The 53,859-nt window shown below is 69.9% G+C and carries 62 protein-coding genes (2 of these 62 running past the window's edge); 24 read left to right on the top strand and 38 right to left on the bottom strand.

Annotation, left to right across the window (positions count from 1 at the left end; translation table 11 throughout):
* From BUR99_RS16585 to BUR99_RS16600, 4 genes are all read right to left on the bottom strand, one after another.
* On the bottom strand, window positions 1–1,357 hold the 5' portion of the coding sequence (locus BUR99_RS16585; protein ID WP_074261450.1) for an ABC-F family ATP-binding cassette domain-containing protein. The gene continues 320 nt to the left of window position 1, outside the view; 1,357 of the gene's 1,677 nt are visible here — the first part of the coding sequence; the start codon lies at window positions 1,355–1,357; the stop codon falls past the left edge of the window.
* Window positions 1,358–1,388: 31 nt separating this feature from the next.
* Entirely contained in the window at window positions 1,389–2,177 is a 789-nt protein-coding gene (locus BUR99_RS16590; RefSeq protein ID WP_074261451.1) for a GNAT family N-acetyltransferase, read from the bottom strand.
* Between the two features lie 88 nt (window positions 2,178–2,265).
* Entirely contained in the window at window positions 2,266–2,850 is a 585-nt protein-coding gene (locus tag BUR99_RS16595; RefSeq protein ID WP_074261452.1) for a GNAT family N-acetyltransferase, read from the bottom strand.
* A gap of 26 nt (window positions 2,851–2,876) precedes the next feature.
* Window positions 2,877–3,737, bottom strand: coding sequence for an Fpg/Nei family DNA glycosylase (locus tag BUR99_RS16600; RefSeq protein WP_074261453.1), 861 nt, complete (start codon window positions 3,735–3,737; stop codon window positions 2,877–2,879).
* A gap of 128 nt (window positions 3,738–3,865) precedes the next feature.
* Between BUR99_RS16600 and BUR99_RS16605 the strand changes: the two genes are divergently transcribed.
* Window positions 3,866–4,663: a hypothetical protein gene (locus BUR99_RS16605; RefSeq protein ID WP_074261454.1), complete on the top strand. Its 798-nt coding sequence runs from the start codon at window positions 3,866–3,868 to the stop codon at window positions 4,661–4,663.
* A 17-nt stretch (window positions 4,664–4,680) separates the two neighbouring features.
* Here the strand turns inward: BUR99_RS16605 and BUR99_RS16610 are convergent, their stop codons facing one another.
* From BUR99_RS16610 to BUR99_RS16620, 3 genes are all read right to left on the bottom strand, one after another.
* Window positions 4,681–6,057: a hypothetical protein gene (locus BUR99_RS16610; RefSeq protein ID WP_143231684.1), complete on the bottom strand. Its 1,377-nt coding sequence runs from the start codon at window positions 6,055–6,057 to the stop codon at window positions 4,681–4,683.
* A gap of 81 nt (window positions 6,058–6,138) precedes the next feature.
* On the bottom strand, window positions 6,139–6,660 hold the full coding sequence (locus BUR99_RS16615) for an RNA polymerase sigma factor (protein ID WP_074261651.1): 522 nt from the start codon (window positions 6,658–6,660) through the stop codon (window positions 6,139–6,141).
* A gap of 100 nt (window positions 6,661–6,760) precedes the next feature.
* Complete coding sequence (locus BUR99_RS16620; protein ID WP_074261456.1) at window positions 6,761–7,609, bottom strand: DNA-formamidopyrimidine glycosylase family protein; 849 nt, start codon at window positions 7,607–7,609, stop codon at window positions 6,761–6,763.
* An 85-nt stretch (window positions 7,610–7,694) separates the two neighbouring features.
* Here BUR99_RS16620 and BUR99_RS16625 point away from each other — a divergent pair, with 85 nt between their 5' ends.
* Window positions 7,695–8,654 carry a phosphotransferase gene (locus tag BUR99_RS16625; RefSeq protein ID WP_074261457.1) on the top strand — a complete coding sequence of 320 codons (960 nt, stop codon included), beginning with the start codon at window positions 7,695–7,697 and terminating at the stop codon, window positions 8,652–8,654.
* Between the two features lie 109 nt (window positions 8,655–8,763).
* Here the strand turns inward: BUR99_RS16625 and BUR99_RS16630 are convergent, their stop codons facing one another.
* Window positions 8,764–9,021 carry a DUF6458 family protein gene (locus BUR99_RS16630; protein ID WP_056658860.1) on the bottom strand — a complete coding sequence of 86 codons (258 nt, stop codon included), beginning with the start codon at window positions 9,019–9,021 and terminating at the stop codon, window positions 8,764–8,766.
* A gap of 43 nt (window positions 9,022–9,064) precedes the next feature.
* The gene (locus BUR99_RS16635) at window positions 9,065–9,247 is read right to left on the bottom strand and encodes a CsbD family protein (RefSeq protein WP_074261458.1); all 183 of its coding nucleotides are present in this window, start codon (window positions 9,245–9,247) and stop codon (window positions 9,065–9,067) included.
* Window positions 9,248–9,494: 247 nt separating this feature from the next.
* Between BUR99_RS16635 and BUR99_RS16640 the strand changes: the two genes are divergently transcribed.
* A complete protein-coding gene (locus tag BUR99_RS16640) occupies window positions 9,495–10,217 on the top strand; it encodes a hypothetical protein (RefSeq protein WP_074261459.1) in 723 nt (240 codons plus the stop codon).
* A 147-nt stretch (window positions 10,218–10,364) separates the two neighbouring features.
* Window positions 10,365–10,589, top strand: coding sequence for a hypothetical protein (locus BUR99_RS16645; RefSeq protein WP_074261460.1), 225 nt, complete (start codon window positions 10,365–10,367; stop codon window positions 10,587–10,589).
* A gap of 59 nt (window positions 10,590–10,648) precedes the next feature.
* On the opposite strand, the gene BUR99_RS16650 is transcribed toward BUR99_RS16645, so the two are convergent.
* Window positions 10,649–10,954, bottom strand: coding sequence for an NIPSNAP family protein (locus tag BUR99_RS16650; protein ID WP_074261461.1), 306 nt, complete (start codon window positions 10,952–10,954; stop codon window positions 10,649–10,651).
* Here BUR99_RS16650 and BUR99_RS16655 point away from each other — a divergent pair.
* Both BUR99_RS16655 and BUR99_RS16660 read left to right on the top strand, forming a co-directional pair.
* Window positions 10,947–11,384 (top strand): DUF4190 domain-containing protein, encoded by a 438-nt coding sequence (locus BUR99_RS16655; protein ID WP_143231685.1) that lies wholly within the window; start codon window positions 10,947–10,949, stop codon window positions 11,382–11,384. The genes BUR99_RS16650 and BUR99_RS16655 overlap by 8 nt on opposite strands.
* Before the next feature lie 79 nt (window positions 11,385–11,463).
* Window positions 11,464–11,808, top strand: coding sequence for a LysR family transcriptional regulator (locus BUR99_RS16660; protein WP_074261463.1), 345 nt, complete (start codon window positions 11,464–11,466; stop codon window positions 11,806–11,808).
* A 48-nt stretch (window positions 11,809–11,856) separates the two neighbouring features.
* Here BUR99_RS16660 and BUR99_RS16665 read toward each other — a convergent pair whose 3' ends face one another.
* Window positions 11,857–12,405, bottom strand: a complete 549-nt coding sequence (locus tag BUR99_RS16665; RefSeq protein WP_074261464.1) for a GNAT family N-acetyltransferase — start codon at window positions 12,403–12,405, stop codon at window positions 11,857–11,859.
* An 80-nt stretch (window positions 12,406–12,485) separates the two neighbouring features.
* On the opposite strand from BUR99_RS16665, the gene BUR99_RS16670 reads away from it, so the two are divergent.
* Window positions 12,486–12,923 carry a VOC family protein gene (locus BUR99_RS16670; RefSeq protein WP_074261465.1) on the top strand — a complete coding sequence of 146 codons (438 nt, stop codon included), beginning with the start codon at window positions 12,486–12,488 and terminating at the stop codon, window positions 12,921–12,923.
* A 96-nt stretch (window positions 12,924–13,019) separates the two neighbouring features.
* Here BUR99_RS16670 and BUR99_RS16675 read toward each other — a convergent pair whose 3' ends face one another.
* Genes BUR99_RS16675 through BUR99_RS16690 form a run of 4 tightly spaced genes read right to left on the bottom strand, consistent with a single transcriptional unit; the run spans window position 13,020 to window position 14,824 of the window.
* Complete coding sequence (locus BUR99_RS16675) at window positions 13,020–13,358, bottom strand: hypothetical protein (RefSeq protein WP_074261466.1); 339 nt, start codon at window positions 13,356–13,358, stop codon at window positions 13,020–13,022.
* Window positions 13,359–13,407: 49 nt separating this feature from the next.
* The gene (locus tag BUR99_RS16680; RefSeq protein ID WP_074261467.1) at window positions 13,408–13,965 is read right to left on the bottom strand and encodes a hypothetical protein; all 558 of its coding nucleotides are present in this window, start codon (window positions 13,963–13,965) and stop codon (window positions 13,408–13,410) included.
* Between the two features lie 11 nt (window positions 13,966–13,976).
* Complete coding sequence (locus tag BUR99_RS16685) at window positions 13,977–14,435, bottom strand: hypothetical protein (protein ID WP_074261468.1); 459 nt, start codon at window positions 14,433–14,435, stop codon at window positions 13,977–13,979.
* A gap of 32 nt (window positions 14,436–14,467) precedes the next feature.
* A complete protein-coding gene (locus BUR99_RS16690) occupies window positions 14,468–14,824 on the bottom strand; it encodes a zinc ribbon domain-containing protein YjdM (protein ID WP_074261469.1) in 357 nt (118 codons plus the stop codon).
* A 308-nt stretch (window positions 14,825–15,132) separates the two neighbouring features.
* Here BUR99_RS16690 and BUR99_RS16695 point away from each other — a divergent pair, with 308 nt between their 5' ends.
* Window positions 15,133–15,717, top strand: coding sequence for a DapH/DapD/GlmU-related protein (locus tag BUR99_RS16695; RefSeq protein ID WP_074261470.1), 585 nt, complete (start codon window positions 15,133–15,135; stop codon window positions 15,715–15,717).
* Window positions 15,718–15,819: 102 nt separating this feature from the next.
* Here BUR99_RS16695 and BUR99_RS16700 read toward each other — a convergent pair whose 3' ends face one another.
* The 4 genes from BUR99_RS16700 to BUR99_RS16715 form a co-directional block, all read right to left on the bottom strand.
* Window positions 15,820–16,176, bottom strand: a complete 357-nt coding sequence (locus BUR99_RS16700) for a zinc ribbon domain-containing protein YjdM (RefSeq protein ID WP_074261471.1) — start codon at window positions 16,174–16,176, stop codon at window positions 15,820–15,822.
* Entirely contained in the window at window positions 16,173–17,246 is a 1,074-nt protein-coding gene (gene ychF, locus BUR99_RS16705) for a redox-regulated ATPase YchF (RefSeq protein ID WP_074261472.1), read from the bottom strand. The genes BUR99_RS16700 and ychF overlap by 4 nt, the downstream gene beginning before the upstream one ends.
* A 71-nt stretch (window positions 17,247–17,317) precedes the next feature.
* Window positions 17,318–18,223: a DMT family transporter gene (locus tag BUR99_RS16710; protein ID WP_074261652.1), complete on the bottom strand. Its 906-nt coding sequence runs from the start codon at window positions 18,221–18,223 to the stop codon at window positions 17,318–17,320.
* Window positions 18,224–18,305: 82 nt separating this feature from the next.
* The gene (locus tag BUR99_RS16715) at window positions 18,306–19,100 is read right to left on the bottom strand and encodes a class I SAM-dependent methyltransferase (RefSeq protein WP_084184113.1); all 795 of its coding nucleotides are present in this window, start codon (window positions 19,098–19,100) and stop codon (window positions 18,306–18,308) included.
* Between the two features lie 169 nt (window positions 19,101–19,269).
* On the opposite strand from BUR99_RS16715, the gene BUR99_RS16720 reads away from it, so the two are divergent.
* Window positions 19,270–19,887: a 3'-5' exonuclease gene (locus BUR99_RS16720; protein ID WP_074261473.1), complete on the top strand. Its 618-nt coding sequence runs from the start codon at window positions 19,270–19,272 to the stop codon at window positions 19,885–19,887.
* 55 nt (window positions 19,888–19,942) lie between these two features.
* Window positions 19,943–21,301, top strand: a complete 1,359-nt coding sequence (gene rmuC, locus BUR99_RS16725) for a DNA recombination protein RmuC (RefSeq protein WP_074261474.1) — start codon at window positions 19,943–19,945, stop codon at window positions 21,299–21,301.
* A gap of 24 nt (window positions 21,302–21,325) precedes the next feature.
* Here the strand turns inward: rmuC and BUR99_RS16730 are convergent, their stop codons facing one another.
* Together BUR99_RS16730 and BUR99_RS16735 are read right to left on the bottom strand one after the other, a co-directional pair.
* The gene (locus tag BUR99_RS16730) at window positions 21,326–21,958 is read right to left on the bottom strand and encodes a MurR/RpiR family transcriptional regulator (RefSeq protein WP_074261475.1); all 633 of its coding nucleotides are present in this window, start codon (window positions 21,956–21,958) and stop codon (window positions 21,326–21,328) included.
* Between the two features lie 100 nt (window positions 21,959–22,058).
* Entirely contained in the window at window positions 22,059–22,976 is a 918-nt protein-coding gene (locus tag BUR99_RS16735) for a S66 peptidase family protein (RefSeq protein WP_200802761.1), read from the bottom strand.
* A 204-nt stretch (window positions 22,977–23,180) separates the two neighbouring features.
* Between BUR99_RS16735 and BUR99_RS16740 the strand changes: the two genes are divergently transcribed.
* Window positions 23,181–24,056 carry a serine hydrolase gene (locus BUR99_RS16740; protein WP_074261477.1) on the top strand — a complete coding sequence of 292 codons (876 nt, stop codon included), beginning with the start codon at window positions 23,181–23,183 and terminating at the stop codon, window positions 24,054–24,056.
* 51 nt (window positions 24,057–24,107) lie between these two features.
* Here the strand turns inward: BUR99_RS16740 and BUR99_RS16745 are convergent, their stop codons facing one another.
* The 4 genes from BUR99_RS16745 to BUR99_RS16760 all read right to left on the bottom strand — a co-directional run bounded on the left by BUR99_RS16745 (window position 24,108) and on the right by BUR99_RS16760 (window position 28,137).
* Window positions 24,108–24,503, bottom strand: a complete 396-nt coding sequence (locus BUR99_RS16745; protein ID WP_074261478.1) for a VOC family protein — start codon at window positions 24,501–24,503, stop codon at window positions 24,108–24,110.
* Between the two features lie 98 nt (window positions 24,504–24,601).
* Complete coding sequence (locus BUR99_RS16750; RefSeq protein ID WP_074261479.1) at window positions 24,602–25,987, bottom strand: MFS transporter; 1,386 nt, start codon at window positions 25,985–25,987, stop codon at window positions 24,602–24,604.
* Window positions 25,988–26,035: 48 nt separating this feature from the next.
* Window positions 26,036–27,037 carry a class II fructose-bisphosphatase gene (gene glpX, locus BUR99_RS16755; protein ID WP_074261480.1) on the bottom strand — a complete coding sequence of 334 codons (1,002 nt, stop codon included), beginning with the start codon at window positions 27,035–27,037 and terminating at the stop codon, window positions 26,036–26,038.
* Between the two features lie 140 nt (window positions 27,038–27,177).
* The gene (locus BUR99_RS16760) at window positions 27,178–28,137 is read right to left on the bottom strand and encodes a fructose-bisphosphatase class II (RefSeq protein WP_159441004.1); all 960 of its coding nucleotides are present in this window, start codon (window positions 28,135–28,137) and stop codon (window positions 27,178–27,180) included.
* A gap of 105 nt (window positions 28,138–28,242) precedes the next feature.
* Here BUR99_RS16760 and fbaA point away from each other — a divergent pair, with 105 nt between their 5' ends.
* Window positions 28,243–29,274 (top strand): class II fructose-bisphosphate aldolase, encoded by a 1,032-nt coding sequence (gene fbaA, locus BUR99_RS16765; RefSeq protein ID WP_074261482.1) that lies wholly within the window; start codon window positions 28,243–28,245, stop codon window positions 29,272–29,274.
* A 7-nt stretch (window positions 29,275–29,281) separates the two neighbouring features.
* Window positions 29,282–29,932 carry a DUF6264 family protein gene (locus tag BUR99_RS16770; RefSeq protein WP_074261483.1) on the top strand — a complete coding sequence of 217 codons (651 nt, stop codon included), beginning with the start codon at window positions 29,282–29,284 and terminating at the stop codon, window positions 29,930–29,932.
* A gap of 90 nt (window positions 29,933–30,022) precedes the next feature.
* On the opposite strand, the gene BUR99_RS16775 is transcribed toward BUR99_RS16770, so the two are convergent.
* The 3 genes from BUR99_RS16775 to BUR99_RS20480 are packed head-to-tail and all read right to left on the bottom strand — an operon-like array spanning window position 30,023 to window position 34,523.
* On the bottom strand, window positions 30,023–32,137 hold the full coding sequence (locus BUR99_RS16775) for an ABC transporter ATP-binding protein (RefSeq protein ID WP_084184084.1): 2,115 nt from the start codon (window positions 32,135–32,137) through the stop codon (window positions 30,023–30,025).
* Complete coding sequence (locus tag BUR99_RS16780) at window positions 32,134–33,867, bottom strand: ABC transporter ATP-binding protein (protein WP_074261484.1); 1,734 nt, start codon at window positions 33,865–33,867, stop codon at window positions 32,134–32,136. The genes BUR99_RS16775 and BUR99_RS16780 overlap by 4 nt, the downstream gene beginning before the upstream one ends.
* Window positions 33,861–34,523: a TetR/AcrR family transcriptional regulator gene (locus BUR99_RS20480; RefSeq protein ID WP_074261485.1), complete on the bottom strand. Its 663-nt coding sequence runs from the start codon at window positions 34,521–34,523 to the stop codon at window positions 33,861–33,863. Before BUR99_RS20480 ends, BUR99_RS16780 begins: the two co-directional genes overlap by 7 nt.
* Window positions 34,524–34,629: 106 nt before the next feature.
* On the opposite strand from BUR99_RS20480, the gene BUR99_RS16790 reads away from it, so the two are divergent.
* The gene (locus BUR99_RS16790; RefSeq protein WP_074261486.1) at window positions 34,630–35,784 is read left to right on the top strand and encodes a low temperature requirement protein A; all 1,155 of its coding nucleotides are present in this window, start codon (window positions 34,630–34,632) and stop codon (window positions 35,782–35,784) included.
* On the opposite strand, the gene BUR99_RS16795 is transcribed toward BUR99_RS16790, so the two are convergent.
* Window positions 35,781–36,824, bottom strand: a complete 1,044-nt coding sequence (locus BUR99_RS16795) for a 4-hydroxy-3-methylbut-2-enyl diphosphate reductase (protein ID WP_074261487.1) — start codon at window positions 36,822–36,824, stop codon at window positions 35,781–35,783. The genes BUR99_RS16790 and BUR99_RS16795 overlap by 4 nt on opposite strands.
* 88 nt (window positions 36,825–36,912) lie before the next feature.
* On the opposite strand from BUR99_RS16795, the gene xseA reads away from it, so the two are divergent.
* The 5 genes from xseA to BUR99_RS16820 all read left to right on the top strand — a co-directional run bounded on the left by xseA (window position 36,913) and on the right by BUR99_RS16820 (window position 41,245).
* Window positions 36,913–38,169, top strand: coding sequence for an exodeoxyribonuclease VII large subunit (gene xseA / locus BUR99_RS16800; RefSeq protein WP_074261488.1), 1,257 nt, complete (start codon window positions 36,913–36,915; stop codon window positions 38,167–38,169).
* Between the two features lie 23 nt (window positions 38,170–38,192).
* Window positions 38,193–38,441, top strand: coding sequence for an exodeoxyribonuclease VII small subunit (locus BUR99_RS16805; protein WP_074261489.1), 249 nt, complete (start codon window positions 38,193–38,195; stop codon window positions 38,439–38,441).
* Window positions 38,441–39,082: a DUF4245 domain-containing protein gene (locus tag BUR99_RS16810; protein WP_074261490.1), complete on the top strand. Its 642-nt coding sequence runs from the start codon at window positions 38,441–38,443 to the stop codon at window positions 39,080–39,082. Before BUR99_RS16805 ends, BUR99_RS16810 begins: the two co-directional genes overlap by 1 nt.
* Window positions 39,083–39,093: 11 nt before the next feature.
* Window positions 39,094–39,750 carry a carbonic anhydrase gene (locus tag BUR99_RS16815; RefSeq protein WP_074261491.1) on the top strand — a complete coding sequence of 219 codons (657 nt, stop codon included), beginning with the start codon at window positions 39,094–39,096 and terminating at the stop codon, window positions 39,748–39,750.
* Between the two features lie 82 nt (window positions 39,751–39,832).
* Window positions 39,833–41,245 (top strand): class II fumarate hydratase, encoded by a 1,413-nt coding sequence (locus BUR99_RS16820; RefSeq protein ID WP_394327848.1) that lies wholly within the window; start codon window positions 39,833–39,835, stop codon window positions 41,243–41,245.
* A gap of 66 nt (window positions 41,246–41,311) precedes the next feature.
* On the opposite strand, the gene BUR99_RS16825 is transcribed toward BUR99_RS16820, so the two are convergent.
* From BUR99_RS16825 to BUR99_RS16835, 3 genes are read right to left on the bottom strand one after another with little or no spacing between them, the layout of a single operon-like run.
* Entirely contained in the window at window positions 41,312–41,962 is a 651-nt protein-coding gene (locus tag BUR99_RS16825) for an HAD-IA family hydrolase (RefSeq protein WP_074261493.1), read from the bottom strand.
* A gap of 27 nt (window positions 41,963–41,989) precedes the next feature.
* Window positions 41,990–43,108 carry a hypothetical protein gene (locus BUR99_RS16830; RefSeq protein ID WP_074261494.1) on the bottom strand — a complete coding sequence of 373 codons (1,119 nt, stop codon included), beginning with the start codon at window positions 43,106–43,108 and terminating at the stop codon, window positions 41,990–41,992.
* Window positions 43,105–43,446, bottom strand: a complete 342-nt coding sequence (locus tag BUR99_RS16835) for a PadR family transcriptional regulator (RefSeq protein ID WP_074261495.1) — start codon at window positions 43,444–43,446, stop codon at window positions 43,105–43,107. Before BUR99_RS16835 ends, BUR99_RS16830 begins: the two co-directional genes overlap by 4 nt.
* A 98-nt stretch (window positions 43,447–43,544) precedes the next feature.
* Here BUR99_RS16835 and BUR99_RS16840 point away from each other — a divergent pair, with 98 nt between their 5' ends.
* Window positions 43,545–44,171, top strand: coding sequence for a pyridoxamine 5'-phosphate oxidase family protein (locus BUR99_RS16840; RefSeq protein ID WP_074261496.1), 627 nt, complete (start codon window positions 43,545–43,547; stop codon window positions 44,169–44,171).
* Window positions 44,172–44,249: 78 nt separating this feature from the next.
* Here the strand turns inward: BUR99_RS16840 and BUR99_RS16845 are convergent, their stop codons facing one another.
* The 3 genes from BUR99_RS16845 to BUR99_RS16855 all read right to left on the bottom strand — a co-directional run bounded on the left by BUR99_RS16845 (window position 44,250) and on the right by BUR99_RS16855 (window position 47,839).
* On the bottom strand, window positions 44,250–45,596 hold the full coding sequence (locus tag BUR99_RS16845; protein ID WP_084184086.1) for a PhoH family protein: 1,347 nt from the start codon (window positions 45,594–45,596) through the stop codon (window positions 44,250–44,252).
* Window positions 45,597–45,864: 268 nt separating this feature from the next.
* Window positions 45,865–46,983: an aminotransferase class V-fold PLP-dependent enzyme gene (locus BUR99_RS16850; protein WP_074261497.1), complete on the bottom strand. Its 1,119-nt coding sequence runs from the start codon at window positions 46,981–46,983 to the stop codon at window positions 45,865–45,867.
* A 70-nt stretch (window positions 46,984–47,053) separates the two neighbouring features.
* Window positions 47,054–47,839: an isoprenyl transferase gene (locus BUR99_RS16855; protein ID WP_074261498.1), complete on the bottom strand. Its 786-nt coding sequence runs from the start codon at window positions 47,837–47,839 to the stop codon at window positions 47,054–47,056.
* Window positions 47,840–47,912: 73 nt separating this feature from the next.
* On the opposite strand from BUR99_RS16855, the gene trhA reads away from it, so the two are divergent.
* Window positions 47,913–48,716, top strand: coding sequence for a PAQR family membrane homeostasis protein TrhA (gene trhA, locus BUR99_RS16860; RefSeq protein ID WP_084184087.1), 804 nt, complete (start codon window positions 47,913–47,915; stop codon window positions 48,714–48,716).
* Window positions 48,717–48,767: 51 nt separating this feature from the next.
* On the opposite strand, the gene BUR99_RS16865 is transcribed toward trhA, so the two are convergent.
* Window positions 48,768–49,091 (bottom strand): hypothetical protein, encoded by a 324-nt coding sequence (locus BUR99_RS16865; RefSeq protein WP_084184114.1) that lies wholly within the window; start codon window positions 49,089–49,091, stop codon window positions 48,768–48,770.
* Window positions 49,092–49,205: 114 nt separating this feature from the next.
* Between BUR99_RS16865 and BUR99_RS16870 the strand changes: the two genes are divergently transcribed.
* Together BUR99_RS16870 and greA are read left to right on the top strand one after the other, a co-directional pair.
* Complete coding sequence (locus BUR99_RS16870; RefSeq protein ID WP_074261500.1) at window positions 49,206–49,661, top strand: DUF4307 domain-containing protein; 456 nt, start codon at window positions 49,206–49,208, stop codon at window positions 49,659–49,661.
* A gap of 88 nt (window positions 49,662–49,749) precedes the next feature.
* Window positions 49,750–50,241, top strand: a complete 492-nt coding sequence (greA, locus tag BUR99_RS16875; RefSeq protein WP_074261501.1) for a transcription elongation factor GreA — start codon at window positions 49,750–49,752, stop codon at window positions 50,239–50,241.
* 3 nt (window positions 50,242–50,244) lie between these two features.
* Here greA and ilvA read toward each other — a convergent pair whose 3' ends face one another.
* Both ilvA and BUR99_RS16885 read right to left on the bottom strand, forming a co-directional pair.
* Entirely contained in the window at window positions 50,245–51,489 is a 1,245-nt protein-coding gene (gene ilvA, locus BUR99_RS16880) for a threonine ammonia-lyase (protein WP_394327849.1), read from the bottom strand.
* Window positions 51,490–51,494: 5 nt separating this feature from the next.
* The gene (locus BUR99_RS16885; protein ID WP_084184089.1) at window positions 51,495–52,718 is read right to left on the bottom strand and encodes an AI-2E family transporter; all 1,224 of its coding nucleotides are present in this window, start codon (window positions 52,716–52,718) and stop codon (window positions 51,495–51,497) included.
* Between the two features lie 22 nt (window positions 52,719–52,740).
* Here BUR99_RS16885 and BUR99_RS16890 point away from each other — a divergent pair, with 22 nt between their 5' ends.
* Window positions 52,741–53,859, top strand: the 5' portion of a protein-coding gene (locus BUR99_RS16890; protein ID WP_327077907.1) for a winged helix-turn-helix domain-containing protein. It continues 210 nt past the right edge of the window; 1,119 of the gene's 1,329 nt are visible here — the first part of the coding sequence; it begins with the start codon at window positions 52,741–52,743; its stop codon lies off the right edge, out of view.

Raw genomic sequence — 53,859 nt, forward strand, 5'->3', positions numbered from 1 at the left:
CGGGAACGAGTGCCTCGAACGCGTCGGCGAGCGGCGCCTCCCCGGTCAGCTGGGTGCGGGCCTGGTCGATCTCCCCGATGGCGACGGATGTCCCGAGGCTCGCCGTGCCCGCGTCGGCCGCACGCCGACCGAGCAGCAGTGCGAGCAGGGTCGACTTGCCGGCGCCGTTCGGGCCGGTGATGCCGATGCGCTCGCCCGCGTCGACCTGCAGCGAGACCGGGCCGAGCGTGAATTCGCCCTGCCGCACCACGGCCTCGTTGAGCGTCGAGACGACCGAACTCGAGCGCGGCGCCTGGCCGATCGTGAACTCGAGCTGCCACTCCTTGCGCGGCTCCTCGACCTCGTCGAGCCGCGCGATGCGGCTCTCCATCTGGCGCACCTTCTGCGCCTGCTTCTCGCTCGACTCGGTCGCGGCCTTGCGCCGGATCTTGTCGTTGTCGGGCGACTTCTTCATCGCGTTGCGCACACCCTGGCTCGACCACTCGCGCTGGGTTCGTGCCCGTGAGACGAGGTCGGCCTTCTTCGCCGCGAACTCCTCGTAGTCGTCGCGCTGCTGGCGTCGGGCGGTCGCGCGCTCTTCGAGGTAGGCGTCGTAGCCGCCGCCGTAGATGCGGTTCGAGTGCTGGGCGAGGTCGAGCTCGAGTACACGGGTGACCGAGCGGGCGAGGAACTCGCGGTCGTGGCTGACGAGCACGACGCCGCCGCGGATGCCGCGGACGAAGGCCTCGAGCCGCTCGAGCCCGTCGAGGTCGAGGTCGTTCGTGGGCTCGTCGAGCAGCACGAGGTCGAAGCGGGAGCAGAGCAGCGCCGCGAGCCCGACCCGGGCGGCCTGACCGCCCGAGAGCGAGGTCATCAGCGAGTCGGCCGACAGATGGGCATCGGTGCCCCCGAGACTGAGCCCGAGCTCGGCCAGCACGGCGGGCAGCCGCTCGTCGAGGTCGGCGGCGCCGGAGGCGAGCCAGCGCTCGAGGGCCACGGAGTACTCGTCGGCGGGGTCGGGCGCGCCGGGCGCCGGGGCATCCGTCGACCCCAGTGCCAGTGCTGCGGCATCGAGACGAGCGGATGCCTCGGCCGCACCCGTGCGCCGCGCGACGTAGGCCGCGATGGTCTCGCCCTCGACGCGCTCGTGCTCCTGCGGCAGCCACCCGACGAAGGCGTCGGCCGGCGAGAGGTGCACGGTGCCGGCCTGCGGTTCGAGCTCGCCCGCGAGGATGCGGAGCAGGGTCGACTTGCCCGCGCCGTTGACGCCGACGATGCCCACGACATCGCCGGGGGCGACCGTGAGGTCGAGGCCGTCGAAGAGTGTGCGGTGGGCGTAGCCTCCGGCGAGGCCCTGGGCCACGAGTGTTGCAGTCACCGGTCAACCCTAGTCAGCGTGCGCTGTGAGTTCAGCGCCGCCAGCGGTACGGCGTCGTCGTCGAGACCCTGACGAGTCCGGACCGCTCGAGGATCGGCCGCGAGAACTCCGTGGAGTCGGAGTTGATGAGCCGCTTGCCCATGGCGATCGCCGACCTCGCGCGTGCCGCGGTCAACGCCCGGTAGACACCGCGACCGCGCCAGTCCTCGCGGGTGGCACCGCCCCAGATGCCCGCGAACTCGGTGTTCGGCACCGGTTCGAGCCGGCCCGCGCTGACGATGCTGCCGTCGGCCTCGGCGACCCAGAGTTCCATGCCGTCGCCACGGGCGAGGCGGGCGAGCACCGCGTCGGCCGTCGCATCGGAGAACACGTCGCCGAACACCTCGCCCTGCATGCGGCACATGGCGCGGACCTCGGATTCCTCTGTGACGCGTCGCACCGTCACGCCCTCGGGAAGCGGCACCTCGGCGACGAGCGCGCTCGCCTCGCCGATCATGATCGATTCGACGTCGTCGGCCTCGAAGTCGTTGGCGAGGAGGGTGCCGTGCAGGCCGGGCGCGGCGTCGTGACCGCGGGTCTTCCATTCCACCCGCGTGATCTCGGGATCGGCGGTGAAGTGGGCGAGCGCACCGACGACGAGGCCCGCGATCTCGGTCGCGGTTGCACCGCCGAGGTCGCGATAGGTCACGAACCCGCGTCCTCCGGCGAACGTGACCAGGCGCAATGGTCCGAGCCGTTCGACCCCGATCGCGCTCGGCGTCTCGGCATCGGTGCGGAGCTGGTCGTCGTAGGCGCGCAGCAACTCGTCGGCGTTGATCATGGCCCCCATACTGGGGGTACAGGGCGGCAGGCTGCAACGTCGCGAGGATTGCTCGCGGAACTCCGCGCTGCGGGGTGGGCGAGAGAAGTCACTGCGCTCCCCGTGCCGCCTGCCACTCCTCAGCGAGCATCGCGTAGGTGTAGCCGTCGACCCACCCGAGCTCGGCATGCCAGGCGTCGCGCACGCCGTGCCCTTCGCGCCGCATGCCGAGCTTCTCCATCACACGCCACGAGGCGATGTTGTCGGCGAAGCAGCCGGCCGTGACCCGGTGCACGCCGAGTTCGCCGAAGGCGAGGTCGATCAGCACGCGCGCGATCTCCGTTGCATGGCCGTTTCCGGCGTGGGCCGGATCGAGCACATACCCGATGCCCGCCTCGGATCGGCGCCATGGGCCGTCATCGACGTGCGACTGCCCCATGGCGTCGGTGATCCAGAGCGCGCCGGTGCCGATCACCTCGTCGCCGAGGACGGCGACGACGGAATGATCGTACGGGTCGTCGTCGTCGAGCCAGACCTTGCGGAACGCCTCGGGCTCGACCTCGGTACGCAGCAGCCATCGGGTGACCTCGGGGCTGTTGCGCCACTCGAGGACCTTGTCGAGATCGGTGTTCGAGGGCTCGCGGAGGACCAACGGCCCGGCTGAGCGCGGCCACTGCACGTCTGGCGTCGTCATACCCTCCTGCTTAGCAGGCGAGACCACTACTTCACGAGTCGGGAGAGCACGCGATCCGCGAGCGGCTTGCCCCCGGTCTGGCAGCCCGGGCAGTACTGGAAGGTCGAGTCGGCGAAGATGACCTGCCGGATCGTGTCGCCGCACACCTCGCAGGTCTGGCCCGTACGCCCGTGCACCTTCAGGGTGCGCCGCTTGGCGTCCTTGAGCTCGGCGGGCGGGCGACCGGATGCCGCGGCCACCGCTTCTGCGAGGGTCTCGCGCATCGCGATGAAGAGGGTCTCGACCTGCTCGGGCGCGAGCTTCGCGGCGAGCGCGTACGGCGACATCTTCGCGGCGTGCAGGATCTCGTCGGAGTAGGCGTTGCCGATGCCCGCGAACACCGACTGGTCGCGCAGCACGCCCTTGATCTGCGTGCGGCGCCCGTCGAGCACGGCAGCGAAGTCGGCGAGGGTGAAGTCGGGTGCCGTCGGGTCGGGGCCGAGCCGCGCGATGCCCGGCACCTCGGCCGGATCGCGCACCACGTACACGGCGAGCGACTTCTTCGTGCCGGCCTCGGTCAGGTCGAACCCCGAACCGTCGTCGAGCCGCGCACGCAGGGCGAGCGGCGAACGGCCGGGCTTGACCGGCGTCGCCGGCACCTCGTCGTACCAGCGCAGCCAGCCGGCACGCGCGAGGTGGAAGACGAGGTGGAGGTCGCCCGTGTCGAGGTCGACGAACTTGCCGTGGCGCCTCGCCCGCTCGATGCGCCGGCCCTCGAGCGCCGACAGCGGAGGGTCGAAGGTCTTGAGAGCCGAGATCGCCGCGACCCGCAGCGAGGCGAAGGCGTGCCCCTCCGCCCGCTCGTCGAGGAACGCGGCGAGCGCCTGCACTTCGGGAAGCTCCGGCACACCGACATCCTGCACCCCGCCGCCGACAGCTGCACCCGATTCCCGGGAAACGGGTGATGCGGCGCGTCCCGTACGGGTGCATCGTGGAGGAGTGAACGGCATCGCGTCCGCTCGAATCGAGGCAGGTCATGTCCGGCATCCGAAGCTGCAGAGCCGTCATCCCGGTCGTCGTCGCTCTCGGCGCACTCACCCTGACGTCGTGCGTGGCAGGTGCACCGCCGGAATCCACCGGTGCCGGCCTTCCGCAGAGCGACGACCCCGTCTCGCTCGACCCCGACGACTTCACGATCGAGATCGACAACCCGTACTGGCCGATGGAGCCGGGCACCCGATGGTCGTACGTCGAGCTCGACCCCGACGGCGGCGAACTCACCGTCGACGTCACCGTGACGAGCGAGACGAAGCTCATCGCGAACGGCGTCGAGGCGCGGGTCGTGCGCGACACCGTCTCCCGCGGCGGCGAGATCGTGGAGGACACCTTCGACTGGTACGCCCAGGATGCCTCGGGCGCAATCTGGTACCTCGGCGAGGACACCGCGGAGTTCGAGAACGGCGAGATCGTCTCGCGCGAGGGCTCCTTCGAGGCCGGCGTCGACGGCGCCCTGCCGGGCATCGCGCTGCCTGCCGACCCGGCACCCGGCATGGAGTACCGGCAGGAGTACTCCGCCGGCATCGCCGAGGACAACGGCGCGGTGCTGAGCGTCGAGGAGCTCGTCGAGGTGCCGTACGGCATGTTCGACGGCGCCCTGCTCACCCGCGACACGAACGCGCTCGAACCGGATGCCGCGGAGCTGAAGTTCTACGCCACCGGCATCGGCCCCGTGCTCACCCTCGACGTCTCGGGCGGCAGCGGGCGCGAGGAGCTCGTCGACGTCACGACGGTGCCCGACGGCACGGGCACGGGCCCGCTCGGTTCACCCGGCTGAGCCGCCGGGGACTCACGTCACTCCGTCGCGAAGTCCAGCTTCGACTCGGTGACGGCGATGACCGACCACGTGCCGCCGTCGGCGTCGGTGAACTCGTACGCCGGAACGACGAGCACGCTGCCGTCGGGCTGCCACTGGCTCGAGAGCCCGAGTCGGGCGCTGACGATCTGCACGTCGTTCACCGGCCACGAGACGGAGCTTCCCTCTGCGGGGGTGGCGGGCGGCTCGGTCGGAGGCACCCATTCCTCGACCGGGGAGTCGACGGGCGCGTCGGCCGCGTCGAACCGCATCGCGGTCACCTGCGCACCGAACCGCATGTCGGAGAGCCGCTCGAAGCCCTCCTGCTCACTGACGACGTCGTAGTCGCCGATCGTCACGAGGTCGGCGAGGGCGCCGGACGCGCTGACGATTCCCGCCTTCGTGAGCTCGAGCGACCAGGCCTGGTCGATGCGCTGGCCGTCGACGACCGGCCAGGCCTGCGCCGTCCGCGTCACCGCGCCCTCCCACGTCTCCGAGGTGTACTCGAATGCGTCGGCGTCACGCCCGGCCGCCGTGATGAGCGACCGGAGCGCGTCGATCGCGGCGGCCTCGCTCGGAAGATCGGCGACGGGCGGCTCGCACGTCGGCATCTCGGGGATGACCGCACCGTCGGGCGCGGCCGGCTCGACCATCATCGGCTCGCAGGCCCAGGGGTTGTTCCGAGGATCGGAGTACGAGAAGCCGAGCGTGCCGTCGAGCCCCACGTAGAGCGCCGGACCCGAACCGTCCTGCGGGCCGACGGTCCAACTCCCGTCCTTCAGCTCGGGGGTGCCCTCGATTCCGAGCGCGGCGGCGAGCGCGGCGACGGTCTCGGTGTTCGATGCGGCTCGCGCGTCGTAGGCGTACGCGGCGGCCGTGCCGCCGGCGGTCGAGAGTCCGGTGGCGCTGAACGTGTTCCGACCGTAGCCGTAGGGCATCATCATGTCGTTGGCGCTCGACCCGGCCATCTTGCGGCCGGCGGCGTCGAAGGCTGCGGACTCCTGCTGCGGTGCTCCGTCTGCCGAACCGCCTTGCGCGTCGCCCATCTGCAGTGAGATCGGAGCGGCGGCGAGTTCGGTCGATCCAGCCGTCATCGTGCCGATGCCGAACCCGGCACCGCCGACGATCGCGACCGAGGCGGCGACCGCCGCAACCACGAGCCAGCGCGGGCGACGCCGGTCGCGCTCGGACTCGAGATCGACGATCTCCGCCGGTTCGCCTGGCGCGGCAGCGGTCGCCGCGATCCCGCCATCGGCCGTCTCCGCCGTCGCCCGCGCGATGACCTCATCGGCGAATCCGGGTCGGGGCTCGACGCCCGCTGCGGGGTCGGCGCCGCGCAGTCGTGCGACCGGGTCGAGATCGTTGTCGTCGTTCATGTCGAACACCCTTCGTGCGTGCGGTTCACTTGGGGATATGTCCCGAGGGCGCGCGACCTTGCAGCCGCAGCCGAAACCGGGCTAGAACGACATCCGCTCGCCCCAGGCCTCACGCAGGCGCTTGCGGGCGCGTGAGAGCGCGGCATCCGCTCCGGAACGCGAGATGCCGAGCACCTCCGCGAGCTCATTGCCGTCGAGCCCCTCCCACGCGTGCAGGAGCAGGATGCGCCGGTCGCGTTCGCCGACGCTCTCGAGCGCGCCGCGGAGCTCCGCGTCGAAGAGCGCGCTGAGCTCGGGGTCGTGCTCGATGCGCGCGCTCCCGGTCTCGGGCACCGCTTCGACAGGCAGGTCGATGTGCTTGCGCCGCCCGTTCGCGAGCGTGAATCCCGCGGTGCGGTAGAGCCACGGCAGCACCGCATCGCGCGGCACGTCGTCGCGGCGACGCCAGGCGGTCGCGAAGACGTCTGCGGCGAGGTCCTCCGCGTCCTGGCGCGGGCCGCGACGGGCGAAGTAGCGGACGAGGGCGGTCGAATGCTCGCGGACGACGTCGGTGAACCATGCCGTGTCCGCACTCGTCGCGGCCGTTTCTGCGGGCTCGGGCATCGCCACCTCCTCGGCTGCGTCGGCGCGTGCTGCGGTGCTGGCGATCCTCACACCGGGTATATGTCGCGTCAGCCGCGAGTCTTGCACGGCCGCACGCGAACTATTCCGCGGCGCGCAGCGGCAGGCGCTCGCCGCCTGTCTGACAGGTCGGGCAGTACTGCGCGGTGGTGCTCGCGAACGAGAAGTCGAGCACGGTGTCACCGCAGACGGGGCACGTCTCGCCCGCCCGGCCGTGCACCCGCATCGACGCGACCTTCGCGGCCTTGAGCTGGTCGATCGGCACGCCGCGCTGGCGCTCGATCGCGCCCCGGATGGTGCCGACGGTCGCGTCGAAGAGGCGATCGACCTCGGCCTCGGTCAGCGCGGCCGCGTGCGCCACCGGCGAGATCTTCGCGAGATGCAGGATCTCGTCGGAATAGGCGTTGCCGATGCCCGCGAGCGACTCCTGCTCCTGCAGCACGGCCTTCGCCTGCTTGCGTCGCCCGACGACGACGCGGTCGAAGTCGGCGCGCGTGAACCCGGCGTCGGCAGGGTCGGCTCCGAGCTTCGCGACCGCCGGCACCTCCTTCGGGTCGTCGACGACGTAGCAGCCGAGGGACACCCAGTCGCCGGCATCCGTCAATTCGACGACGGTGCCGTCGTCGAAGGCGAGCACGACGAGTGTGGGCGGAGCGTCGGCGACGGATGCATCCGTCTCGCCGTTCGCGTACCGGGCCCAGCCGTGCCGGCCGAGCGAGATCACGAGGTGCTGTGCGTCGCCGACCGCGAGGTCGACGTGCTTGCCGTGCCGGACAGCACCGTGCACGCGTTCGCCGCGCAGCGACGACGGCGGCCTGCCACGGGTCTTGGCCGCACGGAACTCCACGACGTCGACGTCGGTGATCTCGCGGCCCGCCAATCGCGAGCTGAGATCCTCGACGAGCGCCTCCACCTCGGGCGACTCTGGCATGCGGTCAGCATCGCACACCGTGCCGCTGCGGAGAAAGCCCCTCAGTACCGAGCGCGGTGCAGCAGTGCGCGTTATCGTCGAGCTGATGCGCACCCCTCCCGACGACCTCGATCCCCGTGCACTCGCACGGGTGCTCGGCGACGAATGGGGCTTCGAGGCAGTGGACCTCGACCATGTCCCGCTCGGGTTCGGCAGCCACCATTGGCGAGCGACGGATGCCTCGGGCGCCCGCCGATTCGTGACCGTCGACGACCTCGGCGCCGGCGAGGCCGGCACGCGCGAGGTGCGGCTCGCCCGCCTCGCTCGTGCACTCGAGACCGCAGGATGGTTGCGCGACCGGCACGGCCTCGAGTTCGTGGTCGCACCGCTCCCGCCAGCCTCCGGAGCGGTGCCCACGACCGTCGGCGAGCGCTGGGCTGCGACCGTCTTCCCGTGGCTCGAGGTCGGCACCGAGGCGGTGTCCGCGGCGACAGCCCTCGACCTGCTCGTGGCGATGCACAGCGCGACGGGACATCCGCCCGCCGTTCGCGACGATCTCGTGCTGCAGGATCGCCATGCGATCGACCGGGCCATGGCCGAGCTCGATGCGCCGTGGTCGGGCGGACCGTACTCCGAGCCGGCCCGTCGGGCTCTCGCCGCGGTCGAGCTCAGTGTCCGCGCGGCCCTCGAGCGTTACGACGCGTCCGCCGCCGCGATCATTCGTGCCGGCGAGCCATGGGTGGTGACGCACGGCGAGCCGAAGGCGGGCAACCTCGTGGAGACGAGCGACGGGCCGAAGCTCGTCGATTGGGACACCGCGCTGGTCGCTCCCGCGGCGCGTGATCTCTGCATGCTCGACGACGCGGTCGTCGAGCGGTATCGACGGCTGACGGGTCGAGCGGTTCCCGCCACCGAGCTGGACTTCTACCGGCTCCGGTGGGATCTCACCGACATCTCGTCGTACGTGCCGTGGTTCCGCCGTCCGCACTCGGTCGACGCCGATCTGCAGATCGCCTGGACGGCGTTCTCGGGGCTCCTCGCCCCGGGTGGTTCCTCGACCATCTGATCGGTGGCCGGCGACCATCTGATCGGTGGCCGGCGCGGAAGCCGGCAGCGCAGCCCCCGGCGCGCGGATGCCGCGCCCCCCGGCGCGGCATCCGCTCCCCCAACAGGCCTCACACCTCGGGAGGTGCGGCCTGGTCTTCGGTCCGTGTGACGCGCTGGCCCGCCACCGGATCGGTGGTCGTGCTCGTCGTGGAGATGCTCCGACGACGTCGCATCATGAAGATGAGACCGAGAATGATGACGACCGCCCCCGCGATCATCAGGATGTACCCGACGAGATCGAGGTCGATCCAGTCGACGGTGACGTTCAGCGCGAAGGTGAGTACCGCGCCGATCGCCACAAGCAGAATGCCGAGGCCGATGCTCATGTCATGTCCTCCGGTTCAGTCATGGGGCGGATGAAGGTCTGGGCTACTTCGCAGCGTCGTCGAAGGCGTCCTTGACCTTGTCGGCGGCCTTCTTGGCATCCGCCTTGACCTGGTCGGCCTTGCCCTCGGCTTCGAGTCGCTCGTTGTCGGTCATCTTGCCGATGCCCTCCTTGACCTTTCCGGTCATTCGTTCAGCGCTGTTGCCGATGTCGTCCTTGGCGCTCATGGCGTCCTCCTCGGGAATCGATACCGCCGGCGCACCCTGTTCGGCGCGTCGGCTACTCCACGATATGCAGCGGGATATGAGGTCGACAACGGGTTGACAAGGGGACCGACGGCACCTACGGTCGCGCGCGGATACCGGTGAATGCTGAGACACTCACCATGATCGAGCTGCGAGAGACCGGGCTCCTCGCCCGGTCCCTTCAAAGATCGGGGCTTCGATCGCGCCCGCCGCACCATATGATCTCGACGTGGAATCCATCGCCGCCCGTGCCGCACTGAACCTCGAACCGGCGCGCGCGCTCGCGCCGGAGCGCATCGAAGCGGCGTATCGCGCCGAAGCCTGGGCACGGCATCCGTCACGGTATCCCGATGCCGAGAGCCGGCACGCGGCCGAATCATGGGCGACGACCCTGCAGCAGGCCCGAGCGACCCTGCTGGCCGAGAGCGCCGCGTTCGGCGCCGCGAACACGGCGCCGCCCGCTCCTCGCCGCGGCCTGTCGACAGGCTGGATCGTCGGGATCGTCGCGGGCGGATCGGTGATCGTCATCGGGCTGATCGTCGCGCTCGCCTTCGGCGTCACGGCGCTCGGCCAGCGCGTGGCGGAAATCGCAGAGCCGCAGTTCGATTCCGGCACGAGCTCGGAGACCGTCGAGCGGTTCTCCGTAGCGGAGACCGGCTTCACCTTCCCGGCCGCGATCGAGTACTACGACGACTGGCGTTACGCCGACCAGTGCTCCGCCGAGTACGAGCAGGGATGCTGGATGGCCGCCGTCATCCCCGAGAGCGACTGCAGCATCATGATCGTCTCGGTCGCCTTCGCCGAGACACTCGAGCAGGAGGACGCCGACTACATCCAGACCCTGCGCTACTTCGACGTCGTCGCGGGCGAGCCGACACCGGTCGTGTACGGCGACGACGACTACGCCTCCTCGTGGCTCGCCGACATCACCTGCAACGAGGGAACCGCATAGTCACGGGTCGCTCCGGGTCAACTCGCGAACTGCCCAGAGGGCACTCATACCCTCGACCGCAGGCTGTGGAGAGCGTCACGCGCCGAGATCGAATCGATACCGACCAGAGCGCGAGCGGATGCCGGTGGGTGCTGAGACACTCTCACTATGACGACGATCGAACTGCGAGAGACCCGGCACCTCGCCGTGGGCGACACGCTCGTCAGCGTCTCCGGCAGCAACTACGAGGTCACGAAGCTCGTGAGGGTCGGCCGGGGCATCCGAGTGCACTACGTCGACGGCGAGGGTACGACAGGGCGGTTCACCGCCGCTCCCGAGGCGATCAGCCGGGTGCTCGCCGGGCGAGGGGCCTCGGCACAGCACGTCGCTTGATCCGCTCACGGGTTGGCAGCCCACCACGATGTCACGCGACCTTCGGACGGATCGGTGCCTCAGTCGAAGACCGGCGAGAGGAAGCGTCGCTCGTAGCGGCGGATGCATTTCGTCTCGACCGCGAACTCGTACGCCTCGATGCATTCGGGATCGTCAGCGGCCGCCAGCCGGTACTGCTCGTAATCAGCGAGCGACGGGAACGTGAACAGCGCGAACGCCTCGTCGCTGTCGCCCTCGCTGGGGAGGAAGTAGCCGTGGTGAACGCCGCCGAGCCTGTTGACGAGACGGATCCATCGCTCCCCGTACTCGCGGAACTCGGCGATCTTGTCGGCATCGATCTCGTAGCGCAGGTGCACGGTGATCATCAGGGGCGACTCGTTTCTCTCAGCAGAGCACTCCACGCGGCGCGGAGCTCGCAACGAGTATCCCGGCGGCGATGTGCTCCAGTCCAATCCGGACCGACTCTTCGCGTCGATGTGGGCAGATAGCATCGCGAGCATGACCGACGCCGCAACTCTTCCCGCTCCCGAGCCTGAGGCGGGGTCGATGCTGCCCCGAACCAATACGCTGTCGATCGTGGCGCTGATCGCCGGATTCATGGTTCCGATCGCGGGCATCATTCTCGGCTACGTCTCGCTCGCGCAGATCAAACGCACGAACGAGCAAGGGCGCGGCCTTGCGCTCACGGGCATGATCGTCGGCTACGTCGCTTCGGCGTTCACCGTGCTGTTCCTCATCGTGTGGCTCACCATGTTCGTCAGCATCCTCACCGGCACCGGTTTCGCAGCGCGATAGCCGAAGGCCGCGCGTCGAGCACCGACTCACGTACCCTGAAGGCGACCCGCGATTCGCGTGGGCCGACGAAAGGCTCCCCGTGAACATCACCCTGCTTCGACGCTTCGTCGCAGTCGCCGAGGAGCTGCACTTCCCGCGTGCCGCAGACGCCCTCGGCATCCCGCTCGCTTCGCTCTACTCGTCGATCGACAAGCTCGAGGCCGAGATCGGGCAGCCGCTCTTCACCCGGCAGGGCGAGACCCAGCTGACCAAGGTCGGAGTCCTCTTCCTCGACGAGGCCCGGGCCGAGATCGCCGCAGCCCCCGCTCCAGAAGCGAAGCCGGTGGTGAAGGCCGGCGGCAAGGCGAAGGCCTCGAAGGGCAAGGGCCGTGCGCCCATCGTGAAGGGCAAGCCCAAGCCGTACAAGAAGCGTCAGGGTCGCTGACAGCGGCGAACTGCGCCGTCCCACGCCAAGAACGCGGTGATGACGCGTTCAGTGCGTCCAGTCACGCCTCAGCAGTCCGTACACCCAGGAGTCGGACACATCGCCATTGACGATGCAGTCCTCGCGCAGCGTCCCCTCGCGCACGAACCCGAGTTTCTCGAGCACTCGGGCCGAAGCCAGGTTGCGGGTATCGGTTTCGGACTGGACCCGATTCAGATCGATCGTGTCGAAGGCCCACCGCAGCACGGCGTGCGCGGCCTCCGTCGCGTAGCCGTGACCCCACGCCGCCCTGTTGAGGCAGTAGCCCAGGGAGGCGCTGCGGAAGTCGGGGTTCCAGCTGTTGAAGGTGCACCAGCCGACGAAGGACTGGTCGGCGCTGCGTTCGATCGCGACGCGCGCACCGCTGCTCTCCTCCTCCATCCGTCGGCATCCGTCCATGAAGCGTGCGACCGAGGCCCGGTCGGCCCACGGCGGAGAGTCCCAATAGCGAAGCACTTCAGCGTCGCTCTGCAACTCGAAGAGGGCATCGGCGTCGTCGTCGGTGAACGGCCGGAGTCGCAGGCGCTCGGTGTAGAGGATCGGAGTCGGCAGGATCACGAGGCCATCCTCGCAGGAGGCGCCGACCGGAGCGCCAGATGCAACACGCCGGCGTGCGTTCGTCTCGGTAGGGTGGCGCCATGACCGTGAAGATGGACAACGTCGGCATCGTCGTCGAGGATCTCACTGCCGCGATCGAGTTCTTCCGCGAACTCGGACTCGAGCTCGAAGGGCAGACCATCGTCGAAGGCGAGTGGGCCGGACGCGTCACCGGGCTGGGGAACCAGCGGGTCGAGATCGCGATGATGCGCACGCCCGACGGCCACAGCCGAATCGAGCTCTCGCGCTTCATCGAGCCATCCGTCGTCGCCGATCATCGGAACGCCCCGGTGAACGCGCTGGGCTACCTGCGCGTGATGTTCGCCGTCGACGACCTCGACGAGACGCTCTCCCGCTTGCGTGAGCACGGCACTGAACTCGTCAGCACTGAGGTGGTGCGCTACGAAGATGCGTACCGGCTCTGCTACGTGCGTGGACCCGAGGGCATTCTCATCGGACTCGCGCAGGAGCTCGGCTGAGGACTGGGTATGGCTTCACGAAGCTGCGCCTCGGGATCACGTTCTCGGATGAGGATCTCGTTGTGTCTGACGAGCGCGGCGCAGGGTGTATCGGATTCACTGTGCGTTCATCCGTTCGAGGTATTCGGGGTACGCGCCGCTCAGAATCTCGTCCTGCTGCTCCTGCGTGAGCCGGGCTTCCCGCAACAACTGCATCGTCCTCGGCGGACGCGAGCGCCTCAGGCTGTGAACTCGAAGGAGCTCCAACTGTTCGATGATCGATGGCCCCAGTTGGCTGAGTTCACCTTCCGGCGCCGTGAAGGCAAGCGCGTTGATCAGCCCTGGCACGAGGTCGTGACGCTGTTCGAGGATGAACTGGACTCGATCCCAGTCCCGATCACCGCCGTCGGAGCGCCACCACCGCCGGGCGATGGTTCGGAGTTTCCGCGTGCGCATAGTGCCACGATCGTAACTCTCGGCGCGGGACCGGCGCGTCGAGTTTGCATCATTCGAACACCACGCTTGCAGCGCCCAAATCGTCGGTAACGAGAACCCTGCGGTTCAAGAGGACCGAAACGACCTGCTCGAGCGAGTATGCATCGCCCATCGAGCGCAGGTCGTTCGAATCGATCACGAAGATCCGCTCGTCGTCGGACTCGATGGGCAAGGTCCGCAACTCGCCATTGAATCCGGCAAGTCGGAAAGCGGCGCGAACGGCGGCGATCTGGCCACCGGACAACACGGCTTCCCCCGGCCCACTGCTCGCGTAACTCGGTGCTGTGAACGGCACCAGATCGTGCGCCACGTGTGCCGGAACGATGGCGACCTTCAGATGCAGGAGTTCCGTGAGGACCTGCTCCAGTTGCTGCGACTGTTCGCCGATGCCGGCGAGATCTTCGGTCGGCACGACGAACAGTCTCTCGTCATCGTCGCCAGGAATGAGGACCTCGAGCGGGCCGTGGTAGCCAGCTAGCGCGAACGCGCTCCGGACAGCCGCGGGGGTATCGAGTTCCAACAACGAAACGCCTTCCTGCAGAACGACTGCAACTTTCGGGGAGACCATTCCTGCGATCGTCACGCACCGGCCAGATCTTCGAACGGCTCCTCGCCGGGCCGCCAGACCATCCACGCCCCGTCCGCAAACCCGCTCAGCGTCGCGATTTCGGGTCCCACCCACTCGTCGAACGCCGGACGGATCGTGATTCGGCCTGTCTGAAACGAAATGACGATACCGGCGCCCGTTTGTTCGACCGTGCTCGAGACCTCTTGCGGGATGAGTGCGCGCAGCGCGTCTCCGTAGCCCAGATCAGCTTCGGCGTAAACCTGTCCTCGGTGCTCCGCCACCGGGTACACGTCGCAATTGAGCACCACGTTGCCGCCTGCCACATCGCCACCACCCACGTCACCGTCGAACCAGAGCATGACGTAGTCCATCGAGAACACGACCGCGTTCAGTCGACGGCCGAGGAGTCGACCGAGCAGTCCATTCGGCACGTACCTCGGGCTCTCGAAGGACGCTCCGGGTCTGGTCATGCAGTCAATCTAGCGGCCAGGCTACCGACCGGTCAGGCCTTCTTGACGACGCTCGACTTCAGCTGGGTCGGGCCGACGCCGTCGACCTTGCAGTCGATGTCGTGATCGCCGACCCCGTCGATGAGCCGGATGCCCCGCACCTTCGTGCCCACCTTGATGACGGTCGAGGAGCCCTTGACCTTCAGGTCCTTGATCACGGTGACGGTGTCACCGTCGGCGAGCACGTTGCCCACCGCGTCGGTGATGACGCGCGGGCCGGACTCCACGGCATCCGCTGCTGCCTCGTCGGCGGCCCACTCGTGCGCGCACATGGGGCACACGAGCAGGGCGCCCATCTCAGAGGTGTGCTCGCTCGAGCACTCAGGGCAGATCGGCAGCGACTCGCTCATACGTTGAAGCGGAACTCCACCGAGTTCCCGGCCCTGCATACGCCGCAGGCATCGCGCATCTTCACGCTCAACCGTAGGCGCAGCGGTCGATTCCGGCGCTGCCAGCGCGCGCACCGGAAGTCCGTCGAACCGCCGCAGCATCGGCCATTCCAACTCCGCCGTCGCGGTGCGCACGGCGACCACGGTCGTCTCCGCACCATCGACGATCTCGCCCACGCGCGCCTGACGCCGCGATCCAGCCACGAGTTCGGTGACGGGGACAGTCAGCGACAGTTCAAGTGCCGCCATCGGCGCGATACCGTCGGTACATGGCTGAAATTGACGGACTCGATGCGCTTCTGACGGCGTTGAACGCCGGGGAGACGATCCCCGGAGGTTCGCCGCATCACGCGGCCATGCACGCCACGAGCCAGGAGTCGCTGCGCATCACGGCCGAGCTCAACGGGCGCTACCACTCTCCCGACGAGGTGCGGGCTCTCATGAGTGAGCTGACCGGGCACACGGTCCCCGAATCCTTCCGACTCTTCCCGCCGTTCAGCGCTGACTTCGGCAAGAACATCCGCTTCGGTGAGGATGTCTTTGTCAACAGCGGCTGCCGATTCCAGGACCAGGGTGGTATCGACATCGGCGATGGATCCCTGATCGGCCACAACGCCGTCATCACGACGTTGAACCACGACATGTCGCCGAGCCGACGGGCCGACATGCACCCGGCTCGCGTCGCGATCGGCCGGGGCGTGTGGTTCGGGGCCAACGTGACGGTGCTGCCGGGCGTGACGATCGGCGATGGCGCCGTCGTGGGCGCGGGGGCCGTCGTCACCAAGGACGTGCCGGCGCGAGCAGTGGTCGTCGGAGTGCCGGCGAAGCAGGTGGGCACGGTGCCGGAGGAGTAGCGGCGATGCGCCACATTCCATACCAAGCCGACGACTCGCCGTGCGTAAGGTCTCAACTACGACCGAGAGCAGAATTCCACCACGTCACGATCGTTCCGCTGATCAGGCCTTCTTGACGACGCTCGACTTCAGCTGGGTCGGGCCGACGCCGTCGACCTTGCAGTCGATGTCGTGATCGCCGACCCCGTCGATGAGCCGGATGCCCCGCACCTTCGTGCCCACCTTGATGACGGTCGAGGAGCCCTTGACCTTCAGGTCCTTGATCACGGTGACGGTGTCACCGTCGGCGAGCACGTTGCCCACCGCGTCGGTGATGACGCGCGGGCCGGACTCCGCGGCATCCGCTGCTGCCTCGTCGGCGGCCCACTCGTGCGCGCACATGGGGCACACGAGCAGGGCGCCCATCTCAGAGGTGTGCTCGCTCGAGCACTCAGGGCAGATCGGCAGCGACTCGCTCATACGTTGAAGCGGAACTCCACGACGTCGCCGTCCTGCATGACGTAGTCCTTGCCCTCCATGCGGGCCTTGCCCTTCGCGCGTGCCTCGGCGACCGAACCGGTCTCGACGAGATCGGCGAACGAGATGACCTCGGCCTTGATGAAGCCGCGCTCGAAGTCGGTGTGGATCACGCCGGCAGCCTGCGGCGCCTTGTCGCCCTTGTGGATCGTCCACGCGCGCGACTCCTTGGGACCGGCCGTGAGGTAGGTCTGCAACCCGAGCGTGTCGAAGCCGATGCGGGCGAGCTGGTCGAGGCCGGACTCCTCCTGGCCGGTCGAGGCGAGCAGTTCCGCGGCATCCGCGGGGTCGAGGTCGATGAGCTCGGACTCGATCTTCGCGTCGAGGAACACGGCCTCTGCGGGCGCGACGAGCGCAGCGAGCTCTGCCGTCTTCGCGTCGTCGGTCAGCACGGTCTCGTCGACGTTGAAGACGTAGATGAAGGGCTTGGCGGTCAGCAGGCCGAGCTCCTTCACGGGCGCGAGGTCGACGGATGCCGCGGAGAGCGGCGTGCCCCGCTGCAGCACGTCTTGAGCGGCCTTCGCTGCTTCGAGCACCGAGGGGTCGAGCTTCTTGCCCTTGATCTCCTTCTCGAAACGCGGGATGGCGCGCTCGAGGGTCTCGAGGTCGGCGAGGATCAGCTCGGTGTTGATCGTCTCCATGTCGGACTTGGGGTCGACCGTGCCCTCGACGTGCACGACATCGGCGTCTTCGAAGCCGCGCACGACCTGCGCGATCGCGTCGGCCTCGCGGATGTTCGCGAGGAACTTGTTGCCGAGCCCCTCGCCCTCGGAGGCGCCGCGCACGATGCCGGCGATGTCGACGAACGACACCGCGGCGGGCAGGATGCGCTCGGAGCCGAAGATGCCGGCGAGCGTCTCGAGCCGCGGATCGGGCAGGTTCACCACGCCCACGTTGGGCTCGATCGTCGCGAACGGGTAGTTCGCCGCGAGCACCTGGTTCTTGGTGAGGGCGTTGAAGAGGGTGGACTTGCCGACGTTGGGCAGGCCGACGATGCCGATAGTGAGAGCCACGGGGGTCTATCGTACCGGCACGCACCTCCGAGGCGGTCCGGGCACCCTCCGGGTGCGAATACCGCGCGCGTTCACGGTGCGGTCACGTCGGCCGAGGCATCCGCTCGCTTGGATCGCCCGACCCTGAGCGTCAGGTACACGCCGAGCAGCACGAGCGCCCCGCCGGCCATCGCGACGGGCTCGAGGGACTGCCCGAGCACGAGCGCGATGAGCACGGTGAACACGGGCAGCAGGTTCAGGAAGATGCCCGCGCGGGCCGGGCCGACCGCGGCGGCGCCGAGATTCCAGAAGGCGTAGCCGAGCATCGACGGGAAGATCACGATGTAGGCCAGGCCAGCGATGCCCGCGGCGGAGGTGGGCAGCGCGATGCCGACGACCGCGACGAGCGGCAGCATCGTCACGACCGCGATCACGGCTTGCACGGCAGTCGCCGTGATCGGCGGCGTGGCGAGTCGCCGCGACACGATCACGTAGGCGCTCCAGACGATGACGGCGCCCACGACCAGCAGATCGCCGATCCGGAATCCCTGTCGCAGCACGGCGAGCAGGTCGCCGCCCGTGAGCACGACGGTGACACCCAGGAATGCGACGACGAGCCCGACGACCTGCACACCGCGCAGGCGCTCATGCAGGAAGATCGCCGCAGCGAGGGCGATCGTCGCCGGGTTGATCGCCGAGATCACCGATGCGGTGACCGCGCCGGTGAGACCCAGCGCGCTGTAGAGGAAGAGCGTGTACCCGGTGAGCCCGAGCACCGAGAGCAGCAGGTGCCACGGCCATTCGCGGACGACGCCTCGCCAGTCGGGCCGTTCGATTGCCCACGCAAACACGAGCAGCGGGATCGCTGCGAAGGCCCAGCGCCAGAAGGTGAGCGAGACCGGGCTGATCTCGGCGGTGACCATCTCGCCGAAGACGTAGTTGCCCGCCCAGAAGAGGCTGGCGAGCGTGAGTGCCAGGTACGCCCGTCCGCGATGCATCAGGTCAGGATACGGGTCCGCCGTGCGCCGGCGGCGCGGACCGGTCACGCTGCGGCACGGCGCTCGTTGCGCCCACGCTCCGTCAGCGCAGCGTCGTGCGGAAGCAGCGCGTCACGTACGGCACCACGATCTCCTCTGCGCCGGCGAGGTCGGGATGCGTCGTGAGCAGCGTCTCGAGCGCTGCGATCGTCGCCTGCTGCTCCTCGGTCGACGCGGTGATGAAGTAGCTGCGCGAGCGCACCAGGTCGAGGAACCCCTCACGAGACATCCGCGCGCCCCACTCGACGGTGTGCTCGACGATCTCGCCGAACGGCGGACCGACGTTGACATAGCTCTCGAACGTGGCGCTCGCATCGTGCCGCTCATGCATGATCTCCCCGGCCTCTCGGAGCCAGTCGACCCGGGTGTCCCTGCTGTTCCAGACGAGACCGAGCACGCCGCCCGGGCGCAGCACGCGCGCGATCTCGGGGATCGCCCGCTCGGGCTGGAACCAATGCCATGCCTGCCCCGCCACGACCGCGTCGACCGCGTCATCCTCGATCGGGATGTCTTCAGCGGTGCCGAGGAGGCGCGGCACTCCGGGCACCGCGACCTCGAGTTCCTCGAGCATCTCTTCGACGGGGTCGACCGCGATCACCTCGCGGTCGAGGGCGACGAGCGCCTCGGTGAGCTTGCCGGTGCCGGCGCCGAGGTCGAGCACTCGGGTCGCGTCGCCGATGAGCCAGGCGATCGCCTCGGCCGGGTAGCCGGGCCGGGCATGATGGTAGACGGATGCCGCGGCGCCGAACGAACGCGCACTGACCTGCGTCGCGGGGTCGGAGGGGTCGGCGACGAGTCCGTGCTCGCGGGGCTCGGCCACCTCGGGTCGTTCGTTCATCGCGATCCTCTTCTCACGTCGCACCGGCTCTCACGGCGCAGGTGCCCTCGCGGCGCATCGGCGGAGACCGGGCCACCGCCATTCCACGCCCAGCCCGGGGCATCCGTCAACCTCGCGGTTCGCGGCGCGGGCGGCGGGCGGTGTCGGCGCGGCGTGCGACGATGCCTGTGTGCCAGTGGACTTCACCGCGATCGACTTCGAAACCGCCAACTCCTCTGGCGCCTCCGCCTGCTCGGTCGGGCTCGTGAAGGTCAGAGACGGCCGGGTCGTCGAGCGCGAGCACCGGTACATCCGCCCGCCGTTCCCGCACAACGAGTTCTCGGAGTGGAACGTGCGCATCCACGGCATCACGCCCGAGATGGTGGCGAACGCCGACGACTGGTCGGTGCATCTGCCGGCGCTCCGCGAGTTCGCCGGCGACGACATGCTCGTCGCCCACAACGCGGGCTTCGACATGGGCGTCATCGCCAAGACCTCGACGGCGCTCGGCCTCGAGGTCCCCGACTTCCGCTACCTCTGCAGCCTGCAGGTCGCCAGGCGCACGTACCACCTCGAGTCGTACCGGTTGCCGGTCGCGGCGATGGCCGCGGGCTTCGAGGGCTTCTCGCACCACGACGCGCTCGCCGACGCCGAGGCGTGCGCCGCGATCATCGTGCACTCCGCTGCCCGTCACGAGGTCGACGACCTCGACCGGCTCGCGCACATCACACGCGTGAAGGTCGGTGCGATCGGGCCGGTCGCCACGCGCGACGACCGTGCAGCGCACGGCCCGATGGCGCTGCAGTAGCGGCCCGCCGGGCCCGCAGCCGGCCGATGTCTGCGGCCCCTGCGACACTGTGGACATGGACATCCTCGCCCTCGTCATCGGCCTCATCGTCGGCATCGCGCTCGGCGCCCTCGTTGCCGCGCTCGTGCTGCAACGCCGTGCGTCGCAGGCCGCGGCCGAGTCGCCCGTCGCCGAAGACCCGGCACTCGTCGAGGCCCGCATGCAGGCCCGGCTCGCCGAGGTGCGCGTCGGCGAAGAGGCCGCGAAGGCGGTGCTCCGAGAGGAGCTCGCCTCGACGCAGGCCACCGCCGAGGCGCTCCGCGAGCAGATCCTCTCGGCGCAGCAGCAGTACCGCGAACTCGTCGAGCGGCAGCGCGCCGAGGTGCAGGCGCGCGAGGCGCGCGACGCCGCCGAGAGCAAGGTCCTCCAGGCGCTCGCCCCGGTGAAGCAGTCGCTCACCGAGATGCAGTCGAAGGTCACGCAGCTCGAGAGCCAGCGCACGCTCCAGCACGGTGAGCTGACCCAGCAGCTGAAGTCCGCCGCCGAGTCCGAAGAGCGGCTGCGGTCGACGGCGGAGTCGCTGGCGTCGGCGCTGCGTTCCAACAGCACCCGCGGAGTCTGGGGCGAGACCCAGCTGCGCAGCGTCGTCGAGGCTGCGGGCCTCATCGAGCGGGTCGACTTCGACGTGCAGTCGAGCATCACGAGCGACTCCGGTCACGGCCGGCCCGACATGGTCGTGCGACTGCCCGGCGGCAAGTCGATCGCCGTCGACGCGAAGGTGCCGTTCAACGCGTACCTCGAGGCCAGCCAGATCCCGGCCACCGCGACCGGGGCGGAAGGCGCACGACGCGCCGAGTTCATGAAGCAGCACGTCGCCGCAGTGCGCGCGCACGTCACGGCACTCGGCACGAAGGGCTACTGGAACGGCCTCGACGCCTCCCCCGAGCTCGTCATCGCGTTCATCCCGAGCGAGTCGCTCGTGTCGGCGGCCATGGAGGCCGACCCCACGATCATGGAGTTCGCGTTCTCGAAACGGGTCGCACTCGCCTCCCCCGTGACGCTGTGGTCGGTGCTCAAGACCGTCGCCTTCTCGTGGCAGCAAGACGTACTCACGAACGAGGCGAAGACCCTGTTCGACCTCAGCCGCGAGCTCTACTCCCGCCTCTCGACCACGGCGAGCCACATCGAAAAGCTCGGCCGCACCATCGAGCGCAGCGTGAAGGACTACAACGCGTTCGTCGGCTCCCTCGAGCGTCAGGTGCTGCCGACCGCCCGCAAGCTCGGTGCGCTCGACGAGTCGAAGGTGCTCGCGCCGCTCACGGGCATCGAAGAGGCACCGCGCGAGCTCACGGCGTACGAACTCGTCTCGACCACCAGCGCCGACCTCGACCCCGAATTGCGTCGCCAGCTCGAGGCGACGAGCGACGCCGACTGACACGGCCGCGAGGTCGTGGCCGCCTCAGTCGTAGTACAGGTCGAGGCTCTCGCTCAGGCGGTCGCGTTCCTGCAGCCGACGCCCGGCGCCCTTCGCGCTGGCGGTCGTCAACGTGACGAGCAGGTGGATGACGAGCGCGACCGACGTCGGCGAATTGGCGAACGATGCGCTCTCGGTGTCGACGATGAGCAACTCCTGCGCCACGTCGACGAGCGGCGCATCGGCGGAGTCGGTGATGACGATCACCGTACCGCCCGCCTCGGCGAACCGACGAGCGATGTCGACGGTGTACTTGCGATAGCGCGAGAGCGAGATCGCGACGAGCACATCGGTCGAGCGCACGTCGCTCAGCACATCGAGCGGCCGCACGATCGTGCCGTCGATGAGGGACACGTTCGCGAGCCCCGCGCTCAGGTCCATCGCGAGCAGCGAGGCGTAGGTGAACGACTTCGCCGCGCCGAGGATGAACCGGCGACGCGAGGCCACGATCGCCGCGGCGATGCGCTCGAAGGCGCCTTCGTCGTGAGCCCAGTCGAGTGCTGCGAGGAAGTGCTCGCGCTCCTGCTCGACGATGCGACGCTTCAGCAGCAGCGCAGAGCGCCGCTGCACCCGTGCGTCGTATCGTTCGTGCGGACTCCCGAGATCATCTGGCGCCATGTCACCCTTTCCGATGCAATCGTGCCCGGTCGAGGGGTGCACCACCAATAGCGACACCCCTGCGAAGCCCCGGACTGGGGACATTCATGCCGTCAGCGGATCACGCCTCGATCACGAGTTCGGGCTCGGAGCCTGCCACCAGCGTCCCGCGCACCCCGAGGGGAATGCTCGAAGCGTGCGGCCCATGGCCGAAGCCGAGCTCCCACACGAGCGGAACCCCGAGCGGGGTGAGCAGCTCTTCGGCGAGCGCGCGCACCTCGGTGAGGTCGCCGCAGCCCTGCCAGCTCCCGAGCGCGATGCCGGCGACGCCGTCGAACCAGCCCGCCCTGAGCAGCGAGGTCAGCAGGCCGTCGAGGCGGTACGGCTCCTCCTCGACGTCTTCGAGGAGCGCGATGCATCCGGTGTGATCCCCGACCGGCCGACCGTGGGCCCCGAGGGTCATGGCGAGCAGGCTGAGGTTGCCGCCGATGATCCGGCCGGTCACCTCGCCAGCAACGAGCGTCTCGGCGGTCGGCGCGGCGAAGCGCCGACCCCCGACGGGCTCGAAGACGGCACGCCGCAGGCTCTCGATGGCTTCTGCGTCGTCGAGCAGCGCGGCGGTCGCCGTCATCGGCGTGAACCAGGTCGCCAGCCCGAGTCGCTCGAGCCAGTACTCGTGGACTCCCGTCACGTCCGAGCTGCCGTACAGCGGCTTCGGCGTCGCTGCCGCGAGTGCATCCTGGTCGAGCAGGTCGATCATCCGCACGGAGCCGTACCCGCCGCGAGCGCAGAACACGGCGTCGATGGTCTCATCGCACCAGGCGGCCTGGAGGTCTGCCGCACGCTGCGCATCCGGCCCGGCGAGGTACCGGGCGCGCGGATGCGTCGCCGTCGCACTCGGAAACACGACGGGTTCGAGTCTCCACTCGACCAGGAGCTCGAGCGATCGGGCGAGGAGTTCCGACGGCGGCGGCCCGCTCGGGGCGACGATGGCGACGCGGGCACCGGGGATGAGCGGGCCGAGTTCAATGGCGGTCAAGCGGATTCCTCCCTGTACGAATGGCATCTTACGTTTCACATGACACGGTCTCAGTTGCGGCTTTCGGCGCCACCGCGCCCGGTTCCTCACGAGCAACGCGGCGTTCTCGGAGCGCGCTATACGAAGACGTTGCTCGATGATACGGTGCGTAACAGGTGGTTGGGTATCGTTTCACCAGCATGCCGCAACGACGTGAGGAGCCCGATGGCGGAGCAGTGGAACGTGCAGGGTCTCGACGAGGCGATCACCGCCGGCGCAACGGACCTGAGCACGGTCGAATGGTCGGCTGCGGTCGCCGACGCCGCCACTGGCGAGGTGCTGTGGTCGCACGACGCCGATCGCGTGCTCAAGACCGCGAGCGTGGGCAAGGTGTTCCTCCTCATCGAGGCGGCGCGCCAGGCGGAGACCGGCGAACTCTACCTCGACGAGCAGGTGCAGCGGCTGCCCGAAGATCTCGTCGCCGATTCCGGCCTCTGGCACGTGCTCGGCCTCGATGCCCTGAGCATTCGCGATGCCTGCGCCCTGATCGGCGCGGTGAGCGACAACCTCGCCACCAACGTGCTCGTGCGGCGCCTCGGCATCGACCGCATCGGCGACACCGGCCGATCGCTCGGCTTCACCGCATCGGCGTTGCTCGACCGGGTGCGCGAAGACCGCGGCCCGCAGCATCCGCCGACGCTCTCGCGCGGAAACGCCGCCGAACTCGTGCGGCTGATGGCCGACCTCGCCCGAGGGCGCATCGTCTCGCCGGCGGTCTCGGCCCAGGTGCTCGGATGGCTCGCCCTCAACACCGACCAGTCGATGGTCGCGGCTCCGTTCGGCGTCGACCCCCTCGCACACACCGAACCCGACAACGGCTTCGTCCTGCGCAACAAGACCGGCACCATCAGCACCGCCCGCATCGACATCGGCGTGTGCGACGTCGACGGCGGCGACGGCGGACTCGCCTGGGCGGTGCTTGCGAACTGGAGCGACGAGGTCGACCTTCGCGACGCCGTGCTCGGGCGCATGACGGCGATCGGCACCGTGCTCCGCGGCGCCCTGCAGCACACGGTCACCGACCGCACGGTCGCCCGCTGAGCCCGCGCAGGCAGTGCGCCGTCAGGCGGCGCGCCGTCAGGCGGTGCGCGGTCAGGCGGTGAGCACGCTCAGCACGTTGCCCGCCGGGTCGGTGAACCAGGCGATGTCGGGTCCCTGACCGGTCTGGGAGCCGCGCGCGATACCGCGCTCGTCGGTGCCGAAGTCGTCGGGGGCGGTGTAGATCTTCGTGACCACGCCTGCCGCGTTCAGCTCGTCGACGGCGCGGTCGATGTCGTCGACCACGAGGTTCAGGATCGTGAAGCTCGCCGGCTCGTGGTTCGGCTTCGGATAGATGAAGACGCCCTGACCCGATGGCAGCGTGACGCGCAGCGCCCCGGCGCCGGGTTCATCGCCCACTGGCAGCCCGAGCCTCGTGCCGTAGAACTCGCGGGCCGCCTCGACGTCATCGACGCTGAACCCCGGGAACGCGTCTCGAACCGTGACCATCGTGATCCCCTCTCACCGATGGGTGCGCCGCCTGTGCGCGAGCGCACCTCGGTTCCAGACTCGCACGCCACTCGGTCGACGTCGACCCCGCATCGGGACTAGCCGGGCTCGGGTTCGGGGTCGGTACGCGCGCCGAACTCGCGATCAGGCTCCTCGTCGACGGGAGGTTCGAACCCCGCGGCAGCTCCCGCACCGGTCACCGGTTCGGCGTCGACCATCGCATCGAGCGGATGCGCCAGCTCATCCTGCCCGAGGCGCGCGAATGCGAGGGTGCCGATCGCGAGCAGCGGCGACACGAGGCCCGCGATGAGGAACGCCGGCGCGATGCCGATCCACTCCCCCACCGGGCCCGCGACGGCCATCGAGATCGGCATGAGCGCGAGCGAGACGAAGAAGTCGAGACTCGACACCCGACCGAGCATCGCGGGCGGCACCCGCCGTTGCAGCAGCGTGCCCCAGACGACGCTCGCCCCGGAGAACAGCACACCGCAGATGAAGAGCGCCACGACCATCACCCAGAGCCATGAGGTGAATCCGATGACCGCGAGTGGGAGGCATCCGAAGCCCCACGCCAGGATCATGAGCGTCAGATATCGCCGCGGCAACCGCATGGAGGCGACGGCGAGCGAACCGATCGCACCGCCGACGCCGAACGCGGCGAGCGCGAGCGCGAATGCTCCGGCGCCGCCGCCCGTCTGGTCTTTGACGGCGAAGGGCAGCAGCACCTCGATCGGGCCCATGATCACGAAGACGAGCAGGATCGAGAAGATGAGCGTCGCGAGCAACCACTTCGTGCGCATCAGGTACGAGAAGCCGTCGCGCAGGTCGATGAACGTCTGGCGCACCGGATGCACCGGCGGCCCGTCGAGCACTCGCCTCACCGCTGTCGTGCGCATCACGCCGAGCACCGCCGCCGCGACGACCTGGAGGCCTGCGACCACCGCGAACGCGAGCCACGGCCCCTGCAGCGCGATGAGGCCGCTCGCGAGGGCCGGGCCGGCGGCGTTCATCACCGACGGCCGCAGCACGCCCTCGATGCCGTTGGCGGCGAGCAATTGCCCCTCCGGCAGGATGGCGGGCAGCCAGGCCGAGTAGGCCGGGTAGAAGAAGCCGTCGGCCAGGCCGAGCACGAACGAGAGCACCGCGAGGTGCCACACCTCGATCAGCCCGGTGGCCGCGAGCACCGCGGCCACCGAGAACGCGGCGCCGCGCACGACCTCGACGGCGAGGAGGATGCGCCGCTGCGGGATCCGGTCGGCGGCGACGCCGCCGAACAGCACCGCGAGCACGAGCCCCAGACTCGACCCCACCGCCACGAACGAGAGGTCGACGGGCGTGCCGCCGAGCTCGACGACCTGCCAGACGGCCGAGACGATCCACGCCCCGGCACTCAGGAGCGACGCCGCGAGCGCCGTCGTGAGCAGCCGGTACTGGCCCGAGCCGAACGGTCGGAGGGCGCGCGGAAGTCGAGCGGCGGTGGTCACTCGTCCATCATGGCAACGCCCGCCGACACGGTCGACCGCGCGCGAGCGTCACAGCACGTCGTCGACGAGCCACTTCTCGACGAGGTGGTCGGCGACGATGCGTCGGATCGTGCCCGACTTGCCGCGCAGCACGATCGACTCCGTGCGCACGATCGGCCCCTTCTTGCGCACGCCGTCGAGCAGTTCGCCGTCGGTCACGCCCGTGGCGACGAAGAACGTGTTGTCGCCGCGCACGAGGTCCTCGAGCTCGTAGACCCGGTCGCAGTCGAGGCCGGCGGCCTCGCCGCGCGCGCGCTCGGCGTCGTCCTTCGGCGCGAGCACGCCCTGCATGAACCCGCCGAGCGCCTTGATCGCGCACGCGGTGGTGATGCCCTCGGGGCTGCCGCCGATGCCGACGCACATGTCGATGCGCGACTCGTAGCGGGCCGCGTTGATGCCGCCGGCGACGTCGCCGTCGCTCATCAGACGGGTGCCCGCACCGGCCTCGCGGATGTCGGCGATGAGCTGCTCGTGGCGATCGCGGTTCAGCACGGCGACGCGGAGCTCGCTGACGTCCTTGCCCTTCGCCGCGGCGAGCGCGCGCAGGTTCTCGCCGATCGGCTTCCGGATGTCGACGACGCCGATGCCCGAGGCATCCGTGACGATCTTGTCCATGTAGAAGACGGAGGAGGCGTCGAGCATGGTGCCGCGGTCGGAGACGGCGATGACCGAGAGCGCGTTGTGACGGCCCGCGGCCGTGAGCGAGGTGCCGTCGATCGGGTCGACCGCGATGTCGCACGCGGGGCCGCGGCCGGTGCCGACGCGCTCGCCGTTGAAGAGCATGGGCGCGGCGTCCTTCTCGCCCTCACCGATGACGACCACGCCCTCGAAGTCCACCGTGCCGAGGAACGCGCGCATCGCGTCGACCGCGGCGCCGTCGGCTCCGAGCTTGTCGCCCTTGCCGATCCACGGGTACGAACGGATCGCCGCAGCCTCGGTGGCACGCACGAGTTCGAGTGCGATGTTGCGGTCGGGGTGCAAGAACAGGCTTGCCGTGTCGGTGCTCACCATCGAGGGTCCTCCCGGACGCTAGTGCGGCCGGCCAGTCGGGCGGCCATGGAACGATGAATCCAGCCTATGCAGCACGCCCGCCGATCTCGCCTGTTTTCCGGTCGACGGCGATGAAAGAATGTGCATTCTTAAGCCGGCGTTCAGGGCAGTCGCAGTTCGCCGACCACGGCGTCGACGCCCGGACCGGCGTGCCAGGCGCTCACCATGGCGGCGCCGCCCGGTCTGGTTCGCACGCCGGGCATCACCTCGCCGCCCGGTGCACACTCGGTCACCGCGCTGAGGAAGACCCACGCGGGCGCACCGCAGAGCTCACCGAGCGACCAGACGCGATCGAGGTCGAGGCCGTCGGCGAGCACGCGCCGTCGCTCCTCGGCCGACTGCGGCGCGAGTCCGGCCCACATCGAGCCGCCGAGCGCTCGAACGCCCGCCGCCGTCAGCACCCCCTCGGGAGCGCCGCCGATACCCGAGACGAGATCGAGGCCCGCTTCGCCGCCCGCCGCGCGGAGGCTCCGTTCGACGTCGCCATGCACGAAGAGCTCGACGGATGCCCCTGCCGCTCGCGCCTCGGCGACGAAGCCCTCGTTCCTCGGCCGCTCCTGCACGGCGACCCGCACCTCCGAGGCCGCGACGCCCCGCGCTGCGGCGATGCGGGCGACGAGTTCGCCGACGGGGGCGCCGGCCGGAGCATCCGGAAGCCACGTGACGTGCTTCTCGAGGTAATGGGCCGTGCCGAGCGCTGCGAGGGCGCCGCGCGGCGCGACCGCGAGCACGGCCATCGCGCCGGGCGCCCCTGCCGCAGCGAGACGGGTGCCGTCGACCGGATCGACGGCGAGGTCGATGACGGGCGCGACGCCGCGGCCGAACCGCTCGCCGACGTACAGCATCGGCGCCTCGTCCTTCTCGCCCTCGCCGACCACGACGACCCCGTCGACGTCGAGTTCGCCGAGCGCCGAGCGCAGCGCACGCACGGCCAGCGCGTCGACGCCGTGGCCGTCGCCCGAGCCGACGAGGGGCGATGCGGCGAGGGCGGCGAGGGCAGTCGCGCGGCGGAAGCCGTCGACGAGGCCGAGTTCGGCGAGGCGGAGCGGGTCGGTCGGCACGCGTCCATCCTGCCGTGCTGCGGGCGCCGCGGCATCCGACACCTGAGCACCCCTCGGCAAGTCGGTAGACTCGACGCCAACCCCGTTGTCGTCCGAAGGAGCACCATGCCCATCGCCACCCCCGAGCAGTACGCCGAGATGCTGGACACCGCGAAGGCCAAGGGCTTCGCGTTCCCGGCCTTCAACGTCTCCTCCTCGCAGACGCTCAACGCGGTGCTGCAGGGCCTGACCGAGGCAGGCTCCGACGGCATCATCCAGGTCACCACCGGCGGCGCCGACTACTTCGCCGGCCACACCGTCAAGGCCCGTGCCACCGGTGCACTCGCCTTCGCGCGCTTCGCCCACGAGGTCGCCAAGAACTACCCGATCACGGTGGCGCTGCACACCGACCACTGCCCGAAGCCGGCCCTCGCCGACTTCGTCTTCCCGCTCATCGAGGCCTCCGAGGCCGAGGTCAAGGCCGGCCGCAACCCGATCTTCCAGTCCCACATGTGGGACGGCTCGGCCGTGCCGCTCACCGAGAACCTCGAGATCGCCAAGGAGATCCTCCCCCGCATGAAGGCGATCAACGCCATCCTCGAGGTCGAGATCGGCGTCGTCGGCGGCGAAGAGGACGGCGTGCAGCACGAGGGCTCGAACGACGCGCTGTACACCACGCTCGACGACGCGATCGCGACCGTCGAGGCGCTCGGCTTCGGCGAGCAGGGCCGCTACATGGCCGCCCTCACCTTCGGCAACGTGCACGGCGTCTACGCTCCCGGCAACGTGAAGCTGCGCCCGGCGCTCCTGAAGGAGATCCAGGACGGCCTGCAGGCCAAGTACGGCACGGCCGCGAAGCCGCTCGACCTCGTCTTCCACGGCGGCTCGGGCTCGACCGACGCCGAGATCGCCGAGGCCGTCGCGAACGGCGTCGTGAAGATGAACATCGACACCGACACGCAGTACGCCTACACGCGCGCCGTCGCCGGCTACATGTTCCAGAACTACGACGGCGTGCTGAAGGTCGACGGCTCGGTCGGCAACAAGAAGCAGTACGACCCGCGCGCCTGGGGCAAGGTCGCCGAGACCGCCATGGCGGTTCGCGTCGGCGAGTCGACCCGTCAGCTCGGCTCCGCCGCGCAGTCGATCAGCGCGTAAGGCACGGATGTCGCAGCACGAGGCCGCTCGAACGCCCGACCAGTCGGGCGACGCCGCAACGACGAACGGAGGGGCGACCCCGCCCGCCGCGCCGTCGCCGCGGCGCGACGAGCGGCCTCGTCCGCAGTACGGCGAGTACGCCCCCGAGGGATGGACGTGGACGCCGCCGGTCGATGAGCGCGCAGCGGCCGCTGAGGCGGCGAACGCCGAGGCCGCCGCCGCCGTTGCTCCCGCTGCCCCGGCGGCTCCCTCGCATGCCGCCGCCGGCGCGCACCCGATCGATCGCATGTGGACGATCACGCTGCTCGTCTTCGGCGTGTTCGGCGCGCTCTACAACAGCCTGGCGCTCTTCCAGTTGCCGACCACCGCACTCGAATCGGCGAAGCTCTCGGCGTCGGTACTCGGCGTCGAGCCCCCGGCCGACTTCGTTGCGGGTCCGGCGGTTCCCGCGTTCATCTTCGTGGGCATCGCGCTGCAACTCGCACTGTGGGTCGTCGCGCTGCTCTGGTCGCGTGCCCGCATGCGGGCCGGCCGACTGGCGTGGTGGGTCCCGTTCGTCGCGGGCGTCGCGGCCTTCATCGTGGTGGTGGTCGTCGGCATGCTCGTGTTCGCGAGCGACCCCGCCTTCATGCCGTCGCTGACGCCCGCCCAGCCGTAGGCAAGCAGCACCGCACATCGAACCGTCGAAGTCCGCCCTCCGAGCGCATCGGGAGGGCGGACTTCGACGTTTCGACGGCGTGCCGGCAGCTCAGCTCGCGGCGCCCTCCGGCACCGCCTCCATGCCGCCGGTTGCCGTGCCGGGGCCCCCGACGTCCTCGGGGTCGGCGAGCGTCTCCGCATCGGCCGGCGCCGCGAACTGCGCCTCGTAGAGCCGCGTGTACGCGCCGCCCTGGGCGAGCAGCTCGGCGTGGTCGCCCTGCTCGACGATGTGCCCGTCCTCCATCACGAGGATGAGGTCGGCGTCGCGGATCGTCGAGAGCCGGTGCGCGATCACGAAGCTCGTGCGGTCTTTCCGCAGCGCGTTCATGGCGTGCTGCAGCAGCAGCTCGGTGCGGGTGTCGACCGAGCTCGTCGCCTCGTCGAGGATCAGCACGGCCGGCTGCGCGAGGAATGCACGGGCGATCGTGATGAGCTGCTTCTCACCGGCCGAGAGGTTCGACGCCTCGTCGTCGAGCACCGTGTCGTAGCCGTCGGGCAGCGTGCGCACGAAGCGGTCGACGTACGTCGCCCGGGCCGCCTCGAGGATCTCGTCCTCCGAGGCATCCGGTCGCCCGTAGGCGATGTTCTCGCGGATCGTGCCCGTGAACAGCCACGTGTCCTGCAGCACCATGCCCATGCGGCCGCGCAGCTCGTCGCGCGTCATCCGTGTGATGTCGACGCCGTCGAGGGTGATGCGCCCGGAGTCGAGCTCGTAGAAGCGCATGATGAGGTTCACGAGGGTCGTCTTGCCGGCACCGGTCGGGCCGACGATCGCGATCGACTGCCCGGGTTCCGCGGTGAGCGAGAGTTCGTCGATGAGCGGCTTCTCGGGGTCGTAGCTGAACGAGACGTCGTCGAAGACGAGACGACCGGATGCCGCGCCCTCCGCGCCGTCCGCATCCGCGGCGGCCTCGGGCTCGACCGGGTCGGGCACCTGCTCGTCGGCGTCGAGCAGCTCGAACACCCGCTCGGCGCTCGCGACGCCCGACTGCAGGAGGTTCGCCATCGAGCCGAGCTGGCTGAGCGGCTGGGTGAACTGCCGCGAGTACTGGATGAACGCCTGCACGTCGCCGAGGCTGATGCTGCCCGCTGCGACCATGAGGCCGCCGACGACGGCGATCGCGACGTAGACGAGGTTGCCGACGAACATCATGGCGGGCATGATGATGCCGCTCACGAACTGCGCGCCGAAGCTCGCCTCGTAGAGCTGGTCGTTCTTGTCGTCGAACCCGCGCTCGACCTCGCGGCGGCGGCCGAAGACGCGCACGAGGGCGTGGCCCGAGTAGGCCTCCTCGATCTGCGCGTTGAGGGTGCCGGTGTGGGTCCACTGCGCGACGAAGAGCTTCTGCGAGCGCTTGGCGATGATCGTCGTGATGAGGATCGTGAGCGGGATCGTGACGAGCGCGATGGCTGCGAGCAGCGGCGAGATGATGAACATCATCACGAGCACGCCGACGACGGTGAGGAGCGACGTGAGCAACTGGCTCATCGTCTGCTGCAGCGACTGCGAGACGTTGTCGATGTCGTTCGTGACCCGCGAGAGGAGCTCGCCGCGCTGCATCTTGTCGAAGTACGACAGCGGCAGGCGGTGGAGCTTCTCCTCGACCTCCTGGCGCAGCCGGTAGACGGTGCGCTGCGTCACGCCATTCAGCACGTAGCCCTGCGCCCACCCGAAGAGCGAGGCGAGCACGTAGAGGGCGAGCACCCAGAGCAGCACGGTCGCGAGCGCGCTGAAGTCGATGCCCTCCCCGGGCACGAGGTTCATCGACGACACCATGTCGGCCTGCTGGGTGTCGCCGGAGGCACGCAACCCGTCGACGACCTGCTGCTGCGTCGCACCCGCGGGCATCTGCGACGAGAGGAAGCCCTCGAAGATGATGTTCGTCGCCTCACCGAGGATCTTCGGGCCGAGCACCGAGAAGACGACGCTCACGACGCCGAGCAGCACGACGGCCGCGACGAGCGCTCGCTCGGGCTTGAGCCGGCGGAGCAGTCGCTTGGCCGACGGCCAGAAGTTCATCGACTTCTCGGCGGGCATGCCGACGCCGCCCATCGGGCCCCCGCCCATCGGGCCGCGGCGGGGCGGGCCGACCGGACGAGCCGGAGCTGTCGGGGCCTCCTGCGGTTCGGCGGATTCCTGCGGCTGTTCCTGCGACGCGCTCATGCCGCCTCCTCCACGCTCAGCTGGCTCTCGACGATCTCGGCGTACGCCTCGGAGCTCGCGAGCAGTTCCTCATGGGTGCCCTGCGCCGTGATCCGGCCGTCTTCGACGACGAGGATCTTGTCGGCGCCGACGATCGTGGCGACGCGCTGGGCGACGACGATCATGGTGGCGTCCGACACCGTGCGCGACAGCGCCGCGCGGAGGCGGGCGTCGGTCGCCGTGTCGAGAGCCGAGAACGAGTCGTCGAACAGGTAGATCGGCGGTCGTTTCGCGAGGGCTCTCGCGATGGACAGTCGTTGTCGCTGGCCGCCCGAGACGTTCGTGCCGCCCTGCGCGACGGGAGCCTCGAGCTGGCCGGGCATCGCGGCGACGAAGTCCTGCGCCTGAGCGGTCTCGAGCACGCTCCAGAGCTCGGCGTCGCTCGCGTCGGGGTCGCCGTAGCGCAGCGTCGAGCCGACGGTGCCGGCGAAGAGGTAGGGCTTCTGGGGCACCAGGGCGAGCTGTGCGCCGAGCACCTCGGGGTCGAGTTCGCGCACGTCGACGCCGCCGACGAGCACGGAGCCGCCCGTGGTGTCGAAGAGGCGGGCCACGAGGTTCACGATGGTCGTCTTGCCCGAGCCTGTAGCGCCGATGATCGCCGTGACCTGGCCCGGTTCGGCGACGAAGTTCAGGTCGTGCAGCACGGGCTCTTCGGCCCCCGGGTAGGCGAAGTCGACGCCGCGGAACTCCACCCTGCCGGGGGCGGTGAGCGCGAAGACGGGCTGCTCGGGGTCGACGACGCTCGACGCGGTCTCGAGCACCTCGCCGATGCGGCCGGCGGAGACCGCGGCACGGGGCAGCAGGAAGGCGATCATCGTCGCCATCATGACGGCCATGAGGATCTGGATGAGGTAGCTGAGGAACGCGGTGAGCGAGCCGATCTGCATCGAGCCGTCTTCGACGCGGTACGCGCCGAACCAGAGCACCGCAATGCTCGAGACGTTCAGCACGAGCATGACGACCGGGAAGACGAGCGCGAAGAGGCGCCCCGCCTTCAGCGCGGTGTCGGTGAGCGCGTCGTTGGCCTCGTCGAAGCGCTCGCTCTCGACGCCCTCGCGCACGAAGGCCCGGATGACCCGGATGCCGGTGAGCTGCTCCCTGAGCACCCGGTTGACGCTGTCGATGCGCTTCTGCATCGACTGGAAGAGCGGCACCATGCGGCTGATGATGAGCCCGACCGAGACGAGCAGCACGGGCACCGCGACGACCATGATCCACGAGAGGGCGAGGTCTTCGCGGAGCGCCATGTAGACGCCGCCGATCGCGAGGATCGGCGCCGAGACGAGGATCGTGCACGACATGAGCACGAGCATCTGCACCTGCTGCACGTCGTTCGTCGAACGCGTGATGAGGCTCGGGGCGCCGAAGCGCGACACCTCCTGCTCCGAGAAGTCGGCGACCTTGCGGAACACGGCGACCCGCAGGTCGCGGCCGAAGGCCATCGCCGCCTTCGCGCCGAAGTACACGGCTGCGATGGCGCACGCGACCTGGGCGAGCGTGATGGCGAGCATCACGCCGCCGGTCGAGATGATGAAGCCGGTGTCGCCCTTCGCGACGCCGTCGTCGATGATGTCGGCGTTCAGCGTCGGCAGGTACAGCGAGGCGATCGACTGCGCGAGCTGGAACACGATGACGCCGAGGAGCAGCGCCCAGTACGGCCGGAGGTGCCGGCGCAGCAGTTTCATCAGCATGGAGTGGTTCCCATCGGGCTGGTCGGGGTGGTCTGGAGAGTCGGTTCGAGTACTGCATCGGATGCCGCGCGCGGAGGCGGGCCGGCGGGCGTCGCGATGCCGTGGACGATGAGGTGCGCGAGTTCGTCGGTGTCGAGCCCGATGGTCGGGCCGAACTGCGGCATCGCCGACGAGAACGCGACGAGCCGCACGAACTTGAAGACCTGGGCGGGCGGCACGCGCAGCGCCTCGAGGTCGGGGGCGAGCAGCTCGTCGAAGATGCCGGTGATGATCTCGAGGTTCTGCGCCGGCGGCCGAGGGCGGTTGCCCAGCGCGGCGAAGACGCCGAAGATGCCGCTGAACCGGTCGAGGAAGCGGGCGAGCACGAGCTCGATCTTCAGCTCGAGCGGCAACGACGGATCGATGCTGCGGAGGGCGGCGCGGAACGGCTCGGGGTCGAGGAAGTGCTCGACCGCCGCGTCGATGATGGCCTCCTTGTCGTCGAACACGCGGAACAGCGTGCCCTCGGCGACACCGGAGGCATCGGCGATCTGCCGGGTCGTGACGTCGCGGCCGTGGGCGACGAGCAGCGGCAGCGTCGCCTGCGCGATCGCCGCTCGACGCTCCTCGACCGGCATCGGCTTCGCGCGCACCGCACGCTCGGTACTCGATGTCATGTGAGCGATGTTACGCGGAGTGAGCGCTCACTCCGCACGATCCGCGTTCGCCCCGCGCGAACGCGCTGTGCGAACGCGAAGGAGACGGCTGCGCTACCGTGGCCTCGTGCCGTCATCGCTCCTCGGCGACCGGGTGTCGCCCATCGCCTCGCGAGTCTCGACCATCGAACTGCTGTTCGACCTCGTCTTCGTCTACACGATCAGCCAAGTCGCCGCGATCGTCGTGCACGACCCCGATTGGAGCGGCATCGGGCAGGCCGCGGTCATTCTCGCGCTCGTCTGGTGGATGTACGACGCCTACGCGTGGCTCACGAACCAGACCAGCGCGGACACTCCGTTCGTGCGGCTCGCCCTCATCGCCGCGATGGCGGCGTTCCTCGTGATGTCGCTCGCGATCCCCGACGCCTTCGGCGCGACCGGCATCGTGTTCGGCGCGGCCTACATCGTGGTCGCGTTCATCCACGCCGCCCTCTTCATCGCCCGCGGAGGCCGCGGGGCGGCCCGGCGCATCCTCGTCGTCGGGCCCTCGAACATCCTCGTCGGCGTCCTCCTCCTCGCCTCGGGGTTCTTCGAGGGTCCGATCGACTGGGTCTTCTTCCTCCTGCCGCTGCTCGCCTTCCTGGCCTCGGCGATCCTGAGCGCGCGGGGCGGCTTCGACCCAGGGGCCTCGCACATGGTCGAACGACACGGCCTGCTCATGATCATCGCGTTCGGCGAGTCGATCGTCTCGGTCGGCGTGGCCGCGGCGAGCCATCCGCTCGACGCCTCGCTGATCGTCGGCACGGTGCTCGCCGTCGGAGTCGTCGCGGCCCTCTGGTGGTGCTACTTCGCCGGCGACGACACTCGCGCCGAGGAGGCGATCGCATCCGCTCCGGCGCGATCTCGTACGCGCCTCGCGCTCGTCGCCTTCTACGTCGAACACCTCGCGATGATCTTCGGCCTCGTGCTGGTCGCCGCGGGCCTCCACGAAGTCCTCGTCGATGCCGCAGCGCCGACGCCGACCGTGCCGGCACTGCTCGTGGGCTGCGGTGTGGGGCTCTACCTGCTGGCGGATGCCGCCTACCGCTCGACCCTTCGGCTCGGCGCGATCGGATGGCGCATGGCCGGCGGCGTGCTGGCCGTCGCCACCGCCCCGATCGGCATCGGCGTCTCGGGACTGGCCCAACTCCTCGCGGTGCTCGCAGTGGTCGCAGTGCTCCTCATCGCCGAATCGCGCGCGCAGAGCGGCCTCGTCGCGGGGCGCGAGGCGGTCGTCTCCTAGACGGCGTTGGCGCGACCCCGACCGCCGAGCGCACGCTCGTCGCGGTTGCCCTGGAGGTCTTTGCGCAGCTCCTTCGGCAGCGAGAACATGAGGTCTTCTTCGGCCGTCTTGACCTCGGAGACCGAGCCGTAGCCGGCGTCGGAGAGCGCGTCGAGCAGCTCCTTCACGAGCTCTTCGGGCACGGACGCCCCGCTCGTCACGCCGACCGTCTCGACGCCGTCGAGCCACTCCTGCTTGACCTCGCTCGCGTAGTCGACGCGGTAGGCGGCCTTGGCGCCGTACTCGAGCGCGACCTCGACGAGGCGCACGCTGTTGGAGCTGTTGGCCGAGCCCACGACGATCACGAGGTCGGCGTCCTGCGCGACCTTCTTGATCGCGACCTGGCGGTTCTGGGTGGCGTAGCAGATGTCGTCGGAGGGCGGGTCTTGAAGGTTCGGGAACCGCTCGCGCAGGCGCCGCACGGTCTCCATGGTCTCGTCGACCGAGAGCGTGGTCTGCGAGAGCCAGACGACCTTGTCGGGGTCCTGCACCTCGATGTTGTCGACGTCGTCGGGGCTGTTGACGATGGTCACGTGGTCGGGCGCCTCGCCCGCCGTGCCCTCGACCTCTTCGTGGCCCTCGTGGCCGATGAGCAGGATCTCGAAGTCGTCGCGCGCGAAGCGCACGGCCTCGCGGTGCACCTTGGTCACGAGCGGGCAGGTCGCGTCGATCGCGTGCAGGCCGCGGTCGGCGGCGGCGTTCACGACGGCCGGCGAGACGCCGTGCGCGCTGAAGACGATGTGGGCGCCCTCGGGCACCTCGTCGACCTCTTCGACGAAGATCGCGCCCTGCGCCTCGAGCTCGGTGACGACGTGGATGTTGTGCACGATCTGCTTGCGCACGTAGACCGGGGCGCCGTAGTGCTCGAGGGCCTTCTCGACCGCGATCACAGCGCGGTCGACGCCGGCGCAGTAACCGCGGGGAGCCGCGAGGAGCACCCGCTTCTGTCCGGGGACGGGGTTATCCTTGAGCCGGCCGCGCACGCCCGGAACTCGGGGCATGCCAAGGCCGATTCGCGGGGTTTCCGTAGTGCTCGTCACGGTGCCCATCCTACGCGGCTGACGCGGGCAGACGGCTGGGAGGCCCCACATGACGGATGCACCGGCGACACGCGAAACTCCGTGGCCGGTCGCGCTCCTCTCGGGCAAGCTCAAGGCGTACATCGATCGGCTCGGCACGGTATGGGTCGAGGGCGAGATCACCCAGTGGGGCGTCTCGGGCGGCAACGTCTACGGCAAGCTGAAGGACCTCGACGCCGAGGCGACGCTCTCGTTCCAGGTCTGGTCGTCGGTGCGCGCGCGCTTCGACGAGCAGTTCAAGCAGGGCGACCGGGTCATCGCGCTCGTCAAGCCCAACTGGTGGGTCAAGGGCGGCTCGCTGTCGATGCAGGTCTTCGAGTTGAAGCACGTCGGCCTCGGCGACCTGCTCGAGCGCCTCGAGCGCCTGCGCACCCAACTCGCGGCCGAGGGGCTGTTCGATGCCGACCGCAAGCGGCGTCTGCCGTTCCTGCCGGGCGTCGTCGGCCTCATCACCGGCAAAGACAGCGACGCCGAGAAAGACGTGCTGCGCAACGCCAAGCTGCGCTGGCCCGCCGTGGAGTTCCGCGTCGTGCACGCCGCCGTGCAGGGCGATCGCACGGTCTCCGAGGTCGTGGCGGCGATCGAACGACTCGACGCCGACCCCGAGGTCGAGGTCATCGTCATCGCCCGCGGCGGCGGCGACTTCCAGAATCTCCTGGGCTTCAGCGACGAGCGCGTCGTGCGCGCGGCCGCCGCGGCATCCACTCCCATCGTCTCGGCCATCGGGCACGAGGCCGACCGGCCGCTGCTCGACGAGGTCGCCGACCTTCGGGCGTCGACTCCGACGGATGCCGCGAAGCGCGTCGTGCCCGACGTCAACGAGGAGCTCGTGCGGGTGGAGCAGGCCCGCGCCCGACTCGGCATGCGACTGCAGGCGATCCTCTCCCGCGAGATCGACCGCATCGGCCACCTGCGGTCGCGGCCGGCGCTCGCCGAGACCTCGTGGATCGTCGATCGTCGTGCCGAGGACCTGACCCGATGGGTGGCGCGCGGCGCCGAGCTCGTCGAACGCACCATCGATCGACAGACCCACCGCGTGGCCGAGCTGCGCGGGCACCTGCGTGCGCTCTCGCCGCAGGCCACGCTCGACCGCGGCTACGCGATCGTGCAGGGCGACGACGGCCACGTGGTGCGCGGCCCGGCAGCGGCGCCCGACGGCGCCGAGATCACCGTCACGCTCGCCGAGGGCGCGTTCGCCGCCGTGTCCCGCGGTGCCGTTCCGTCGGTGCACGACCTCGCCGCTGCGCCCCACGACCTCGCTGAATAAAGCTCACGACCACGCCGAATAGAATGGACGCCATGCCCTCCCCCACCGAAGTCTCCGAGCTGAGCTACGAGCAGGCGCGCGACGAACTCGTGCAGGTCGTCGGCGAGCTCGAGCAGGGTTCGGCGACGCTCGAGCAGTCGCTCGCGCTCTGGGAGCGCGGCGAAGCCCTCGCGGCACGCTGCGAGGAATGGCTGATCGGCGCGAAGGCTCGCCTCGAGGCGGCCCGTGCCGGCTCGTCTCGCGCAACCTCCGACGACAGCGGCGACCGCTGATGGCGGAGCGCGCGCCCAGGGTCGTCGCCGAGCTCGGCCGGCCCGAGACCCCCGAGGAGACGGCGGCCCGCAAGGCCGAGAACTCCCTGAAGCACCGCCAGCGCCAGACGCTGCGCAACCTCCTGCTCGCACTCGGCGCGAGCCTCGCGGTCATGCTCGTCATCGTGCTGCTCGTGCCGCGCAGCGACACGCCCATCGAGCGCGACGTCGACGTGGCATCCCTCGCCGAGCAGGCGCAGACCACGAGCGACGACCCGCTCGCGGTGCCCGAGCTGCCCGAGGGCTGGCGTGCCAACGCCGCCGAGCTCCGCGTCAGCCAGGCCGACGAGGTGACCGCGTGGTACGTGGGCTACCTGACCCCGGGCGACGAGTTCATCGGGCTCTACCAGGGCCTCGACGCGAACCCCACGTGGGTGGCCGGGCTCCTCGCCCGCACGCTCGCCGTGGGCACCACCACCATCGACGGCGTCGAGTGGACGGTGTACGACAACCGCGAGTCGCCCGAAGACGTCGGCAACGCCCGCTACGGCCTCACCACCGAGGCGGGCGGCAGCACCTTCGTGCTGCTCGGCACCGCGACACCCGAGGAATTCGAGACGCTCGCGTCGGCGCTCACGCCGACGATCGAGGCACAGGACTGAAAGGGCACCACGTGACCACGCAGCCGAAAGATCGTCCGCAGACTCCGGCTGAGACGTGGCGCGAACTCCGCAGCGGCAACGCCCGCTTCGTCGAGGGCAAGCCGCTCCATCCCCGCCAAGACGTCGATCGGCGGGCGTCGCTCGCGCACGCCCAGCGCCCGCTCGTCGCGATCTTCGGATGCAGCGACTCGCGCCTCGCGGCCGAGATCATCTTCGACGTGGGGCTCGGTGACGCCTTCGTGGTGCGCAACGCCGGCCAGGTCGTGACCCCGTCGTCGCTCGGATCGCTCGAGTACGCGGTGGGTTTGCTGCACGTGCCCCTCGTCATCGTGCTGGCGCACGACGAGTGCGGCGCCGTGCGTGCCGCCATCGACTCCGAGGCCGAAGACGCGACCCCGCTGCCGGTGCACATCGCCGGCCTCGTCGAGAAGATCGTGCCCGCCGTGCGCAAGGTCGCGGGAGGAGCCGCCGACGCGCCGGTGGACCCCGCTCACGTCGACACCGGCTTCGTCGGTCGCGAGCACCTGCGCAACACCGTGACCGAGCTCGTGGCCGCGTCCGAGATGATCAGCGACGCGATCGCAGCGGGTACGCTGGCTATCGTCGGAGCGAACTACCGACTCTTCGAGGGTCGTGTCGAGACCGACATCGTCGTCGGCTCGGTCTGACGGGCTCGAGCTTCGGCTCGAGCCGACTGAACGAGCGGCATCAGCCGGGACATCCGGCACCGCACATCGAAGGGAACACACCGTGGTGGACAACGCCGCCGACTATCGCATCGAGCACGACACGATGGGCGAGGTGCGGGTCCCCGCATCGGCGCTCTACCGGGCGCAGACGCAGCGCGCCGTCGAGAACTTCCCGATCTCCGGAGCGGGCCTCGAGCCCCAGCAGATCCAGGCGCTCGCGCGCATCAAGAAGGCCGCCGCGCAGGCGAACGCCCAGCTCGGCGTGCTCGACCCGGCCATCGCGAAGGCGATCGAAGACGCCGCCGACGAGGTCATCGCGGGCGTCCACAGCTACACCGAGCACTTCCCGGTCGACGTCTACCAGACCGGCTCGGGCACGTCCTCGAACATGAACATGAACGAGGTGCTCGCCACCATCGCGACGAGCAAGCTCGGCAGCGCGGTGCACCCCAACGACCACGTGAACGCCTCGCAGTCGTCGAACGACGTCTTCCCGACCTCGGTGCACATCGCCGTGACCGCGGCGCTCATCGACGAGCTCATCCCCGCGCTCGACCACCTCGCCGTCGCCCTCGAGGCGAAGGCCGTCGAGTGGGCCGGCGTCGTCAAGGCCGGCCGCACCCACCTCATGGACGCGACCCCCGTCACCCTCGGCCAGGAGTTCGGCGGCTACGCCCGCCAGATCCGCCTCGGCATCGAGCGCGTGCGCACGGCGCTCCCCCGCGTCGCAGAGGTCCCCCTCGGCGGCACGGCCGTCGGCACCGGCATCAACACGCCGGCCGGGTTCCCGCAGCTCGTCATCTCGCTGCTGCAGTCCGAGACCGAACTGCCGGTCACCGAGGCCGCCGACCACTTCGAGGCGCAGGCCAACCGCGACGGCCTCGTCGACGCATCGGGCGCGCTGCGCACGATCGCCGTGAGCCTCACGAAGATCTCGAACGACCTCCGCTGGATGGGTTCCGGCCCGAACACGGGCCTCGGCGAGCTCCGCATCCCCGACCTGCAGCCGGGCTCCTCGATCATGCCGGGCAAGGTGAACCCCGTCGTTCCCGAGGCCGTGCTCATGGTCTGCGCACGGGTCATCGGCAACGACGCGACGATCGCGTGGGCCGGGGCATCCGGTGCCTTCGAGCTCAACGTGCAGATCCCGGTCATGGGCACCGCCCTCCTCGAGTCGATCCGCCTGCTCGCCAACTCGGTGCGCGTGCTCGCCGACAAGACGATCGACGGCCTCGAGGCCGACGTCGAGCGTGCGACCGCCCTCGCGGGCATGTCGCCCTCGATCGTGACCCCGCTCAACAAGCTCATCGGCTACGAGGCCGCCGCGAAGATCGCGAAGCACTCGGTGGCCAAGGGCATCACGGTGCGCGAAGCCGTGATCGACCTCGGCTACGTCGAGCGCGGCGACCTCACCATCGAGCAGCTCGACACCGCGCTCGACCTGCTCTCGATGACGCGACCGCCACAGGCCTGAGCCTCGGCGAACCACGAAGCGCCCCGCCGATCCGGCGGGGCGCTTCGTCGTCTGCAGCCTGCTACATCAGGCGGATGTCGCGTGCACGTCGTGGCCCGCGAGGAAGCCGATGATGTCGGCCGACGCGTCTGCGAGCCTGCGGAAATGACGGTGGGCGCCGGTGACCGGCACCTCGCCGTTCACGCTCCAGGTCGCCATGCCCGCGGCGAGCCCAGCGGCGACACCCGCGGGAGCGTCCTCGATCACGAGGCAGTCGCGGGGGTGGGCGCCGAGCCGGAGAGCCGCGAGCAGGTAGGGGTCGGGCGACGGCGTGCCCGCGTCGGTCGCCCGGTTGTCGACGATGACCTCGGGCAACGGCAATCCGAGTCGACGGAACCGTGCCGTCACGCGCCGCTCGGCGTTCGAGGTCACGAGGGCCCAGGTGTTCGGTTCGAGCGACGAGAGGAGCAGCGCGGCTCCATCGATTCCACGCACCGCTCCGTGCTCGGCCTCCACGTCTTCGAGCCGATCGAACGCGGCGACGAGCGGAGCCGGGTCGCGCCCCGGCAGCACTTCGGCCACGGTCTCGAGCGGCCGGGTGCGCAACGCCGTCTCGTAGACGACCGCCGGGTCGAGTTCGAATCGCTCGGCCCACTCGTGCCAGATGCGCCGCTGGCCCGCCATCGCGTCGATCAGCGTGCCGTCGACGTCGAAGAGCACCGCACGTTTCGACCGCATGATCCGATCCTCTCAGGCGGCCGCGCTTCAGGCGATCGCGCGGGCGGAGCGGGCGACGGATGCCGGCGGCAGCACGCGCAGCGCCACGATGACACCGGCGACAGTCGCCGCAGCGGTCAGCAGCAGCCCGCTGACCGCGCTGTCGCCGCCGCTCACTGCGAAGGTGTCGGCGATCGACATGCCCATCGAGAACCCGGCGACCCACTGCGTGAACCCGATGCCGACGACGGCGACGAGGCTCGCGCGGGCGATGCGGCGGGCGTCGAGGCGTCGGAGGATGCCGCGGTTGCCGAAGACGGCCGTCGCGAGGAACAACAGGCCGAGCGGCACCCACGTCGCGGCCCAGACGAGAGCGTATGCCACGGACGGGCCCGCGGGCTCTCCGCGATCCGCCATCTGCGCGTAGATCTCGGGCAGGGAGAGTGCCGGCACCTTCGACTGGGGGTTCCAGACGAGGATGTGCACGACGGCGAACGCGGCGCCGCCGAGCACGACGACCGCGCCGACGAACGCCGTCGCACGAGTGCCGAGGCGCGCAGGCAGCCCCGGCCGGGTGCGGCGGAGTTCGGGATCGGTCTCGGCGGGGAGCGCCGCGGCGAAGATGGCGATCGCCACGCCCAGGAGCATGCCGCCGAGCATCATCGCCGGCACGAGCGCGACGCTCAGCACCGCGAGCACCGGCACAGCGAGCACCGCGACCCCCAGGCTGACCGCCCAGCGCAAGCCGGGAGCGCGTGACGCGAGCAGCCCGTGCATCGCAGCGGCGAGCCAGACCAGCCCGACGCCCCCGATGAGCGCGACGACGACGAACACGCCCGAGCGCAGGTCGCCGAACGCACCGCCGTCGAGGAACGGCGTCGTGAAGAAGCTCCCGAGCGCGAGCATCACCGCGGCCATCGACCATGCGGCCGCCCAGCGCAGCCGGCGGCCGGCGAGCGCGCCCTGCGTCACCCCGAACGCCTCCGGCGAGCGCGGAGCCCGCAGCACGACGCCGAACGCGCCGGCGACGAGTTGCGCGGTCGACACGCCCGCGGCCGGGGCGTCCCGCAGGTCGGCCGCCCACTCCTCGCGGTAGCGCTCGCGCCGGGCGTCGGGCAGCAGCCGCACGGCGACGGCGAGCGCGCCGCGGGCGATCCGCCCGCTCATGCGAGTCCGCCCGCGACGGCGGGTGCCGTCGTCGCCGTCGCGGCGGCAGCCGCGGTCGAGCTGCGTGTCGCTCGCACCGCGATCGCCTGCCGGGCCGCGGCCGCGCCGCCCTCGCTCAACGTGTAGTACCTGCGGCGCGGCCCGGGCCGCGAGGCATCCTGCTCCCATTCGCTCTCGAGCCAGCCCGCACGCTCGAGTCGTTCGAGGATCGGGTAGACGCTGCCGGCCGGGCGGCCCGAGGCCTTGACCAGGGCGAGTCCCCAGACCGGGCCGGGCGAATCGAGCAGGGCCTGCAGCACGTCGACCGTGGCATCCGTGATGCGACTGAGCGGTTCCATGCTCGAACTCTAGCTATATAGAGATAGCCGAGGCAATGTCCGGAACCTGGGAGATTCGTCGTGACGATCGAGGTCGGGCGACGGCGTAGCGTGGAGCCATGGATCATGGAGGCACCCCCGTCACGACCACCGCCGAGCTCGAGGCGATCATCGGCTCGCCGCTGCCCGCCGCCCGCGACAAGTCGCGCGATCGCCTGCACGCGATCGATCGGCAGTGGCTCGCGGCATCCCCGCTCTGCTTCGTCTCGACGGCGGATGCCGCCGGAAACGCCGACGTCTCCCCCAAGGGCGACCCCGCCGGTTTCGCGATCGTGCTCGACGACACGACCATCGCGATCCCCGAGCGACCGGGCAACCGCCGTGCCGACGGCTTCCACAACGTGCTCGAGAACCCGCACGTCGGCCTGCTCTTCGTCATCCCGGGCCGCGGAGACACGCTGCGTATCAACGGCCGTGGCAGGCTGCTGCGCGATGCGCCCTACGCCGATCGCATGCAGGTGCGGGGGCACGAGCCCCTGCTCGTGCTCGAGGTCGCGATCGACGAGATCTTCTCCCACTGCTCGAAGGCGTTCCTGCGATCGCAGACGTGGAAGCCCGAGACCTGGGATCCCGCGGCGGCGCCCCGCCGCGCCGTGATCGCGCAGGCGCTCGAACGGCCGAACGAGTCCGTCGAGGCGCTCGACGCGTACTACGGCCCGACGTACGACGCGAAGCTCTACGGCTGACGCGACGCGGCTGAGACGACGCTCGGCGCGACGTGGGGCCCCGATCTCTCGGGGCCCCACGTGCCACTCGTTCGGTGCTCAGGCCAGTTCGTGCCCGTCGAGCATCTCGGCGACGAGCGCCGCGATCGCCGAGCGCTCGCTGCGCGTGAGCGTGATGTGAGCGAAGAGCGGATGCCCCTTCAGCGTCTCGATCACGCTCGCGACGCCGTCGTGGCGGCCGACCCGCAGGTTGTCGCGCTGGGCGACGTCGTGCGTGAGCACGACCCGCGAGTTCTGGCCGATGCGGGAGAGCACCGTGAGCAGCACGTTGCGCTCGAGCGACTGCGCCTCGTCGACGATCACGAACGCGTCGTGCAGCGAGCGCCCGCGGATGTGCGTGAGCGGCAGCACCTCGAGGATGCCGCGGTCGATGACCTCCTCGAGCACGTTGTCGGAGACGACCGAGCCGAGCGTGTCGAACACCGCCTGGCCCCAGGGGTTCATCTTCTCGCCCTGATCGCCCGGCAGGTATCCGAGCTCCTGGCCGCCGACCGCGTAGAGCGGACGGAACACCATGATCTTCTTGTGCTGCTGGCGCTCGAGCACCGCCTCGAGGCCCGCGCACAGGGCGAGCGCCGACTTGCCGGTGCCGGCCCGACCGCCGAGCGAGAGGATGCCGATCTCGGGATCGAGCAGCAGGTCGATCGCGAGCCGCTGCTCCGCCGAGCGCCCGTGCAGCCCGAAGACCTCGCGGTCGCCGCGCACGAGCCGCACCTCGCGCTCCCCCACGACCCGGCCGAGCGCCGAACCCCGGTCGGAGTGGATGACGAGGCCGGTGTTGATCGGCTGCTCGAGGTCGGCGGGCATCGTCAGGTGCTCGTGCTCGTAGAGCTTGGCCATGTCGTTGGAGCCGAGGTCGAGCTCAGCCATGCCGTTCCATCCCGAGTCGACCGCGAGCTCGTGCCGGTACTCCGCGGCGTCGAGACCGATGGACGCGGCCTTCACGCGCAGCGGCAGGTCCTTCGAGACGACGGTGACGGCGAGGCCGTCGTTGGAGAGGTTCAGCGCGCACGCGAGGATCCGCGAGTCGTTGTCCGAGAGCCGAAGCCCCGACGGCAGCACGCTCTGGTCGCTGTGGTTCAGTTCGACGCGGAGCGATCCGCCGTCGCCGACGGTGATCGGGAAGTCGAGCCGCTCGTGCTCGACGCGCAACTCATCGAGGATGCGCAGCGCCTGACGGGCGAAGTAACCGATCTCGGGGTCGTTCCGCTTCGCCTCGAGCTCGGTGATCACGACGACGGGCAGCACCACGGCGTGCTCGTCGAAGCGGAACAGGGCCTTCGGATCGGAGAGCAGCACCGAGGTGTCGAGCACGTACGTGCGCTCCTGCTGTGCTGCAGCGGCACCCGCCGCGAGATCGGTCGACTTGGAGGTAGAGAGTGACACGCCAGCTCCCGCCCCGAGCTTCAGCTCGGCATTCCGCGCCGGCGGCGAACCTCCCACGAGCGGTTCACGAGCCGACTCGAACAGGCGATTTACCTGTTGAGGTGAACCTACGTCCGTCTCGCCGGAACTCCGGAAGCGACACGCGGCAGGTCACCTCGCGTTCACATTCCGCGGGTTGAGCTTGTCGAAACCCCGCGTTCGTGGAAACAGCTTCGACAGGCTCGACCCGCAGAAGTGTCAGCTTCGACGGACTCGACCCGCAACAGCGTCAGTAGCTCGCCGCGGTGCCGTACGACACGAACGCCGCGCGCAGCATCTCGAGCGTCTCGCCGGAGGTCGCGGCGTGCACCGAGAGCCGGATGCGCCCCTGCCGCATGGTGGCCGTGACGCCGTGGTTGTGCAGCGACGCGGTGAGCAGGGTCACCTGCTCGGTCGGCGGTTCGAGCACGACGATGCCGGCGCGCTCGCGCTCGTCGCGCGACGAGACCACGGCGATCGCGAACTCGTCGGCGAGCTCGATGGCCTGGCTGACCCGCTCGGTCATCGCGGTGTTGATCGCGGCGACGCCGACGTCGGCGATCTCCTCGAGGCTCGCCGCGAACCGCGCCTCGGCCAGCGGGTCGGGGTTCGACACCCGGTAGGCGCGGGCATCGGGCGCCGGAGGCGGCACCTCGCCCCAGGGCTCGTCCTCTTCAGTGCCGGTGAAGCCCGAGAACACCGGGGTCAGCTGGTCGAGCGCGCGCGGCGACAACGCCATGAACCCGGTGCCCCAGCCGGCGCGGCACCACTTCTGCCCACCGGTCAGCACCACGTCGGCGACCTCCCACGGCGCGTCGACGACGCCGAAGCCCTGGATGGCGTCGACGATGAGCAGTCGATCGCCGATGACCTGCCGGATGCCCTCGATGTCGCAGAGGTACCCCGAGCGCGAATCGACGAGGCTCACCGCGACGGCGGCCACGTTCGACTCGAGCTGCTCGCGGATCTGGCCAGGGGTCACCTTGCCGTGGTCGGTCTCGAGCCACACGGGCTGCACGGTGTGCAGCGCCTCCTGAGCGCGCACCGCGGCGATGGGCAGGCTCGGGAACTCCTCTGCCGAGAGCAGCACCCCGCCGGTGAGGCCGAACATCGCGTGCATGATGCCCGTCGTCGTGTTGGGCTGGAAGACGATCTGGTCGGCCGGGAAACCGGTGACCGCCGACGCCGCCGCGCGCACGCGACCGTCTTGCTCGCGGATCTCGTCGAGGCTGCCGTGGCGGGCGCGCTGCAGCACCTGGGTGAAGACGAGCGACTCCTCGGCGGCGGCGGTCGAGAGCGGCCCGACCCGGCCGTAGTCGAGGTACCCGGGTTCCTGGGTGAATCCGGCGGTGAAATCGTCGATGGTCACGTGGTGGTGCCCCCTTCATCGAGGCGGAGTTGGTCGGCGCGCATAGTCTCGCAGACGCGGGTGTCGCGAGTCATCCGCCGAATCGGCGATGACGCTTCGTGTAGTCGCGGAGCGCGCGCAGGAAGTCGACCTTGCGGAGGTCGGGGCCGAGCGCCTCGACGAAGTAGAACTCGCTGTGGGCCGACTGCCAGAGCATGAAGTCACTGAGCCGTTGCTCGCCCGAGGTGCGGATGACGAGATCGGGGTCGGGCTGGCCACCCGTGTAGAGGTGCTGGCCGATCAGGTCGGGCGTCAGCCGCTCGGCGAGGTCGTCGAGGCTCCGCCCCTCGGCGTGATGCTCGGCCACGATCGAGCGCATCGCGTCGGTGATCTCCTTGCGGCCGCCGTAGCCGACCGCGAGGTTGACGTGCAGGCCGTGCTTGTCGGCGGTTCGGTGCTCCGCCGCGTCGAGCGCCGCGACGAGCGGCTCGGGCAGGCCGGCATCCGACCCGACGTGCTGCACGCGCCAGTCGCGGTAGTGCGAGAGCTCCTCGGCCAGCTCGGCGATGATCTCGATCAGGTCGGCGAGCTCCGCGGAGGGGCGATTGCCGAGGTTGTCGCTCGAGAGCAGGTACAGCGTGACGGTCTTGATGCCGGCGTCGTCGCACCACTCGAGGAACTCGCGCATCTTCGCCGCCCCGGCACGGTGGCCGTGAGCTGCGGTGTCGTAGCCGAGCTGCTTCGCCCAGCGGCGGTTGCCGTCGATGATCATCGCGACGTGTCGCGGCATGGCCTCGGGGTCGAGCCCGCGCCGGAGTCGGTTCTGGTAGAGGCGGTAGAGGATGCCGCGACCGAGGGGCTGATCGCTCGTCTGCACGGGACTACGCTACCCCTCCGTCGCATCCGCCACTCACAGGCGGCCGTGACCGGCGAGGTCCTACGCTGTGAGCATGACCTCGAAGCGCCGCCGCGCATCACACGACGCCGTCGAAGAACTCACCCGCCCTGTCGCGGCGGAGGATCCGGGCGACACCGCCGTCGCGCGCGATGCGCACGGCCCCGATCTGCCGAACATCCCGCTGCTCGACGATTCGCTCGCGCACCCCGAAGAGGTCAAGCCCACGTGGCGCGGCTGGATCCACGCCGGCACCTTCCCGGTCACGATCGCGGCGGGCATCGTGCTCATCGCGCTCGCCGAGGGCGCGCCGGCGAAGTGGGCCTCGGCGGTCTTCGTGGTCTCCTCGATGCTGCTCTTCGGCAACTCGGCGCTCTACCACCGCTTCAACTGGAAGCCGAAGACGAAGCTCGTGCTGAAGCGCGTCGACCACGCCAACATCTTCCTGCTGATCGCCGGCACCTACACGCCGCTCGCGGTGCTCGCCCTGCCGCCCGACAAGGGCTGGCTGCTGCTCGGCGTCGTCTGGGCCGGAGCGCTCGCGGGCATCGGCTTCCGCGTGTTCTGGATCGGCGCGCCGCGCTGGCTCTACGTCGCGCTCTACCTGCTGCTCGGCTGGGCGGCCGTGATGTACCTCGGCGACCTGCTCGCCGCGAACGCCGCGATGATGGTGCTCGTGATCGTCGGCGGCCTGCTCTACACGGGCGGCGCCATCGTCTACGGGCTCAAGAAGCCGAACCCGTGGCCCGGCGTCTTCGGGTTCCACGAGATCTTCCACACCTGCACGGTGCTCGCGTTCATGTGCCACTGGACGGCGACGCTGCTCATCGCGATCGCGCCGGTCTACCACGTGGGCTGAGGCCGGTCGCCGCTGGTCGGCGAGCGAGCGCCGCGGCGTCTCGAGACCCGGTCAGCGAGCGGATGCCTCGTCGGGCCCCTCATCGGGCCCCTCATCGGTCGCACCGGGCTCGGCGGGCGGCAGCGTGCCCGAGGCATCCGTCACCTGGCCGTCGGCCTCGGCGATCTCGGCATCGCGCGCCTCGGCCTCGAGCTGCTCGCGCACCTCGATGCGGTAGTTCGTGCGGCGGATGCGACGCACCATGTCGAGAATCAGCAGCAGCACCGCGACCATGATGAGGAACGTGATGACGAAGCCCCAGACGCCGGGCGTCACCGTGTTGGGGTCGAACTCCTCGTCTTCCGCCAGGACGGTCAGGGCTGAGACGACGAGCATCGGACTCTCTTTCACGCTTGCACTGATTCACGCCTGCACGGGCGGGCTTCGGCCTGCGCCGGGCGCGTTAGGCTTGAATTCCAGCCTAGACGATCGACCTCGAAGGAGCCTGCGGTGACCGCGCCCCAGAACGCAGCGCCCCAGAACACAGCGCCCTCGAACGCAGCGCCCACGGACGGCGTGCTCGACGAGCGATACGGGCGCACCCGCACGCACCGCACCCGCGATCGAGTGCTGCTCATCGGCGGCGCCATCGCGTTCGCGATCGTGCTCGTGGCGTGGGTCGTCTGGGCGGGCCTCGACGGCCAGAAGCCGCAGATCGAGGTCACCGACACCGGTCATCGGCTCATGAACGAGAACCGCGCCGTCGAGGTCACCTGGACCCTGTCGGTGCCGCCCGGCAACGAGACCGCGTGCGCCGTGCAGGCCTTCAACGAGGACTTCACCGTCGTGGGCTGGAAGATCATCGAGGTTCCGGCGTCCGATCGGCACCTTCGCAGCCTCACCGAGACGGTGCGGGTCGCCCAGGAGGCGAACACCGGTTTGATTTACGGCTGCTGGCTCACCTAACATGGGGCATTCGCTCCGACATCCGTCGGGGCGACACGTCTATATACGTCAGTGCGGTCGAGGCTGCACTGGCACGGGAGTGTGCATCATGGCGCAGGACGTCACCGCCACCTGGCTCACCCAGGAGGCCTACGACCGCCTGGCAGCGGAACTCGAGCACCTCTCCACCCACGGCCGCGAAGACATCGCCAAGCGAATCGAGGCCGCGCGCGAGGAGGGCGACCTCAAGGAGAACGGCGGCTACCACGCGGCCAAAGACGAGCAGGGCAAGATGGAGGCCCGCATCCGTCAGCTGAAGGAGCTGCTCCGCACCGCCGAGGTCGCCGACGCACCGCAGTCGTCGGGCGTCGTCGAGGCCGGCACCGTCATCACCGCGATCATCGCCGGCGACGAAGAGACGTTCCTCATCGGCAGCCGCGAGATCGCCGGAGACTCCGAGCTCGACGTGTGGAGCACGCAGAGCCCCCTCGGTGCCGCGATCCTCGGCCTGAAGGTCGGCGAGAAGACCAGCTACACCGCGCCGAACGGTCGCGAGATCGCCGTCGAGATCACGAGCGTCGAGACCTGGGGCGGCCAGTAGGCGTCAGTCGTTGTCGACGACCGGTTCGTAACCGGCCCGTCGCAGCACCTCGACGACCTCGGCCCGGTGCTCGGGGCCACGGGTCTCGATCGAGAGCTTGAGCTCGACCTCGGAGATCTGCAACCCCGAGCCGTGCCGCGTGTGCAGCACCTCGATGACGTTCGCATTCGCCTCGGCGAGCAGCTCGGCGATGCGAGCGAGCTGGCCGGGACGGTCGGGCATGCCGATGCGGAGCGTGAGATAGCGATCGGACGCCGCGAGGCCGTGCGCGATGACCCGCTGCATGAGCAGCGGATCGATGTTGCCGCCCGAGAGCATCGCGACGACCGGACCGTCGGAGACGATCTGACCCGTCATGATCGCCGCGACCGAGACCGCACCCGCCGGCTCGACGACGAGCTTGGCACGCTCGAGCAGCACGAGGAGCGCCCGTGCGATGTCGTCTTCGGAGACCGTCACGATCTCGTCGATCGCCTCGCGGATGATCTCGAAGTTCAGTTCGCCGGGGCGGTAGACCGCGATGCCGTCGGCGATCGTGGGCACGACCGGCACGCGCTGCGGAGTGCCCGCCGCGAGCGAGGCGATGTAGGGCGCAGCGTTCTCGGCCTGCACGCCGACGATGCGGATCGTGCGCCCGAGCTCTGCGGCGCGCTGCTTCGCGGCGCTCGCGATGCCGGCGGCGAGCCCGCCGCCACCGATGGGCACCACGATCGTCGCGACGTCGGGGGTCTGCTCGAGGATCTCGAGTCCGAGCGTTCCCTGGCCTGCGATCACATCGGGGTGGTCGAACGGCGGGATGATGACCGCGCCGGTCTCGTCGGCGAATGCCGCCGCCGCCTCGAGGGTCTCGCCGACCGAGTCGCCGCGGAGCACGACGTCGGCGCCGTAGGCCTTGGTCGCCTCGAGCTTCGGGAGGGCGACGCCGACCGGCATGAAGATCGTGGCGTGGATGCCGAGCTCACGAGCGGCGAACGCCACACCTTGCGCGTGATTGCCCGCCGAGGCCGCGACGACGCCGCGAGCACGCTCCGACTCGGTCAGGGCGGCGATGCGGTGATAGGCGCCCCGGAGCTTGTAGGAGCCCGTGCGCTGCAGGTTCTCGCACTTGAGGTGCACGGGCACGCCGAGCAGCTCGGCGAGGAACCGCGACGACTCCATGGGCGTCTGCCGGGCGACGGCGGAGACGACGCCCCGCGCACGCTCGAAGTCGGCGAGGCTGGGTCCTGCGATCGTGGTCGTGGTCGACAACTCGTTCATTCTCCTCGTTTGTAGCCGGGGCGTTGCGGGACCGTGCGCCAGAGCGCCGACCGGACCGGCGGTGGCGGACCGGCGTCGTTCTTCCACGCACCGCTCGCGACGGAGAGGATCATGACGTTCACGACCGCGGCGACGGGCACCGCGAAGAGCGCGCCGGGGATGCCGGCGACCAGCGAACCGGTCGCGACCGCGACCACGACGCCGAGCGGATGCACCTTGACGGCGGTGCCCATGATGAGCGGCTGCAGCACGTGGCCCTCGACCTGCTGCACGAGCAGCACGATGCCCAGCATGATCACGGCCTGCCAGAAGCCGAGGTAGACGAGGGCGACGAAGACGGCGAGTGCGCCCGTGATGACGGCGCCGACGATCGGGATGAACGAGCCGAGGAAGACGAGGATCGCGATCGGCACGGCGAGCGGCACCCCGAGGAAGAAGGCTCCGAGGCCGATGCCGATCGCGTCGATCGTCGCGACGAGGATCTGCACCTTCACGAAGTTCTGCAGCGTCGCCCAGCCTGCCTGACCGGCGCCGTCGATGGCGGCGCGCCCGCGCCGCGGGAAGATGCCGACGATCCAGTTCCAGATGCCGCGTCCGTCGATGAGGATGAAGAGGGTCGCGAAGAGGGCGAGCAGCATGCCTGCGAGGAAGTGGCCGAACGTGGTGGTGACCGAGAGCGCACCGCTCAGGAGCACTCCCGTGTCCTGCTGCACCGACTGGATGAGCTGGTCGGCCCAGTCGTTCAGTTGCGCCTCGGTGATGTGGAACGGCCCGTTGAGCAGCGAGTCGCGGAAGCGGTCCCACGCGACGAGCGTCTGCGCGGCGAGCTCGTCGGAACCGCGCACGATCTGCCAGATGCCGAGGGTGAGGAGCCCTCCGACCACGACGAGCGCGGAGAGCATCGCGGTCAGCACCGAGAGCCACTTCGGCCAGCGGTGGTTCTGCAGGAAGCCCGAGAACGGCACGAGCAGCGCGCCGATGAGCACCGCCACGAGTATCGGGATGACGATGAGGCGCAGCTGGATGATCAGGAAGACGACCACGGCGAGCACGCCGCCGATGAGCAGCAGACGCCAGGACCAGCCGGCGGCCAGGCGCATCCCGAACGGGATGCTGTCGGCGACGTCGCGCGGCGCGGAGCCCGCCTGCTGCGCGGGCGGCTGCACCTCTGCTGCACCCCGCGACACTCGGCCCCGTTTCCGCCCCGTGGAGTCCGTCATCGCTCCAGTCTAGGCGCGGCGTATGAACAGGACGGCATGGGCGACGGATGCCGCGCGCCCTCGTCGCATCGTCGGCCTCGTCGTGCTCGCCGCCCCCGTCGCGCTCGGTGTCGGTCGCTCCCGCTATCGTCGAGGCATCATGGTCGACGTCGTCAGCCCCGCCCTCGCCCGCCGCATCGCACTTGCCGCGCAGGGCTTCGCGCGCCCGTTGCCCGAGGCGCCGGGCACCCGCGCCGTCAACGGCGTCATCGATCGGCTCGCGCTCCTGCAGATCGACTCCGTCAACGTATTCGAGCGCAGCCACTACCTGCCCGCGTTCAGTCGGGTCGGCGCCTACGACCGCACCGCGCTCGATCGCATCACCACGGGCCGCCGCGGGCGCATGGTCGAGTACTGGGCGCACCAGGCCGCGTTCATCCCGCGCGAGCTCTGGCCGCTCTTCGAGTTCCGCCGCGCGGCGTTCCGGGCGAACGGCAGCGACTGGGGCGGGTGGGTCGCCGAAGACGCCCCGCTGGCCGAGTGGCTGAGGGCGGAGCTCGCCGCGAACGGCCCCATGCGGGCGAGCGAGATCGAGCACGACGCCAACGAACGACGCGGCCCGTGGTGGGGCTGGTCCGACGTCAAGCGCACGCTCGAGATGATGTTCCGCACCGGCGACGTCGTGTGCGTCGAGCGGCGCCGCTTCGAGCGCGTCTACGCGCTGCCCGAGCAGGCACTGCCGAGCGAGCTGCTCGGCACCGCTCCGGCCGAGGCCGACGCCGTGCGCGAGCTCGTGGAGCTGGCGGCATCCGCTCAGGGCATCGCGACCGAAGCCGACCTCGCCGACTACTGGCGCATGAAGCGCGCCCCCGTGCGGCAGGCGATCACCGAACTCGAGGAGTCCGGGGTGCTGTTGCCGGTCGAGGTCCCCGGGTGGCAGACCGGGGCGCGGCAGACGCCGGCCTGGCTGCACCGCGATGCCAAGCGGCCGCGACGCATCGAGACGGCCGCGGTGCTCTCGCCGTTCGACCCCGTGGTGTGGTTCCGGCCGCGCACCGAGCGGCTCTTCGACTTCCACTACCGCATCGAGATCTACACGCCCGAGCCCGAGCGCAAGTTCGGGTACTACTCGCTGCCGGTGCTCATCGACGATCGGGTGGTC

This window comes from Agromyces cerinus subsp. cerinus (assembly GCF_900142065.1).
Classification (GTDB): domain Bacteria; phylum Actinomycetota; class Actinomycetes; order Actinomycetales; family Microbacteriaceae; genus Agromyces; species Agromyces cerinus.

Coding starts and splice junctions, on each gene's coding strand:
- BUR99_RS16590 (WP_074261451.1), bottom strand. CDS start 2,177: ATGATCAACGCCGACGAGTTGCTGCGCGCCTACGACGACCAGCTCCGC.
- BUR99_RS16595 (WP_074261452.1), bottom strand. CDS start 2,850: ATGACGACGCCAGACGTGCAGTGGCCGCGCTCAGCCGGGCCGTTGGTC.
- BUR99_RS16605 (WP_074261454.1), top strand. CDS start 3,866: ATGTCCGGCATCCGAAGCTGCAGAGCCGTCATCCCGGTCGTCGTCGCT.
- BUR99_RS16610 (WP_143231684.1), bottom strand. CDS start 6,057: ATGAACGACGACAACGATCTCGACCCGGTCGCACGACTGCGCGGCGCC.
- BUR99_RS16615 (WP_074261651.1), bottom strand. CDS start 6,660: ATGCCCGAGCCCGCAGAAACGGCCGCGACGAGTGCGGACACGGCATGG.
- BUR99_RS16620 (WP_074261456.1), bottom strand. CDS start 7,609: ATGCCAGAGTCGCCCGAGGTGGAGGCGCTCGTCGAGGATCTCAGCTCG.
- BUR99_RS16625 (WP_074261457.1), top strand. CDS start 7,695: ATGCGCACCCCTCCCGACGACCTCGATCCCCGTGCACTCGCACGGGTG.
- BUR99_RS16630 (WP_056658860.1), bottom strand. CDS start 9,021: ATGAGCATCGGCCTCGGCATTCTGCTTGTGGCGATCGGCGCGGTACTC.
- BUR99_RS16635 (WP_074261458.1), bottom strand. CDS start 9,247: ATGAGCGCCAAGGACGACATCGGCAACAGCGCTGAACGAATGACCGGA.
- BUR99_RS16645 (WP_074261460.1), top strand. CDS start 10,365: ATGACGACGATCGAACTGCGAGAGACCCGGCACCTCGCCGTGGGCGAC.
- BUR99_RS16650 (WP_074261461.1), bottom strand. CDS start 10,954: ATGATCACCGTGCACCTGCGCTACGAGATCGATGCCGACAAGATCGCC.
- BUR99_RS16670 (WP_074261465.1), top strand. CDS start 12,486: ATGACCGTGAAGATGGACAACGTCGGCATCGTCGTCGAGGATCTCACT.
- BUR99_RS16675 (WP_074261466.1), bottom strand. CDS start 13,358: ATGCGCACGCGGAAACTCCGAACCATCGCCCGGCGGTGGTGGCGCTCC.
- BUR99_RS16680 (WP_074261467.1), bottom strand. CDS start 13,965: ATGGTCTCCCCGAAAGTTGCAGTCGTTCTGCAGGAAGGCGTTTCGTTG.
- BUR99_RS16685 (WP_074261468.1), bottom strand. CDS start 14,435: ATGACCAGACCCGGAGCGTCCTTCGAGAGCCCGAGGTACGTGCCGAAT.
- BUR99_RS16690 (WP_074261469.1), bottom strand. CDS start 14,824: ATGAGCGAGTCGCTGCCGATCTGCCCTGAGTGCTCGAGCGAGCACACC.
- BUR99_RS16695 (WP_074261470.1), top strand. CDS start 15,133: ATGGCTGAAATTGACGGACTCGATGCGCTTCTGACGGCGTTGAACGCC.
- BUR99_RS16700 (WP_074261471.1), bottom strand. CDS start 16,176: ATGAGCGAGTCGCTGCCGATCTGCCCTGAGTGCTCGAGCGAGCACACC.
- BUR99_RS16710 (WP_074261652.1), bottom strand. CDS start 18,223: ATGCATCGCGGACGGGCGTACCTGGCACTCACGCTCGCCAGCCTCTTC.
- BUR99_RS16715 (WP_084184113.1), bottom strand. CDS start 19,100: ATGAACGAACGACCCGAGGTGGCCGAGCCCCGCGAGCACGGACTCGTC.
- rmuC (WP_074261474.1), top strand. CDS start 19,943: ATGGACATCCTCGCCCTCGTCATCGGCCTCATCGTCGGCATCGCGCTC.
- BUR99_RS16730 (WP_074261475.1), bottom strand. CDS start 21,958: ATGGCGCCAGATGATCTCGGGAGTCCGCACGAACGATACGACGCACGG.
- BUR99_RS16740 (WP_074261477.1), top strand. CDS start 23,181: ATGGCGGAGCAGTGGAACGTGCAGGGTCTCGACGAGGCGATCACCGCC.
- BUR99_RS16745 (WP_074261478.1), bottom strand. CDS start 24,503: ATGGTCACGGTTCGAGACGCGTTCCCGGGGTTCAGCGTCGATGACGTC.
- glpX (WP_074261480.1), bottom strand. CDS start 27,037: ATGGTGAGCACCGACACGGCAAGCCTGTTCTTGCACCCCGACCGCAAC.
- fbaA (WP_074261482.1), top strand. CDS start 28,243: ATGCCCATCGCCACCCCCGAGCAGTACGCCGAGATGCTGGACACCGCG.
- BUR99_RS16770 (WP_074261483.1), top strand. CDS start 29,282: ATGTCGCAGCACGAGGCCGCTCGAACGCCCGACCAGTCGGGCGACGCC.
- BUR99_RS16775 (WP_084184084.1), bottom strand. CDS start 32,137: ATGAGCGCGTCGCAGGAACAGCCGCAGGAATCCGCCGAACCGCAGGAG.
- BUR99_RS16780 (WP_074261484.1), bottom strand. CDS start 33,867: ATGCTGATGAAACTGCTGCGCCGGCACCTCCGGCCGTACTGGGCGCTG.
- BUR99_RS20480 (WP_074261485.1), bottom strand. CDS start 34,523: ATGACATCGAGTACCGAGCGTGCGGTGCGCGCGAAGCCGATGCCGGTC.
- BUR99_RS16795 (WP_074261487.1), bottom strand. CDS start 36,824: ATGCCCCGAGTTCCGGGCGTGCGCGGCCGGCTCAAGGATAACCCCGTC.
- xseA (WP_074261488.1), top strand. CDS start 36,913: ATGACGGATGCACCGGCGACACGCGAAACTCCGTGGCCGGTCGCGCTC.
- BUR99_RS16805 (WP_074261489.1), top strand. CDS start 38,193: ATGGACGCCATGCCCTCCCCCACCGAAGTCTCCGAGCTGAGCTACGAG.
- BUR99_RS16810 (WP_074261490.1), top strand. CDS start 38,441: ATGGCGGAGCGCGCGCCCAGGGTCGTCGCCGAGCTCGGCCGGCCCGAG.
- BUR99_RS16825 (WP_074261493.1), bottom strand. CDS start 41,962: ATGCGGTCGAAACGTGCGGTGCTCTTCGACGTCGACGGCACGCTGATC.
- BUR99_RS16830 (WP_074261494.1), bottom strand. CDS start 43,108: ATGAGCGGGCGGATCGCCCGCGGCGCGCTCGCCGTCGCCGTGCGGCTG.
- BUR99_RS16835 (WP_074261495.1), bottom strand. CDS start 43,446: ATGGAACCGCTCAGTCGCATCACGGATGCCACGGTCGACGTGCTGCAG.
- BUR99_RS16840 (WP_074261496.1), top strand. CDS start 43,545: ATGGATCATGGAGGCACCCCCGTCACGACCACCGCCGAGCTCGAGGCG.
- trhA (WP_084184087.1), top strand. CDS start 47,913: ATGACCTCGAAGCGCCGCCGCGCATCACACGACGCCGTCGAAGAACTC.
- BUR99_RS16865 (WP_084184114.1), bottom strand. CDS start 49,091: ATGCTCGTCGTCTCAGCCCTGACCGTCCTGGCGGAAGACGAGGAGTTC.
- greA (WP_074261501.1), top strand. CDS start 49,750: ATGGCGCAGGACGTCACCGCCACCTGGCTCACCCAGGAGGCCTACGAC.
- BUR99_RS16885 (WP_084184089.1), bottom strand. CDS start 52,718: ATGACGGACTCCACGGGGCGGAAACGGGGCCGAGTGTCGCGGGGTGCA.